This window comes from Bacillus sp. PSXD-155, from assembly GCF_049310765.1.
GTDB lineage: Bacteria > Bacillota > Bacilli > Bacillales > Bacillaceae_G > Bacillus_A > Bacillus_A cereus.
In genome coordinates this window covers 284,704-342,374 of the sequence record NZ_JBMOWC010000003.1, presented here as the reverse complement: position 1 = coordinate 342,374, position 57,671 = coordinate 284,704, and the positions used below count along the sequence as shown (strand labels likewise).

The window sequence follows — 57,671 nt, the reverse complement described above, 5'->3', positions numbered from 1 at the left end:
TGCTTTTTCAACTCTACGAATCATGATTGAAATAAACCAAGCCTTTTTGGAAATAAGTTCATTTCGTCTATTTTATGTTTATGCTAATTGTGACCGATGTGTGACAACTTTTTGTCTCTTTAGACGAAAAGTTGAAACAAAACTTTCGAAAAGGACAATTCTACATATTAAAAAAGGTTATGGAATGTTTTATCCATAACCTTTTTTCCTATACGTAACTAATAAACCTCAATCCTTTACTTAAAGACGTCGGCACAACAGATGCATGATTCTCCCCTTCAGCTTCATAAAACTTAAATTTAAGTTTATCGTGGTTTACTTGGAGAAGGCGCTCTGATAATTCATTTGCACCTACAACCATATGCTCTCGTTCAAGTGATCCAACTGTAAGGAACACTCCTGTTTCAAACTTAGCATTGTTTAATTCAATTATAAGGTTCTCTTCTTTTTTAAGAACGGATTTATTATTCCACCATATAGATGGACTACTAATAAAGTAATTTTGAAAAGCATTCAAGTTTGTAAATAGTATATGCAAAGCGAATAGGCCACCTAACGAATGCCCAAATAAAGTTTGCTTACCTTTATCAATCTCAAAATTCTTTTCAATTTGTGGTTTCAGTTCTTCTTCAATAAAAGTAAAGAAATTATGTGCTCCTCCTGTTTTAGGCCACGGTTTACCGTCTGGTTTTAAAGGGGCATCTTTTGAAATTACGCTAGGCGTAAAATCATAGCACCTTTCTTCCCCTGAAAATGCGCCTTCAATTGGATAACCCACTCCTACTATAATAGCTGGTGAAACACCGGTTTTTTCCGCTCTTACTGATTGTATTTTAACTGCTTCATGAAATGTTTGAAAAAAGGCATTGCCATCTAATACGTAAATGACAGGATATCCTGAATCCGGTGCTGGTTGCCTCGGCTTTGAAATATGAATTTGATATTCCTTACCTTCTAATTTTGAATACATTTTCCACTGCTCTGTATTAGATGTTATAATCTGCTGTTTTTCAACTGTAGTATTCACCCTATCCCCCCTTTTTTAACTTGTTACATATATTTCGATTTTTTCTTCTTGAGATACAACGCTATCATAACCGAAACAAACAGGAGCCCCGTTATACGGATCAATCATGACACGTGCATCAATATGAAATACTTCTTTTAACACTTCATTTGTAATGATTTCTTCCGGGCTACCAGTTGTAACAATTTCTCCTTCCTTCATTGCAATAATTTCATCTGAAAATCTTGCTGCATGGTTAATATCATGTAATACCATAACAACCGTACAATTATGTTCTTTATTTAACTTCTCCACAATTTGTAATACATCTAATTGATGAGACATATCAAGGTATGTAGTTGGCTCATCTAATAGCAACACTTCTGTCTCTTGTGCTAATGCCATCGCTAGCCATACCTTTTGTCTTTGACCACCTGATAAATTTGCAATTTGTCTCGTTCGAAATTCAGAAGTTTTCGTTATATCTAATGCCCAATCAATCATTTCTTTATCTTTTGTCGTTAACTTATTTACGTTATTTCGATGTGGATAGCGTCCATAAGAAATTAATTCTTCCACTTTAAGCTCACCTGGTGCAATTGGAGTTTGCGGGAGTAAAGCTAACTGCTTCGCAATTTCTTTCGTTGGAATTGTATGTAAATCCTGTCCTTGCAAATATACTTTACCGCTTTTTTGTTTTAAAATTCTTCCCATTGTTTTTAACAATGTCGATTTACCGCAACCGTTTGGACCTATAATTGTCGTTACTTTTCCTTCTTGTATTTCCACATTTAAATCGCGAAACACTGTAAGCTTTTCATAACTTGTTTCTAAATTTTTTGCACTTAAAATACTCACTTTTATTCCTCCTCTTACGCTTTCGCCTTATAAAGTAAATATAAGAAATACGGTACACCGACAATAGAAATAACGATTCCAACTGGTAGCTCTACAGGTGTAAAAACTGTTTTCGCAATAAAGTCTGAAGCAATTACAAGAAACATTCCGATTACGCCGCACGTAGGAATTATATACTTATGTTGAATACCGACAAGCCTTTTCGCTATATGCGGTGCCATTAAGCCAATAAAACCGATACTCCCTGAAACAGCAACACATGCGCTCACAAGCCCGATACTACTTAATAGTAAAATCGATTTCTCTCTTTCTACTGAAACACCTAAACTTGTAATACTCGTTTCTTCCAATTGAAATAAATCTAATAAATAAGCTTTCTTTTGTATAAGCGGAATTAAGATAATAAGCCATGGTAACATAGCCACAATATACTTCCAGTTTGCACTATATATGCTTCCAGACACCCACACTGCAGCCATTTCAAAATCAGTTGACTTCATTTTGAGTGATAAGTACATAGAAAAGGCTCCAAATCCTGATCCAATTGCAATCCCTGTTAATAAAAGTCGCTGCGAATCTAATTTACCGTTTTTCCAAGAAAACAGATAAATGATGATAGCTGCACCTAATCCGCCTACTAAACCAAACATTGGCATCATCATAATAGAAACCCAGTCTGTGCTTTTTAATTGCCCTTGAAAGAAAAACATAAAAATGACAATCGCTGTTCCTGCTCCGGCATTTACGCCTAAAATACCTGGGTCCGCCAACCCATTTCTCGTAATCCCTTGAATAACGGCACCCGCAACACCAAGGCCTAATCCTACTAATCCAGCAATTACGATGCGCGGAAGGCGAAACTCAAAAATAACTAAATCATGTTCTGGTACTGGATCAATTCTAAACAGTGTTTTAAATACATCTGTAATCGTAATATCGAACGTACCATTTGTTAAACTAATATAAATAGCACATAGTATTAAAAATATAATAATCCCCATCGTCATTCCGAAACGTTGACTTGAACTTTTAGGCATGTCTCTCTCCTCCTCTAGTACGGATTAAATAAAGGAAGAAAGGAATTCCAATTAAAGAGGTAACGACTCCAATAGGTGTTTCAAATGGATAGTTTACAAATCTACTCAAAACGTCACATAACGCTAAGAAAACGCCACCAATAACACCTGCACATGGCAAAATCCACTTATAATCTACCCCAATTATAAAGCGCGTAATGTGCGGAATAATTAAACCTACAAAACCAACTTTCCCCACTAAAGCAACTGCTGTTCCTGTTAAGAAAATTACCGATAAAATTGCCATCGCTTTAACTAGTTTTGTACGTTGCCCTAAATTAATAGAAACCTCTTCGCCTAATGAAAGAATGGTAATAGATTTTGATATTAACAGTGCTAAAATTATTCCAATTATCCCAAACGGTATCGTGATTTTAATGATATTAGGATCTACTTGATCTAACTTTGCATTAAACCAAAAACTAACATTTTGAGAAATTTGGAAATACGAAGCCATTGCAGCCGATGCACTACTTAAAAATGTTCCAATAACTGTTCCTATAATCGCTAACCTAACTGGTGATAAGCCATTTTGAAGGAGCGAACCAAAACCAAACACGATACCGGCTCCTAGTGCAGAACCAATCATTGAACATAAAACCATACCAATTGATGACATTCCCGGAAGAAAAATCATGCTAAGTGTAATAACAAAGGCAGCGCCATCCGTCACACCCATAATAGAAGGGGATGCAAGATAGTTTCTTGTCATCCCCTGCATAAGTGCTCCTGATATGGCTAGAAATGCTCCGACTAAAAGAGCTGCAACTACCCTTGGTAAACGTGAAGTAATAATAATATTATGATTTACATCGCTTGAATCAAAATGAAATAATGCGTTCCACACTGTTTCAGCGTCAATACTTTTTGCCCCATACAAAATCGAAAGTATAACTGTAAATAAGATGAGTATGGGTGCTATACATAATATAGTTACTGGTACTGCATTTGTTTTCTGCATATCATTCAACGCACCTTACTTATTGTATTATTTAGATAAATTTTTCACGGCTTCTTTTAAGAATGCTGTTTTACTCCAAGCTGTACCACCTTGTGCCATTGGATCTACAACATTTACAAATACTTTCTTTTCCTTCGCAGCATTCATACTTTGCCAAATTGGATTACTTTCAATTTCTTCTAACACTTTCGGGTTTTTATTTTCACTTGCCTCATATTGTAAGAAAATATAATCTGGGTTAAGTTCAGCAAGTTTTTCAAATGAAATTTTCTCTTGTGCTTTTACAGTTTTCAATTGTTCTGGAGCAGTTAGTCCAAGATCTTTATAAATTACAGGGTTGAAGTATACTCCTTCTGGATATAGGAATAATTCGTTTGCTCTTAGTCTTATGACAAGTACTTTTTTATCTTTTAACTTATCTCCTAGTTTTGCTTTTGCTTTTTCAGCGTCCGAATTGTAATCCTTAATAATTTTTTCTGCTTTATCTTTTTTACCAGTTAATTCTCCCATTAACTTTAAGTTATCTTCCCAATTTGTTGAAACGTGTGATACCGGGAATGTAGGAGCTACTTTCGTAAACTTTTCAGCTGTTTCTGCTGGGAATTTCGTACTCGATGTAATAACATCTGGTTTTAATTGTAGTAATGTTTCGAAATTGGGTTGCATTTTCTCACCAACAGATTTCGCACCTTCTAACTCTTTTTCAAGATATTTTGGTAATTTACCACCTACAGTAATGGCACCAACTGGTTTAATTCCAAGTACTGCCGCATCTTCCATTGACTCTAAACTAGCTGTCGCAATTTTATCTACTTTTGCTGGCACTGTATACTCTTTACCTAAATATGTGATTTTTCGTTTTTCATCTTTTTTCGTTTCCGTAGCTTTTGTCTGTTGTTTTTGCTCGCCTGAAGTTTTATCCGCACTATTACATGCCGCTAAACCTACACTTAAAACTGTAACCATCCCTAAAGTAAATAATTTCTTGTTCATCTTTATATGTCTCCTCTCGAATTTTCAAACTATATTCTCAATAAAATTTAACTATATGAACCTTGTCCCATATATATATTTCATTAGATTAATAATTTTATCCAGAACTCATTCCCGTTCACTTCCCCTAGACTATAATTCTTTTACACCTTCATCACTTGATAATCATTTTCACTGATAATGATTATCGTTACTAAGTATATATTTAATATGAAATTATTTCAAGAATGATTTGAAAAATTTTAACAAACTGAATTAAAAAAAGAAGTATCTCCCTAATATTAGGGAGATACTTCTTTTTTTAGAAATTTATATGTAATTCAACTGGACAATGGTCTGACCCCATTACTTCACTATTAATTTTCGCTTCTGTTATTTGGTCTTTCATTCTTTCCGAAACAACAAAATAATCTAAACGCCATCCGATATTTTTCGCTCTCGCGCCCATACGATACGACCACCACGAGTATGCACCTTCTTGATTAGGATAAAGGTAACGATATGTATCAATAAATCCTTCTTCTAAAATACATGAAAATTTCTCTCGTTCCTCATCAGAGAATCCAGGATTTTTACGATTACTTTTCGGATTTTTCAAATCGATTTCTTTATGAGCAACATTTAAGTCTCCACAAAAAATAACTGGTTTCTTCTCATCTAATCGTTTGATATAGGACCTGAAATCATCTTCCCATTTCATTCTGTAATCTAATCGTTCTAATCCACGTTTTGAATTTGGTGTATATAACGTTATCATGTAAAAATCTTCGAATTCTAAAGTAATAAGTCGCCCTTCTTGATCATGCTCTTCAATGCCTAAACCATATGTAACTGAAAGCGGTTCTTTTTTCGAAAAAATAGCAGTTCCTGAATATCCTTTTTTCACAGCATAATTCCAGTATGTATAATATCCCTCTAAATTTAAATCAATTTGCCCTTCTTGTAATTTAATCTCTTGTAGACAAAATATGTCAGCACTTGATTCCTCAAGATATTCCAAAAATCCACCTTTTGCGATAACAGCTCGCAAACCATTTACATTCCATGAAATTAACTTCATTTATAGTCCTCCTCTTGATGTTTATTTCCAAATTTCATGCTATCACAAAATAGAAAACAATCATATTTTCACCTTTGTAATCTTGCTCTTACATTTATGAATACATACATACGCACTTTATTCAGGTTATACTAATTTCAGAGGTGATGTTCTATGCACAATGAAGGAGTTACATTAACAAATGAGTATTGGCAAGCAATTATTCATAATGATTCTTCCTATGATAGCAAATTCTTTTATGCTGTGAAATCAACTGGAATCTTTTGCAGACCATCATGCAAATCAAGAATACCGAATAGAAACAATGTACGAATTTTTCATCATGCAGAGCAAGCATTAAGTGAGAACTTTCGCCCGTGCAAACGTTGTAAGCCAAATGGGATCACTTTACCTAATGAAGAGTGGGTAGAACAAATTAAAGACTATATCGAAAAGCATTATGACGAATCCTTAACTCTCGACATGCTTGCGGAAATGTGTCACGGTAGCCCTTTTCATTTACAACGTACTTTCAAAAGAATAATAGGGTTAACTCCTATAGAATATATACAACAATTCAGGGTTCTTAAAGCAACCGAATACCTTTTACAAACAAATCAATCTATTAAAGAAATTAGTACTGCTGTCGGGATAGAAAACCCAGAGTATTTCGCTACTTTATTTAAAAAGAAAACCGGATTTACTCCTACTGAATATCGAAAAAAGAACGAAATGAAAGAGGGATACGATAATGAATTCCTACAAAAATAATTATATATATTGGACGCTACTTACACATAAAAATTGGCGATTTCATATTGCTGCAACTGAAAATGGACTATGTTTCATTGGATCACAAGACGAAAACTTTGAAGAATTAAATATATGGGCTAGAAAAAAACTGCCCCAACATATATTGACCCATAGTCCAGATTACTTGCAAATATATACGCAAGAAGTTATCGAGTATTTAGAAAACAAGCGAGAAACTTTCACATTTCCTATCGATGCTTATGGAACTAATTTTCAATTATCTGTTTGGAATACGGTACGTGAAATTCCTTATGGAAAGACATATTCTTATACAGAAATTGCTGAAAGAATTCAAAAACCTAAAGCTGTGCGCGCCGTTGCTTCTGCTATTGCTGCTAATCCTCTTCTTATTACCATTCCTTGTCACCGCGTTATTGGGAAGAATGGGAAACTAACCGGATTTAGGGGCGGATTAGAAATGAAGAAAAAATTGCTTACATTAGAAAAGTTGCAGGTGGAATTCATATGACAACAGAATATAATAGCGCATTATCTATAGCAGTTCCAAAAGAATTTTGTTTCCAAGAAAATTTACGTTATCTATCACGTTCTAACAATGAATGTATGTTCCATATTGAAGATAACAAAATTTATAAAGTTATCCCTGTTCAAGATGTAAATCCTTTAGTTGAAATTAGTGTGAATACAGATGGAAATATTCAAATACGTTGTTTAGAAGAACCATATACATCTGAAAAATCGATACGTGAAGCTGTAGTTAACTATGTAAAAGAATGGTTTGATTTAACTACTGATTTAGCCCCATTTTATACATTAGCTAAACATGATTTACTCCTTCAAGGACCAATTGAACAATATTATGGCCTTCGTACTTTAGGCATTCCAGACTTATTTGAGGCACTTTCCTGGGGAATTATCGGTCAACAAATTAACCTAACATATGCTTATACGCTAAAAAGGAGATTAGTTGAGCAATTTGGAAGTTATGTAGAATGGGACGGTAGAAAACATTGGATATTCCCATCACCTGAAACAATTGCAAATCTACATGTAGAAAATCTTCAACAATTAAAAATGACGACTAGAAAATGTGAATATTTAATCGGTATTGCGAAGCTTATTACAGAGAGAAAATTATCAAAAGAGGATTTACTGCAAACACAAGATGTAAAGGTTGCTGAGAAACAATTAACTGCTATCCATGGTATAGGACCATGGACTGCCAACTATGTTTTAATGCGTTGTTTAAGATTTCCTTCGGCTTTTCCAATTGATGATGTTGGTCTGCATAATGCAATTAAATTTATAACAGGTTCCGAAAATAAACCGACAAAAAATGAAATAAAAGATTTCGCGGCAAACTGGGCTAATTGGGAGTCTTATGCGACTTTTTATTTGTGGCGAGTACTATATTAAAAGAACCAAGTAGCACATTCGTACTACTTGGTTCTTTTTTAAGCTTGCTCCTCAAAACGTCTTGCAATTTCCACAATAACTTGAACGGCTTTTTCCATAGTATCTACCGAAACATACTCAAATTTACCGTGATAGTTTTCACCACCAGTGAAAATATTCGGCGTCGGTAATCCCATATATGATAATTGTGATCCATCTGTGCCTCCGCGAATCGGATGAATATTTGGTTCAATGTCTAAACTTTTCATTGCTTCATATACAATATCAACAATTTCTCTTACCGGTTCAATTTTTTCAAGCATGTTATAGTATTGATCATTCATTTCTAAAACGACTGCATCTTTCCCATACTTCTCTTGCATTTGTTTCACAATATTTTCAATGGTATTTTTACGTGTTTCAAAATTTTCACGATCAAAGTCTCGAACAATATAATACGCTTTACTTTGCTCAACATCACCATTTAAAGAGAGTAAATGATAGAACCCTTCGTATCCTTCAGTATACTCTGGTGCCTCTTCTACTGGTAAATGCCCGTTAAACTCCATAGCCAGTTTAGTTGCATTGCGCATTTTATTTTTCGCTGTTCCAGGATGTGTATTCGTTCCGTTAAACGTTAACTTAGCACCTGCAGCATTAAAACTTTCATACTCTAAACCACCTAATGGACCTCCATCCATCGTATAAGCGAATGATGCACCAAACGCTTCTACATCAAAATGCGCTGGCCCACGACCAATTTCTTCATCCGGTGTAAATGCTACTCTTATTTTCCCGTGCTTAATTTGCGGATTATGTATTAAATGGTTCATTGCAACCATAATTTCGGTAAGACCAGCTTTATCATCTGCTCCTAGCAGTGTTGTACCATCAGTTGTAATAATCGTATGTCCTTTATATGATGGTAATTCTGGGAACTGCTCTGGTGTTAACACAACATTTAGCTCTTCATTTAACGTAATTGCATTACCATCAAAATTTTCATGAATTTGTGGTTTGACGTTTTTCCCCGTAAAGTCTGTTGCCGTATCTAAATGAGCTAAAAATCCGATTACAGGAACATCCTTGTCCGTATTAGCTGGAAGTGTTGCCATTACATAGCCATTATCATCCATCGTTACTTCTGTTAAACCAATTTCTTTTAGCTCTTCCACTAATAACTTACCAAACTCAATTTGTCCTGGTGTTGTTGGTACTGTATGACTTTCTTCATTTGATTGCGTATCAATTTTTACATATCTCGTAAATCTTTCAATAAGTTCTTGTTTCAAGTTCATTCACTCCCTTTTATGTTTCTCCCTCCATTATAATCCTTAAAACGAAATATTTTAACTTTTTTGACTGTGAAGATGTATATTTCATTTACATAGTTAACACTTTTAAACGAATGATAAAAAGACATAATATTTGTACATTAAAACTGTAACAGGTAACATACATAATTATAAAATATGGGAGGTTGTAAAGATGAGGCTAACTCTCTTTCGCTATTTTCTTTTTTTCTTAGGATTAATTTTCTTTGGCCTTGGAAACGCTCTTGCAGTCAAAGTTAAATTTCTCGGCTTGCACCCTTGGGAAGTTTTAAATATGGCTCTCTACCAAAAGTTTGGATGGACCATCGGTACGTGGAGTGTCATATGTGGGTTATGTCTCGTTCTAATATCTTTACTAGTAGATCGAAAATATATAAATGTGGGGACATTTTTGAATGCACTACTTATCGGTCCCATTATGGACTTTTTCTTACAATCAAACATGCTTCCAGACGCTAGTAATTATTTATGGATAAACTTACTCATTTTATTTTCTGGTATTGCCATTACAGGTATCGGGGGAGGTATGTACGTTGCGGCTGGGATTGGCGCTGGACCCCGTGATGGATTCATGCTTACTATTTCAGACAAAACAGGACTTTCTATTAGCCGTGCTAGAATCATAGTAGAATGTATTGTACTAGTTATTGGATTTATGCTAGGAGGTCCTGTTTTCATCGTAACTTTTCTGTACACCTTTATTCAAAGTCCAATCTTTCAGCAATCATTTAAGATGTTTCAAACACTTTTACATACTTTACATGGCAAAAAGAAAATTAGCGAACATATTTAAAGTACAGCTTAATACAAATAAATCCACCCTATTTACGACTCTCATCGCAAATAGGGTGTTTCTGTTTTTATCTCGCAATTTAAGAATATATACTACTCATTTACAATAAAAGTATATACATCATCATAAATACAGCCATTTACTTTAATCACATACTTCCCAGGTTTATTAAAACTAATTGTGTATTTATTTAACTGAATTGCTTCTTTATCTCCAGAAAGAATATCAATGCTTCTGCCACTTAATACATACAATTCATTTAGATTCATCGTTACATCAATTGTATTGAAATTTTCTACTTTCACTTGCTGTGCTTCCGCAACGCTTACACTTGGTTCTAAAAACAGTAGTCCACTTAATCCAATCGTCCCCGCTAAAGCAACTCCCGCAAACTTTTTAATCTGTTTCATTACAATGACCTCCTTATAGATTTTGCGTAAAGGTAATGTCCTCCCTTACACCACAAAGCCTATATGTAATGAAATGAAAAGTAAACGGGGACTGTAAGACAAAATTCTACATCTTTTTCTCCTATTGAATATAAATCCAACGTTTGGAGTTTTGACACATTTAAAATTGTTTCCCTAAACCAATTTCCCAATAATTTATTCAAATACTGAATAATTACTTATTGATTTAACATTCTAAAAATAGTTGATAAAGATGCTTTCTATTCAAAAAAAGACTTTGCTATAAAAGTAACTTTTACAACAAAATCCATGCAACTAATTTTATTCCGCTTTCCATAATCTCTTTACATTCATTAATTGTTCTTCTTTAAACTCCATCTTATATATATCCGGTTTTGACGTATTCATTAAAAATTCAAAACCATATTGTTTATCAAAATAGTTCATCATTAATGTCATAACAAGCCCATGTGTACCAATTACAATTTTGCATCCTCGAAAATCCATTAAGATTTCTTTTAATACTTTCACTACTCTTCTCTGGCAATCTGCATATGACTCTCCTTCCGTTCGTGCAAAGTCCGGATTAGAGAACATCTTCTGTACAAGTGGATACACCTCCTTGTCTGATATAACCTGATCCTCACTTGAAAACATACACTCTTTAAGATTTTCATATACTACTATTTCTTTTTCATGGAAATTAGCTGACTCCTCTATCGTTAGCATAGCCCGATTATAAGGACTGGAAATAAAAGTATCAATCCTCTCCGCTTTTAATATGTCAGTTACTCCACGGGCATCCATATGTCCCCTCTCAGTTAATCCACGCATTCTTTCATTTCCTTCTAGTTTTGGTGATTCACCATGTCTAACCATATAAATATATGTGCTCATAATTTCTCCTTAAAATTTTTTATAAAGTGAAACTTTAATCAACCCTCACTAATCGGGCTGCCCGGCAAATAGCGAGATAAGTTAATAAATCACGTTCATTTATCCCATTTCAACACTTAGGGGTAATACTAAAATACTTTATAAACTGTGCTGATTTGTTCGTCTAATCCATTCTCCTACTAAACTCTCAAATAATTCAGGCTGCTCAATTTGTAAATTATGCCCTGCCATATCTAACACTGCTAATGTTGCCCTTGGATATTCTTCAATAATTTCTATAATATTTTGATAACCTACTGATATATCTTGTCTTCCAGTCAGTAAAAGAACGGGATTTTCATATTTTTCATGCTGAAAATCCATAGTAAGAGAGTAATTCTTTTGCAACCTTTCAATAAATTCATAATTAGCAACATCTAACCCAGGCTTAATTTCTTCTTTAAATCGCGTATATGTATATTCATTTGCTATTACAGCTAACTCACAAAACTCCTCTCTTTCTGTGGAAGTGAGCGTATTTAAAAATTCCTCATCTTGTACAATTATCTGTTTATCTGGAAGAATCCTTTTTTCTGGCTCCGCTACAACAACAGGACATACTAATAGTAATCCGCTAACTCTCTCAAACATCTTTGCAAGTATACCTTTGGCTAAATAGCCTCCATATGATTCTCCTACCAATAAAAATTTTTCAGTACAAATGATTTCCTCAATAAATGTGATAAGCACATCTACTATACGATCTGAACTATTTATCCAATTTGGAGCATTCGATTTTCCCATTCCAGGTAAATCAATATATATTCGCTTATAACCTTCATATTTCTGAAATACTGATTCCATACATTTCATCATTAACCTATGGTCAGGAGCGCAGCCATGTATGATAATGACCGGTTTACCCTCCCCCACAATTTCATAGTATATTTCTGCATCTTTAATTCGATATATCATAAAAAAACCTCCCTATTTAGTGGCAATACTATTCCACTCTGTAAGAATACACGTTCTTATTTTATATCTTTTCCTAACATTTCTACAAATATTAATTTTCAGACTAAAAATAAAAATCCCCATCATTTTATATGCAATTTTGCATCTCCACTTACAAATCACTAAAAAAACTTTACAATTCAAAGGATGACTAAATATACAATTTCTATTTAAAGTCTTGATACCGTCTATACTATCCACCGCAATATTTTTTCAACTTTGAGAATACTTATACTCTTTAACACTTTCCTTATAAACATGATTTTTATAAGGAAATCTGATACAATTCTTAAATAATATTATTATGTATAGATATAACGAACATAGTGCATAATTAAAGAAGGTGATTTCATTGAAATTAAATAAAAATTTACAATTATGTATATTAATCGGAACATTAATATGCTATTCAATCTATTTTATGTTTTTCTATCTGTTCCCTACTCATTTTTCAAATTCAGATGTACGCTTCGCTTCACTTGTCGTTGAAGCCATTACATTTGTATCACTGATTTACTCTATATATTCTAAAAAAGTCAGTTCAAATCCGTTTTGGATATGTATTACAATAGCAATTGGTAGTTTTTTATTAGGGAAAATAGTATATACATATCAAGATAGCTTCTTCGAAATTCCAATACATCGTTTTACTATTTCTGATGTATTTTACATGGTTTTTCTACTTTTCTGTCTTATCGCTTTCTCCTATAAAATCTTAAAGGAATGCAATAAATGGGAAAAAGCGTTCTTTATTTGTGATATATGCATAGTGCTTACTTCCATATTTACATTAGAATGGTATTTATTTAATCAACCAAATTTAAATATATTCGCTCTTTCACTAGGAGATGTTTTCCTTTCATTTTTATATCCAATTGCAGATTTATTATTTCTACTGCTAGGTGTTAGTCTCTTTTTCCGTCCAACAATTTTTAATTCCAAACGGAAAATTTATATATTTATTTTTGTATTAATAAGTTCTGCAACTTTTAACTATATTTATTTTTACTTAAATAACCACTTATCAACAGAAACAATAACATTATTACGTCTTTTATATAGAATACCTATATTACTTATTGCAATAGCTGGCTCTATTTCAGAAGATCATAATAGCCATAAAAATTATTTCATTGTAAACCCTATAATAGGAAAAAAAGCTTTAGTTGTATTTCCCTATCTTGCTGTTGCAATACTAATCGGGTTTACATTAAAAGAACAAACATCATCTTCAACTCTCATTACAGGGAATTGTATTACTTTTATTTTCGTACTCATTCGTCATTCTATCGTACGTATGCAAAACAATTCCTTAACAAAACGTTTACAGGCATTTAATGCCCAACTAGAAGAAAAAGTTACTGTACGGACGTCTGATTTAGTTCATAAATCAGAGGCTCTTTCTCAAAAACAACAAAAGTTTAAATCATTATATGAATATCATCCTGACCCTATTTTCACCATTGATTTAAATGGAACATTCTTAAATGTAAATAAGGCTGGGAGTGTACTACTTGGGGCACCAACGGATGAGTTACTAGGCGAAACTTGTTTTTCGATCATTTTAGATGAAGATAAGCATAAGCTAGCATTGGCATTAGAAAAAGTGAAACAACAAGAATCGGCATTCTTACAACTTAGTTCTCAATATAAAGATGGCTTTACTTATTTTTTATACGTTACAATCATTCCTATTATAATAGACGGACAAATTTCAGGAAGCTATATTATGGTGAAAGATATTACTGCACTAAAAAAACAGCAAGAAGAAATAAAATATTTAGCATTCCATGACACTGTAACGAAAATTGGGAACCGTGCCTTTTTCCATAAGAAATTAAAGAGAGTTATAAAAAATGCTAAAATAACAGAAAGCGAGTTTGCATTATTATATTTAGATTTAGATCGCTTTAAAGCAATTAACGATACACTTGGACATTCGTCAGGAGATTACATATTAGAAGAAGTAGCAAAGCGATTCCAATCATGTCTTCCATCACATACTCATCTTTCAAGAATCGGTGGCGATGAATTTACAATCATAATTGAAAACTATACTGACGAAGATTACTTATTCCAATTATGTAACCAATTATTTGAATGCATGAAAAAATCATTTATCATACATGAGCATAAATTAACTTTATCACTGAGTATCGGTATCGCTATTTATCCACATTCCGGAATCGATACCGCTACACTTTTGAAAAACGCTAATGTTGCAATGTATGATGCAAAAGCAAAAGAGCTTAATTCTGTCTCTATTTATGACGATGTAATCGCTAAAAAAATTGAAAGACGATTACGATTAGAAAAAGATTTACCAAACGCACTACAAAATGAAGAATTGTTCCTTTTGTATCAACCTCAAGTTGATAGTGAATCTAATAAAATTATCGGTGCAGAAGCTTTAATTAGGTGGAATCATCCTGAATTAGGTATTATTTCTCCATACGAGTTTATTCCGATTGCAGAAGAAACACTACAAATTATTTCAATAGGAAAATGGACATTAGAGCAGGCTTGTAAGCAAATGAAACGTTGGCACGCACTCGGATATTCACATTTAAAAATAGGTGTAAATTTATCTGCTAAAGAATTTGAACAAGAGGATTTTGTAAAATCTATTTCTTCTACTTTAACAAATACAGGTTTACCAGCAAGCTCTCTTGATCTTGAATTAACAGAGCGAATTGCAATGATGGATGAGCGAGAAACATTGATAAAACTGCGTACACTAAAAAGTTTAGGGATTCACATTTCAATCGACGACTTTGGTACAGGTTATTCTTCGCTAGCCTACTTACCTTTATATCCAATTGATACGTTAAAAATCCCGAGAGAATTTATTACAATGTCTGAAACATGTGATGATGGAATGGAAATTATTAAAACGATCATCACATTAGCAAATACATTAGGAATGTCTGTCATTGCTGAAGGTGTAGAAACAAAAGAGCACGTAAATTTCCTTCAAAAAAATAAATGTCAGTTTATTCAAGGTTATTATTACAGTAAACCTATTCATATTCATGCATTTACTGAGCTATTAGAAAACGGCATTCACCCATAGTACATAACTAATTAGAATAAATAATAATGAATTTGAACAAATATAGTAAAAAGGAAAGAAGATACCTTCTTTCCTTTTTACTATTTATATTTCTATTAATTCACCACTCCATTTATTATATCTATTAATTGATGAATCCCCTCATCATTTGTTTTCTTATACCCATTCATGTTTTGAATATATTTCTCCTTATTTATATACAACTTATTTACTGCATGTATAAATGTATTCGTACTTACTCTGTCTTGGAGTATAACTTCCGCATATCCTTGCCGTGAAAAATATTCAGCATTTAAAACTTGATCTCCCCTACTGGAACTGTTAGTTAACGGGATAAGCAACATCGGTTTCTTCAAAAATAACAATTCAGAAATAGCAGTAGAACCCGCTCTAGAAACTACAACACTTGCCATATTTAGTATATGCGGCAACTCGTCGCCTATATATTCAAATTGCATATACCCCTCCATGCCAATAGATGGGTCTACCTTTCCTTTACCACATATATGAATAATATTAAAATTTAATAGTATTGTATCTAAACATTCCCTTACCATATCATTTATCCACTTAGCACCTTGACTCCCACCCATAATTAATAATACTGGTTTATCTTGCTGAAATTCACAATATCTTCTTCCTCGTAATACGTTACCCTTCTCAATTTCTTCCCTTACAATTGGTCCTACATAAACCTTCTTCTCATTACTTACATTTTCTCCTGTCTGAGGAAATGTTGTGCATAGCTTTGTAGCAAAAGGTAATGCTATTTTATTGGCAAGTCCTAATGTGCTATCTGGTTCACGTATAATTATAGGCACACGATTTAACCATGCTCCTATAGCTACAGGAACTGAAACAAATCCTCCTGCTGAAAAGATAACGTCAGGCTTTGTTTTCTTAATTAATTTATAACTTTGTAAACAACCTCGTATAATTTTAAAAGGATCTTTAAAATTTTCCCAATCCCAATATCTCCTAAGCTTGCCCGTTGAAACACTATTGTATTTAACATTTTGCACTAATGATTTTTCAATTCCATTTTTTGATCCAATATACTCGACTCTCCAGCCTTTCTCTATAAATTTAGGAATTAATACAATATTAATCATAACGTGTCCGGCTGTACCGCCCCCAGTAAAAAGAATCGTTTTGCTCATAACTTATACCCACCTTTATTATTAAAAATCTAGCTATCTCTTTACCTTTTAAATGTAAATAAACTTATTATTTTTTATATAAATCTTTAACTCCACCTCTATATCTTGTAAAAGATCTTTAATGAGTTCATAAAAATCATTTCCATACTCACTACACTCGTATTGAGCAAAGATTTGAATCACATATCTAGTTTCCGTCTCTAATGCTGACTTTATTTGATTAACCCTTTTTTCTTCTACATACGCTTGATATTTATGTATTGCCTCATAAAGACGCAATACATGCGCTTCTTCATCTCTCCAATCCAACGTATCAACAATTGAAAGAAATAGCGTATTTTGATTATCTATTATTTCATAATCATTCATATATTTCTTACACCCTTTTTTGTTTTTCATTGCATGCAGATGTCACTACACTTCGCATACTCAAGTACATCTTTTAATGATTGATGAAATTCAATTTCTGGGATCCAACCTAACCTTTTTATCTCCTCTATTGCTAAACTCTCATTTGAGTCGCTCCCATTTTTCTCTGTTTCCTCTATAAAAAAATTTAGCTGTGTTAATTCTTTATATTGTTCTAGTACATTTAATAAAGATCGTTTTACTCCTGATCCGATATTATATTGTTTTCCATTTATTCCATCTCGTAATAACACATGATACGCTTTAATCGCATCACGTACATCTAGAAAATCTCTACTATCTTTCAAACTGTTTACTTCAATAATGGCTTTACTTCTACCTGATTCTATATCTATCATTTTCTTTGCGAGAATCGAACAAATGCCATTCGATTCCCCTGGACCAATTAAGTTTGAGGGCTTTGCAATGATAATATTTGAATCCATTAATCCTCCCCAAGCCTCTGCAATAATGACTTGCATCGTTTTACTTAAACTATATGGATTTGAAATTTTTATTTCGTTCATACTATCTGCTTGCAAAGCAGATCCTATAACTAATGTTCTACAATGCGAGGCTTCTTGCTTAATTGCTTCTAATAAATATAACGTTCCTATTACATTAATCTCTATATACTCAAGAGCAGCTGTCCAAGATTCTATAACCGAATTCCTTCCTGCTAAATGCAATACGTAGTCTGGCTTTATTTGTTTCATTACCTTCATTACTTCGCTCTTATTAGTTAAATTACAAGTAATACCATTTCTAATTTTTTCTCTATGTGCACGATTTTGAAACATAGGAATTACATGAAAGCCCTGCTCTAAAAAATATTGGCAAGCATGGCGTCCTGTGAAACCATTTGCACCAGTTATTAAAAGGCTCGCATTTTTTTTCATCGCAAAAACCCTCCTTTTAATAGCATTTGTTTCACCTCATGTTTTGCAAGCAAGTCTTGTTGAGAACTAAAACTCTTCACATCCACTAGCGGATAGCTAGAATAATATTCTTGAAGTCCTTCGATAGGAATCGTCGGTAGTACCACAAAATAATTTTGATCAAAGCTTATACTTGTTTTACTCTCTACCTCAGATAGAAGCATTTCACTTAATTTTTCACCCGGTCTTATCCCTACCTCTTTCACCTTAATGTTTTCTTTTTTTGAATCTTCAATTAATATTTCTGCTAAATCTGTTATTTTACATGCCGGCATTTTCATAACAAAGATTTCCCCGCCTCTACCTTGATATACTGCTTTAAATAACAATCCAACAGCATCTTCAACTGTTAAGAAAAATCTAGTCATATTCGCATCGGTAATCCCTACTTGTGAAGATCTTTTAATTTGTTGTTTAAAAAGCGGTACTACACTTCCACTCGTTCCTAAAACATTTCCACCACGAACACAAATGAATTTTGTTTTCTTCGTTTGTATATTCGCATGAACCATTAATTTTTCACCAATTGCTTTTGTCATCCCATACGTATTTGATGGATCAGCTGCTTTATCCGTTGAAACATATATAACTTTTTCAACTTGCGTCTTTGTAGAGGCTTCAATTACATTTTGCGTACCATGTATGTTAGTTTTTATAGCTTCATAAGGATAATACTCACATACTGGAACGTGTTTTAAAGCTGCAAGATGGAATACATAATGTACACCTTGGCATGCATAGACTAGTTGATCTTTATCACGAATATCTCCAATAATAAATTTTAGCCTATCATCATTTATAAACTGTTGCTGCATTTCAAACTGGACCGTTTCATTTCTTGAAAAAACTCTAATTTCTTTCGGTGATTTTTCTAATAGTTGTTTTATAAGTTCATGCCCCCACGAACCTGTACCACCAGTAATTAAAATTATTTTATTTAACATTCCTTTTCCTCCTACGAAACATCTCAATTTAAATAATATTTATTGAATTATTTTCAATTGATTCAAATCATAATCGTCGTTTGTTACATTTAATTGACAAAATAAAAAAACAGAAACTATTAAACTTAGTTTCTGTTTTTCATTTCACCTCACAACAGTAAGATTTTTTATACTGTTTGCATGATAAATAAATTCCTTGTAAAAAACACCGCTCATTTATTTCTTATACTCGTAATAAAATAAATAGAATGATTCATAGCCAATAATCATGTTTAAATTTATGAAAAAGGGAGGTAACGGAATGGACCGAAACAATTCATATCATACATATAACGGACCTTCCAAAGCACTGCCTCTCTCCCTATTCGATGTAAAAAATGAATTGAAACAAAAAAGCAAACTTATTCCTTCTGATACCATGTATAAATTAACGAAAGAAGAGCAACTCATCATCAACAAAATAAAAATACAAACAGAACAGCTAAATAAAAATAATGTTACAAGAACACGCGCATACTACCAATTTTACATTCAATATCCAGAAATACATTGGGCACTGCTTGGGCATATGGTATCACGTAACGGCGGTTGGAATATGACTGATTTAAAGGGCGATTTATATACGAGAATTTTATCAGAGAAAGATCAATTCATATTTTTTTCTTTTTTAGAAAGAGGGAATTGGCTTATTTTCCAAGATGTATACCCTCAATTTTTACTTTACGAACAAAGTGTAAAGAGATCACAAAAGTTATTTCACCTTCTCCCTCACCTAAATGTTTCTACATTTATGGAAACGATGTGGAACGATTTTTGGAAAACAGGCAACAAAAAAACATTAGCGATTGCAACTATTGTTAATGAACAAAACTACTTAGAAAAAAGAGTGATTCAAAATGTACAATTTAAAAAGACTGTACTAAATAGTATTGGATTTAAACTCTTTGATTTCTTTCAGTTTAATCATATCCTTTTCCCATTCTACGAAAATGATAAAAAACAAAAAGTATTACTATTTGGTGATACAATGAAACATTTCACTTCCTTACATGAACGAATATTAATTGGAAAAAGATTGTATTCATTATTATTTCGAGATACACATGTTTTATCTCAAATAATAAGCTGGGCCCAACATCATCCGCATACAGGCTCAAGGAAAGATTACTGGCCCCATTTATTTTCAAGTGTAAATGAATCTTTTTCCCGTGAGTTTTATAAGCGCCGAATAAAGAAATGCCAGTTGCGAAGTGGCGCTTATCGTATATACAGTCCTTCACTCATCTATGCATGGCGAGATATGAAGCATGAAGAAGTTGACAGTGAAGATTGGTTTACCGATTGGCAAGTTGTAAATTACTTAGTTGATAAGGAGGAAAATATAAATGGACAAATTACAGAAGACTACTGCAAAACACTCGAAAAAATTGAACTCGCAATTCTCGCAAAGAAAAATGTCCTCCTCCGAGAAGAAGAATGAGTTTCTAGCATTAGTAGTTACAATCTTTCTCTCTTCTATTATTGGAACTTGTTTAGATGCTTTTTTTGTTCATAAACAAATATATTCCTTTCCAGCTAGACCCTTCTCATCCACATTTTTAGTTAATATAGCTTTTACATTGTTCGTACTGCCGATTTTAACAGTTATCTTTATACACATTTCAAAAAAATTATCTAAAGTTTCTAGAATTCTATTTATTATTTCGATCGGTATTTGCGCTAGCCTTTTTGAACAGATTGCTGAAAGTTTAGGTTTATTTGTACATAGTGCGAATTGGAACCATACATATTCTTTATTTGGTTATATGATTTTTTATTCTTTTATTTGGAACGTATATAATTGGATAAAAAAATAAAGAGACCATTATAGGTCCCTTCTTAAGCATACTCTTCCATTATTGCTAATGGTGCCAGTGTTTGAAGGCTTTTAGAGCGTAAACGATAGGCAACGACTTTCTTCTTATATTGCTTAATGACATCAACATGTTCCTCATAGCTATATAGAGAAAACCTAATCTCTTTATTCCCTTTCTTCGTATCAATGACTATTGGTGTCCCTTCTCCGTGCGGCGGGAAATAATGTTTATCTAAAAACAAAGCCTCATTAAATTCATGAATAACTTGTAGTTTCATTTCTCCCTCTATATTTTTTCCATCTATCGATATAGAAGTATTTTCCGCCTCAAGCTTTTGATGCAATTCAAATTTACTAATAATTGATTCTACAACAGAAGTGGGCATGCTAGAAACTAATACTTTAATAGCTCCAAAAACAAATAATGTAACTATAAACCATGTTGTCATTGTTATCATCTCCATTACATTTAAAAAATAAATTTCGTTCCATACGGTATTAGTATACTAATGAGTATTCCAGTTACAATCATCGTTACCGAACCGATTGTCGCCTCTTTCTCGCCTTCCTTCACGAGACGGCTCACACCGATAATATGTGATGCACAGCCCATTCCAACTCCTTTTCCAATCGTACTTGTTATACTGAAAAACTTAAGTACTGTTGGTCCGATAATAGCGCCTGTTATTCCTGCAACAACTACAAAACTAGAAGTCATAGATGGAATACCACCAATTTGATCCGCTAATGATAGGGCAATAGGCATCGTTGCTAACTGTGGTAAAGTAGTTAATATAAGTTCCTTATCTATATTTAAAATTCCGCCAATCACTACATTCATACTCGTTACAGCCACTATACCTATCACTACTCCAATAAGTATCGATAAAAAATTTTTCATAAGTATCTTTCGCTCTTTAAATAGAGGTATGGCTAATGCTACAATTGCAGGGCTCAATAAGCTTGAAAGAATGTCTCCTCCATTTTCCCTATACTCATGATGAGAAATACCAAAAATGAAAAATAAACAAATCATAATTGCCGTAACTGTTAACACCGGTAACGTAAATGCAAACGTAAATTTTTTATATAGCTTTGTCGCCAAGAAATAAATTGCTACAGTAATAATAATTAAGACCATTTGAATCGTGCACCTTGTCGATTTTATTTTTTTGTTGTTATTAATAATTGACTTATATACCCTGAAACAATCAAAGTTACTACAGTACTTGCAACTACTAAAAGGAATATAATACTCCCCTTACTTAAAAGAAAAGACCCGTATTCCATCAGCCCTGTTGTCGAAGGGATTAAAAATAACGGTAAAAATACGATTAACTTTTCCGCACCTAACTCAAACCATTTTAACGGTAAAATGCGAGTGGAAAGGAGCAGGAACAGCATTAACATCCCTATTAAACTTCCCGGTATTGATAGATGGAATATTTCCTGAATCCACGTACCCACTAAGCTAAATATATATAGCACGCCTACTTGAAGTAAAAGCATCACGTACTTCATTTCTTTCCCTCATTTCACTATCACACATCCATATTATGAAATTTCATTTAGCGTGTCGGCAAACCGTTTAATTCCAAGTTGAATTTGTTCTATATTCGCTCTACCAAACGTAAATCGTATATATTCATTTTTCGAACCTAAAACACTGCCCGGAACAAATGCGACACCATTCCGTATAGATTCACCTAATAAGTGATATTCATCAAACTTTCCTTTCACTTTACACCATACATGTATTCCACCCTCTGGCACGAAACATTCAACTCGGTCTCCCAATGTTCCTTCAAGCTCTGCAATTAATTCATCTCTTCTTTGCTTCAATTGTCCACGAAGTATCGTAATATGTGTATGAAAATCCTTTGATTCTAAAAATTGATTTGCTACCCACTGCGTAAATACACTATGGCCAAAATCAACTTGTTGCTTTGCATCTGCTAAACGCTCAATTACACGTGTAGGACCAATTATCCATCCAATACGTAATCCTGATGCAACAATTTTTGATAATGAACTTATATAAAGAACATTTCCATTTTGGTCCATTGATTTTAATGTCGGGTTCACTTCTCCATTAAAAGAAATTAAACTATACGGATCATCTTCTACAATTGGTATACCGAACTCAGAAGACAGTTCTAAAATTTTTTTACGTCTCGCTAATGAAAGCACAGTACCTGTTGGATTTTGATAATCTGGATTCAAAAATACCATACGAATGCGATGCTTTTTGTGCAAATCGATTAAGTCATCTGGATTCATTCCATGCTCATCAACAGGTAAATGAAATATGTTTAAACCGGCCGATTTAAACATTGGAAGCGAAAAACAATATGACGGATCTTCAATCGCAATCGCATCGCCAGGTTTTAATAAACATTGAACGATAAGATTAAGCGCCTGTTGTGCTCCAGACGTAATAAGAATAGAGCTTGAATCTGCTTCAATTTGTTTATATTGCTGAACATGTGCTGCAATTGTTTTTCTCAACATCTCATTTCCAAGTGGATGGTCATAGCCGAGATTTTCCATAAATGTTTTCTCCGCCAAAATTGTTCGAAATCTATCACTCGGAATTAATTCTGGTGACAGTTCACCACTCGCTAAATTAATTAAATCATCTTTTTGTGTTTCCGTTCGAATTTGTTGAACGAGTGGTACGTTAGGTAAGAACGATCCATCCTCCACGTACCTACCCCAGTTCGGTATTCGTTTATGTGAGACACCCCATATGTCTGTATTAACCCGTGTTCCGCTTCCCTTTTGCCGTTCTACTACTCCAAGTGATTTTAATTCTTCATACGCAGCTACTATTGTACTCCGGTTCACCTGTAATTCCTTTGCCAATATACGCTCAGAAGGTAACTTACTATCAGAAGGAAATTCACCTGAAGAAATGCCTCTTTCAATATAATCAGCAATTTGTTTATATACAGGTGTCTTATCTGCACGATTTGGTTTCCATTCCATCTAGTTTCCTCCTTTCAAAACGAACTATCCTCATTTTTCACTAACAGTATTCACCGTAAAAATAGTATTAATTAGTCACATTTTCTTATCCGTAAATGGATATATCCAAAATGGTTCTCTTTCTGATTACTCAATAGCTTCTGAAATTCCAACTTCATACTCTCATTTCAGTTCTTTTACAAACTATTAAATCATTACCGCGTACCATGTTACCCCGGCCAGTAGAACAAAAAGAAGAAGAATATAGATTGCAGATAAGTTTTTCACATTTCTTTTTGTAGACTTACCGTAATTCTCCTCCACGTTTCTTGCAACTAGTACAGTCCCAAATAGCGATACAATTACAATAATAACGACTAGTGGAATTGCAAAACTCATTGTCTTTTCACCTCTCTAAGACCCATCTATTTTAATTAAAGAACTTACATAAAAACCTTCCTCTTTAAAACGTTGATAACATACTACCTTTCTTCTCTTATCATAATAGATGTTTGCAAAAAGCGGACCAACCACTTTCGTGTTTTTTTGCTCATCCACTTAAAAAATAAAAAGCAACTGATCACTTAGGACCAGTTGCTTTTTTCATACGATAATTTTTCATTTAAAATTAATTCGATTTAAAAGTTTCGCCTTTTCATAATGAAACATCGACTGAGATAACTCAAAAATTGTTCCATTTACAAGATACACTGTATTTTCAATAAGAAGCGCCGGATCACCTTCATTTAATTCTAAAAGCTGTGCATTTTCTTTATTTACTTTTTCACAACTAATAACTTTATCAGCAAAACCAATATTTAATCGTAAATCTTCAATGAAATAACTGTATACAGAGCTTAATGCTATTTCTTCGTTCAAATATGGAATAATATCCTTTTTGAAATAACTTACTTCAATAGAGAATGGTTTAGCATCTACAATTCTTAAGCGCTTCAAAAAATACAACCTAGTTCCAGCTTCGCATTGCATCCGCTTTGCTATCTCTTCGTCCGCATCTATTACTTCCAGCTCTAACACTTTCGTTTCAATATTTTGTGAAACAAGATTTTTCGTTAATCCACGTAAACTTCCTAAATTAATGTAATCTGTTACAGAAGTTTCGCGTAAAAACATGCCACTACCTTGCACTTGAAAAATATAACCTCTATTCACAAGCTGACTAATTACTTTACGTATCGTATTACGGCTTACTTCAAATCGATTCATCAACGCTTCTTCTGTAGGTAGTTTTTTCGTTTCATTAAAAAGCCCATCTCGAATGTTTTGCTCTAACACATCTGCAATTTGTTTATACTTTGCACTCATACACTTTCTCCTAAAATACTCTTTTATCTGTTATAACTCTTCCCCTCTCGTTTCGATCACACGTTTATACCAATGAAACGAAAGTTTCTTCTTACGTTTTAAGTTATCATTATGATCGACAAAAATAAAGCCATATTGCTTTTTATATCCATTTAACCAACTTAAAAGATCAATCACTGACCATGCATAATAACCTTTTAAGTTAATTCCCTCTTCAATTGCACGCTTCATTACTTTTAAATGCGCTTCAATAAATTTAATTCTCGGAACATCTACAATTTCTCCGTCAATGATTGGATCTTCATCACCAAGTCCATTTTCCGTTACATACATCTTTATGTCACCGTAACGCGCTTTCAACATATGCAATCCCTCTAAGAAACCTTCGGGAGATATTTCCCATCCCCATTTTGTATATGTTTTATCATCCATTTTAACTGTTCGATAAAAACCATCAAAAGAAGGGTTACCTGGAGCAAGCGTTGAGTTTTCTCGAGAATGTTCCTCACTCTTTATATCCATATCGTATCTTTCTACTCGTATTGGTTGATAATAATTCAAGCCAATAAAATCATTTTCTTCTGCATTTTGTTTAATGATTTCTAATTCTTCAACCGTCCAATTAGGAGTCCATCCTTTTTCCTTTAATTGTTGTACAACATAAGACGGATACTCGCCTTTTAAAATTGGATCATAATACCAATACGTTTCATATTCATTCGCATGATTTGCTGCTCGTATATTTTCTTTTTGATCATCCACACTATAAGCAGGTAAGAAAACATGTGTAATCCCAATCTCACCATATTGTTTCAGCTGCTTGTACACCGCAACTGTTTTCGCATGTGCATAAAATACATAATGAGTCGCTTGAAAATACTTTGGAACATCATTTTGGATTCCTGGTGGATGTGCACCTTTTAAATAACCTAATCCACAAAACATTACTGTCTCATTAAAAGTAATCCAATGCTTAACTCTGTCACCAAATGCCTTAAAACAAGTTTCTGCATATTTTACGAAAGCCTCTGCTGTTCTTTTATTCGTCCATCCACCATCTTTTTCTAACGGTAATGGTAAATCCCAATGATATAAAGTGACAAACGGCACAATCCCGTATTTTAAACATTCATCAATTAAGTTGTTATAAAATTCAATCCCTTTTTCATTTACCTTTCCATCTCCAGTCGGCAATATTCTCGCCCAAGAAATAGAAAAACGATACGATTCTAATCCCATCTCAGCCATTAAGCGAACATCTTCCTTATATCGATGATAATGATCAACAGCTACATCACCATTTGTTCCATTGTATGTTTTGCCAGGAATTTTTGAAAACTCGTCCCAATTCGTAACACCTTTTCCATCTTCATTCCATGCACCTTCTACTTGATAAGAAGCTGAAGCAGCTCCGAATAAAAAATCATGTGGAAACTTCATAGTATATACCTCCATTTCATTACAACAAATCAAATTCATTCACATATATAAAATTTATAGGTACAAATTTTATATGTATGATTATATCTTATGTTTTTATTTTTTTCTATTATAAAAGTACAATTTCTATTGTTGGTTATTGGAAAAGAAAAAGAAGCGATATATTTTATCGCTTCTTACTCTCATCATCTTTATTCTTTTATTAATGACTTATTCGCTCTTATAACTTCTTGATACAATAATGGTGACCACTTTTCATTTATGTAGTCTTGAATTACCCAGCCTACTCTTGTAGGATTCTTTTGTTTTATATCGTTTGCAATTTCAGGATTTATATAAGAAGCGTAGTAATATGGACTATTCCATGCTGTACCACCAGAAGACAAGCTTGTAAAATTAATATATAGATGATTTAAATCCTCGCTATTGTTCATCGTTTCATCCATCGTATCTTTAATAGATTTTACTTTCTCATCATAATTCACTTTATATTTATCTTGTACTGTTACATTTACATTTTGGTTTACAGTTGTGGTAAACGTCTCATTATCTGGCCAATAAAAATTATTATATCCTCCAGATTCATTACTACCACTATATCTTTTTAGTAGTACAATTTTCCCACGAGCATCTCCAAGTTTTATATTTCCTTCTGTTTTTAAAAAGATAGGATCAACAAAATAATTTTTTTCAAACGTACTACTAAATGAACCTTCTGCCCCTTTCATATCCTCATACTCTTTTTTTAAAGACATAATAATTGTTTCACTCGGGTTATCTTTTAAAAATTGTTTCGCTTCATTTATGAATTCATGCAGTGTTACGTAAAGATATAATGGCCCATGATGAAGAACTATCGTATTATCATCTGTTAAACGTCCTCTTATATCAAAAATGCGAGATCCATGGTCCATTTGATAGCGAAAATCATATTCTTGCGTCATTCCCCACACTTGCTTAATCGGATTTTGCAACTTGAACGTCCCACTATCGTGTGTTCCTGGAATTGAAATTCGTGCTAACGGGATATTATCAGGTATAGGTTGCATCCATTTTGACCAATTTTCAAGCTCATTAACAGAGCTAGCTGCAACTACTCTCTTATCATGTAAAGCAAATACAAATGTGATAAATATTGTACTACATATGAATAATTTCAAAATTAACTTCTTATTGCTCATTATTATCCCTCACTTTTTCTGTTTTTACATCAAACTTATTGAATATAATATAAGCTAGTTCATAAAAAATAAATAACATTTCATCAATATGAAATATTGCATAGAAGTAAAGTTAAAAAATCATTCACATATACTAAATTAGAAAAATTTAAAGGAACTTCATCTGAAGTTCCTTTTGCTTATTTTATGTTCAATACATATGAACCATCTTTATTCTCATATTTATAGACGTATAAATAATATTTCCCTGGCTTTGCATTATAAGTTCCTTTAACTACATTTCCTTCATTTTCACCATATGCTACATAGTTATTTAAATCTGATTCATGATGAAGTACCCATGTCATTCCGATATTTTGTTCATTTAGTAGAGAAATATTAATATTTTCCGGCGAGTCAATTTGGAAAGTAAATACATCTACTCTATCACTAGTATGTAGCGTTCCTTTCACCGGTGTATGAAAGTTAACTTTATTTGCCTGTCTAGGCTCATTGTTTGGTTCATTTTCTGTTACTTGTAACTCATTTCCACCGTTTGATTTTCTTTGTTCATAACCTAAGTTTACTAGTATAGACTTCAAATCTGGTAAAACACCAATTTTATCTGCATATGGATCTTTAGATTTTGTTCCTGTGCTCTGGTTGCTTAATATTGCTCTTAGTTCACTTGGTCTATATGGTTGTCCTAAATGTTCTTTAGCAATGCTTTGTACTAAAGTCGCTGCCCCAGCAATAATTGGCGAAGCACTAGATGTTCCGCTAAAGCTTGAAGTATAAAGATTTACAGCACTTCTACTTTGCTCGGCTGTAGTTGTATCTACATTTTCTCCCCATCCGTACACATCAATACGGCTTCCATAATTCGAAAACCACATACGTTCATGAGGGAAAGATGAAGAGCCAGCTCCTACCATAATTGCACCCGAATCTTTAAAATCTTTACTATTACGATTTAAGACTTGCTTACCCTTTCTATCTTTGAACTGATCTAAATCATTCCACCCATTTGCTCCAGCCTCTATAATTACAATTCCCTTATCTGTACCAGCACGAATTGCATCAAAAATATCTGGTTGTACTTCAACAGGTAAATATTTATCACCATATCCATCAAAGGATGCTTGCGCCTCTAATAATAAAACATCCCCAGCTTCTAACTGATTTACAGCGCTTAATATTGCATCAGCCGTATTATACTGTCCGTTATCTCTTATTTGAGAGATAACCTTTGCTTTCGCTTTTGGCGCAATCCCAATATTCCCGACTTCATTGTCCTCAGAGGATACAATTCCTAGTACAGACGTCCCATGACCGACATGCTGATTTATATTTCTTCCAGACATTAATTCAATATTTTGATGTAATAAATCCTCATGATTTAATAGCCATCCGTATTCCATATCAACAAAAGTAATACCATTTCCATTACCGCCTTGAATTCCCCAGGCGAAAGGCGCATTAATACCGTATGGGGCTGCTTCAAGATAACCTTGTTTTTTAAATCTAGGATTGTTATTAGGATTAAGAGCTACACTTGATGATTGCACTTCAGGTGGCATTATTTTCTCTTGTTTCTTCATATACGCATCTTCTATTAAAGAAGATGCCTTTAACTTATCTACTATTTCTTCTTCATACCCACTATTTTGATTTTGAAGAATATAGTAGTTTAATAGACTTGTAGATACATGATTAGGTGCTTTCACTTCAAGGTTTTGTATTTGTTCCGGGCTTACAGATGTGAATAAACGAGTAAATGTTACATCTGGATATTCTGTCAAAAGATCTTTTATTACTTTATCATTCGTTTGAGATTGTATTTGTTTTTCAATACCATCTTCATATGGCAAATCCAAATTCGCTTTAAATTTTACAATGATTTGCTTATCTGTTTCTTGTTCTATCCCTAATTTACTCTGCTGTTCTATAGAATCAGCATATACACTATTGATAGTGCCTCCTGTTCCTAAAAGTGTTGTAATGATTACAGTTGACGCACACATTTTTTGAAATATTTTCATTACATCAATCCTCCTATTAATAATTATTAATCATTATATTAATCTATAATGATTAATTCTATAACGTATTCCCTTTCTACTAAATAGATTATAGTAATCAGAAATATGAACTTCAATGTATTTTCATATGCAATATTTCATATTCTGACTCTACACTAAACGAATATGAAACTTATAGTGATTATTTATTTTATATGTGCTAATATACTTACATTAATATATTACGCATATACACATTTCAAACTACATTACTTAATCGTTTCACCTTAATTTTTTCTTAGGAGGATTTACAATGAAATTACTAAAAATAAAACATATAATTCCTTTATCTGCGGCCGCAATTACATTCGTATGTAGTCAAAGTACAGCTGAAGCTTCTACCATTCATACAGTAAAAAAGAACGATACACTTTGGGGCATTAGTAAACAATACGGAGTTTCAATACAATCCATTAAACAGGCTAATAATAAAGGTAAAGGAAACGATAAAACCTTTATTGGCGAACAGTTACATATTCCAGGGTCCGTGAAATCAAATGAAATCACTGTTCCTCAAAACGCCAAGCCTGCGAACATTTCTGAACAAATTATTTATCAAGTACAACCGGGAGATTCATTAGAAACGATAGCAAAGCGTTACAATGTCACTGTCCAATCTATAAAACAAATTAACAATACAGTCGGAAACAAGCTTTATACAGGACAACATTTAAAAATCAACTCAAGTATTTCACAAAAAGAAAAAGACTTAATGGCACGCTTAGTTACCGCTGAAGCAGGTGGCGAATCCTATAAAGGAAAAGTAGCAGTAGCCAAAGTTATACTAAATCGTGTAAATGCAAAAGGTTTTCCAAATACAATAACAGGCGTTATTTATGAACCTATTAAATACGGATATGCATTTACTCCTGTTACAGATGGAAGAATTAATCAACCTGCAAGTGCAGAAGCAAAAATGGCTGTAGAAGAGGCTATCTCCACAAATGGAGTAGATTCAGACTGGATTTATTTCTACAATCCAAAAACATCAACGGACAAGTGGATTACGACACGTCAAACAGTAGCAGTAATTGGTAATCATGTGTTTGCTAAATAAGATTTAAAATCATTAACAGACCTCTTCACTTAAAAGGTCTGTTTTTTTCTATGTAAGATGTTATTAATCATATGACATAGTTATTTTTTAAACTGTTTCTTCTTTCAAATAAAAATTTTTGTATTTACTCCACCACTCGTAGAAATTAATAAAGCATCAAGTTCAAAAACTCCCACTTTATTAATAAAAGCTATTTCTTAACTTCATAAAATTGTTATACACTAGAAAAATAAAAAACAAACTATTCGTTAGCAGGTGGAAGAATATGTATGATGTTACGATTATCGGCGCTGGAGTAAGTAGCATTTTTATGGCTTATTCACTAGCTAAAAGTAACAAAAAAGTTTTAATTCTTGATAAAGGTAAAGCGCTAGAAGATCGCCATTGTCCTTTAGACGAAGGAAAAGTGTGTAATTGTACTACATGTGATAAATATTTCGGGTTTGGTGGTTTAGGCAAATCTGAAGGGAAATTTAATTATACAAACGGATTTGGCGGAGAACTTGAGAAAAAAGTCGGTAAAGAGGGTTTTATACAACTCATGGCTGAAGTAGATGAAATTCTATGTCAGTTTGGTGGAAGTTCGGTTTCAAAATATTCTACTGAAAATTCAAGTCTCACTAAGAGAGCTGAAGCGTGTGGTTTACAAATGCTAACAACAGAAGTAAGACATCTTGGTACTACACTTTCCAGTAACATTTTTCAGCAGCTCTATGAATTTTTACTGACGAAAATAAAGATCCAATTTCATATAGATGTACAACATATTCTGAAACAGGAAGACCATTTTACAATAGATACAAATCAAGGAACAGTTCAAACTAAGCAACTAGTATTTGCAACTGGGCGCTCTGGGGCCGATTGGTTAAAAGAAATGTGCAGTTCCCTAAATATTTCTCAGGAGCAAACACGTGTAGATTTAGGGATTAGAGTAGAAATGAAAGAACATCAATTACGTTCTATATTAAAAGATACTTTTGAAACAAAACTTTCTTATCAAGGTGAGCATTTCACAGCAACTACTTACTGTATGAATCCAAAAGGACGCATCATTCGAAAGTACGAAGAAGGTTTAGTTATGCCTGACGGTCAAAATTTTCGAGAGCAAGGAACTGGCACTTCTAATTTAAATTTCACTTTATTTATTCCTCGCTATTTTCCAACTCTCAAAGAAGCAAATGTATACGCAAGTTCAATTATTAAAGGCATTAACCAAGGACGAGATCGGATTGTTATACAGCGCTTAGAGGACTTACTAAAGAAACAACCTACGGCGGAAAACAGCATGGAACATAGCCGTATACAGCCTACACTACAGGGGGATTATGGAGATTTGAATCAAGAAATTCCTCAATTATATATTGAAGGGCTCAAAGAATTTTTATTACGTTTAGAACAATTTATACAAGAACCTATTGATCAACATACTTTACTATATGGAATTGATGGAAAGTTCTATGCTCCTACGATAAAAATTAATAATCATTTTGAGACTAGTATACATGGGCTATTTTTAATTGGAGATTGTTCAGGCGTTACGCACTCATTATCTCAAGCAGCTGCAAGTGGTCTGTATGTTGGAAAGTACTTATCTGACATTTAATTTCTATCATTAAGATTCTAGTCAAATATTCCTAATTTCAAAACACTTTACTTATATAGTAAAAATATATTAATAAGCCCTCCTATCCTTCCCGGCTAATGATTAACCGACAAAAAATCGGAATTTTACAAGATACATATGTAATATAACTACATATTTAAAACTGTTGGTATTCAATTCTAATAAATTGAATGTCAACAGTTTTAAAAGTCTCTATCCATTTTCACTTTCATTTGTTCGATATTTTGTAACATCATCATAGTGTTTAATATGGTAGGATGTCTATAAGTCAATTTCACTACAACTATGACTTGTTCTGCCCGTTTCTCAAAAAGAGTTATATTTATGCTACTACGCTTTAAAAATCCCCATTGTATGTATATGAATACTTCAAATTATTCCCTTTAAAAAACAGAGTCTAAATGGTTCATTACACTCTAATAGTTATAAAAACATAATATATAACTTCAGTTAAATAAATTGTATAAAGAAGGTGTAAAAATGAAGAATAAAATAAATTTACAAATGCAAAATATAAGCTTTGTTATAATAATGGCTTTAGCAGTATGGTTAAAAACATATCTTATTACGCGATTCAGTTTTGATTTAAAAATCGAGTCTTCAACGCAAGAGCTTATTTTGTTTATTAGTCCTCTAGCCGCATCATTAGCATTTGTTGGATTAGCATTATTTTCAACTGGTGAAAAGCGAAATTATATAGCGCTATGTATTAATTTCTTATTAACAATCATACTCGTTGGAAATGTAATGTTCTATGATTTTTATAGTGATTTCGTTACATTACCAGTACTTGGACAAACCTCAAACTTTGGACAATTAGGCGGCAGTATTATAGAAATATTAAACTACAAAATTATACTCGCATTCGTAGACATTGTTTTCTTCTTTATTTTATTAAAAAAGAAATCATTGGTCTTTAAAACCGAACGTGTAACTCATTCTACACGCTTGTTATACTTTCTTTTAACAATTGGTGTATTCTTTGCGAATCTACATCTTGCAGAAAAAGAGCGCCCCGAATTATTAACGAGATCATTCGACCGAGTAATGCTTGTCAAAAATTTAGGCTTATATACTCACCAAGTATATGACTTAACACTGCAAGTAAAAGCCGGTTCACAAAAAGCGCTTGCTGATAGTAGTAAATTACAAGAAACTGAAAACTACGTAAAAGCAAACCAAAGCGAGTCAAACCCTAATATGTTTGGTGTAGCGAAAGGAAAAAACGTAATTGTAGTCACTCTTGAATCCTTGCAAACCTTCTTAATAGGAGCATCAGTCAATGGGCAAGAAGTTACACCATTCCTAAATGAATTCATAAATGAAAGTTATTACTTTGATAACTTTTTCCATCAAACTGGTCAAGGGAAAACATCCGATTCTGAATTTCTAATCGATACGTCGTTGTATCCATTAAATCGAGGGGCTGTATTCTTCACACACGGTAACAATGATTATACTGCGACTCCAGAAATTTTACGTCAGCAAGGTTATTTCACTTCTGTATTCCATGCGAATAACGCAACATTTTGGAATCGTAATATCATGTACTCTGCTCTTGGTTATGATCGTTACTATAATGAGCTTGATTACAAAATTACACCAGAAACAAATTTAAATTGGGGATTAAAAGATATCGAATACTTTGATCAATCAGTAGATATATTAAAAACTGTTAATCAACCATTCTATGCTCGTTTCCTCACTTTAACAAACCATTATCCATTTACGTATGATGAAGATACAAAATTCATTGAACCATACAACTCTGGTAATGGCGTATTTGATCGTTACTTCGTAACAGCACGTTACTTAGACGAATCAATTAAAAAATTTATTGAACGTCTAAAGGCCGAGGGGCTTTACGATGATTCTATTATTGTGTTATACGGTGATCATTATGGTATTTCCGAAAAACATAATCGTGCAATGGCACAGTTTTTAGAAAAAGAGCAAATAACAGAATTTGATACTTTAAATTTACAACGTACGCCTTTATATATTCATATTCCTGGACAAACAGAAGGTCAAACTATTTCAAAGCCTACGGGACAAATCGATATGAAACCTACTATTCTAAATTTATTAGGTGTTGATTCTACGAATGATATTCGTTTTGGCCATGATATGTTTTCAGATGAATATACTGGCTTTGTTGTTTTACGTGATGGTAGCTTCGTTACAGATAAGTATGCATACAAAAACAACACTTTCTACGACCGTATAACAGGTGAAATTGTAGATTTACCAAAAAAAGAAGCTCAAGCCCTCATTAAACGTGCCCAAAATGAATTACGAATGTCTGACAAAATTATTGAAGGCGATTTATTACGCTTCTCAGAAAGCAATAAAATTAAAACTGGCGAAGTACAAACTAAAATTAAAGAAACAGAAAAATAATCTATATATGAAAAAGGGAGCAACTTATTACAGTTGCTCCCTTTTTCTTTTATTCTACGCTTGTTTCTAAAGCTACATCCGTATAGGTATTATCATTACCAATATTTAAAATTACTTCACATTGACGCAATCTCAATTCAAAGAGCATGATAGAATCATGATAGATTTCAGGATTTGATTTCATCTTATGTAATATCTCTTGTTTTTCTTGTATTTCTATATGCGTGTTTTCTACAGCTTGCTTTAAGGAGTTAAATGGATTCCTAAAGAATATATTAATATCTCGCTCTTGTGTGTTTTCAAACAGCTCAAATTGCAAGAAAAATTTCTTCATAATAGAAGCCGTTACCTCAGTATAATCTTCATTTTCTACATACTGTTTGTATTTGTTATATAGCATAGATTTATTTTTAGGAAGAACTCCAAATAATTTACCGGCACTTTTCAGTAAAAATTGTGCTGGCGTAAATCGACGTAAAATATTTACTTCATCCATTTGTATTCTAGTCGTCATCCTGTCAGTATCTCTGCGCCAGTCATCAAGCACTTTAAAGTCACATTCTAACTGTATTCTATTTTCTCCAAATAGTGAATTAAGCCCTTCACTAAGTTCTTCTAAATACGTTTGACTTTGAAGAAGCTCATTATTAGAAGTTGCAATCCAATTTTGCATAGAAAGAGCAAGATTAGGTAATACAGTTTGTTCTAAATATTTATGCACTCTTTCATTCATTGCTTTATTTAGTTCCGTATCCATGTGCCCGAAATCACTTTCTTCACTAATTAAATTAGAACAGCTCTTTAATATCTTCGGAATATTTTCAGTAAGATCATTTGTAATTTCAGTTTTCATTGAACGATATGATTGTGTAATGAGATGAATTTTTTCCCGCTCAAATGCAGTAAGGTTATTAATGCTACCGTTTAGTTTCACTAGCATATCTTCATTCCAATTAATAGCATCCACTAGATTGTTTTCTTTCTCAACACGTTTATCCAAAAGATATGTAATTGTTTTTCGAATGAAATATAATAACTTTTCAGTACGTTCTGCATCTATATGTTTATGATTAAAGTTAAAATGAATAAACTCAGTTAAATCATTTAATTGTTGACTACTTGTATATAACGAAGAATAAGGGAAAATTCTCGCATGCGGGAAATATGTGTTTATTCTCGTTGCCGTATCATGTAATACCCTTTTCACTTCTGCTTCACTGTAAATGTTATCGATTTTATTTAATAAGAAATGAATTTGTAAATTTGGCGTATGTTCTTGAATACTTAATAGAATGTCACGTTCTTTATCAGTAAAAGGTGAATCCGCATTCAATACGAATAGTAATTCGTCTACAGAATTTAAATATTCGAATATTTCATCTCTAGTGTCGTTATTCCTATTAAAGCCAGGTGTCACTACAAATGTAAGTTTATTTTCATTTAAAAATCTGCATGGTAATTTAAATTCAACACACGCTCTATCTCTATATGTTTGATGGTGCTGAGACATCATATTATGGTAATCAGAGACATCTTCCGTTGTTGTAATTGCTGAGTCTGTTATAGCGTTTATTTCTATATGAGCATCATTTTTTAAAACTACTATATTTGAAATTGATTTTTCTAATATATTTTCTCCTAATATAGAGTTAATAAATGTAGTTTTTCCATTTCCTGAAGTTCCCGTTACTAAAATACGATTTGTTCTTAAATCTGCGAGCTCGTCAACTAGCCATTTAAATCGGTGACCTATTTCTATATTGTGCTTTTGTGCCCATTGTGTAATAGATTCAAAAAGGTGTAAGCTGTACTCTAAGCCATTTACATGATTAATAGAATGTGACAGTAAGTTTTCCGCATGTTCTATATTTGCTGAATCTATTTTGGAAGGGAAAATCTCATCCCATGCCAATACAGCTGCAGATGGAAATACAGCATAAGATGGATTGACTACCTTTAACCAATTTGCTAACAGATTTGGTATGATATCATTTAATTGTCTAAGCGTATATTGACCTTGAATTAATGCAAAGTACGTTTCTTCGTAAAGAGCAGAAACTTTGTTCCATATATCGGACGAATGTATTTCAATATGTAAGAAAAATTCATTTATTGTGTTAAGCCACAATAAGTAATTTTTTTCATTTTTATAACTGTTCCAGAGTGATGAAACCATTTGCGTAAATTGTACTTGATCTACATTATTTAATGTAGCTAATGCATCATAAAAATAGTCTGGTGAAATATGTTTAGTAAACCCTTTATCGATATATCCTTTTAACACCTCAAACCAAGGATACGATTCTATGCGAATTAACTCATTCACAGCAAGCTCTACTGCACTATCAAAATCTTGCTGTTCCTCATAAAAGGAACGGGCAATTTTTGTGACATTCGGATAATCAGGATTTAAAGAAACTGCTTCTTTAATAACACCGAAAGCTGATTCAAAATTATTTTGCTCAATGTAAAGAGAAAGTAATTGTAGTCTAATTTCGGTCATCAATATTTTATTATCAGTGGTAATAGAAGTATAAATATTTTCAGCAAATGATAACTGATTAAGTTCGAAATAAGCATCCGCAATATTTTTTTGTGCCCATGGTGCTAATTCATTACTAACCTTCTCCCATTTAAAAATAGCTGATTCAAAATCTTGATGACGATAATAAAATTCACCTTGTGCAAAACGAATATAAGACCCATCAGAAATCTCATTTTTTTCTTCGTTTACATAAGCTTGTCCAAGTACGTCAAGAGTTGGTTTTGTTCCATTCTCCATTAGGAATGTTTCATAATACATTTTTTTTATTAATTGTTTTTCTAATCTCATCTTTTCCCCCACTATATCTTGAAAATACATTTTTAAGATATGTCAATACTTTTTGTATGTATGCTTTTTATCTTAACAAAGAATATCTTTTGGAAAATTTCATTTTCCTTTCATTTTTCAAGTTAGATTGAATTTTTATGAGAAAAGTTTCAGTTTTTTTTCAATTCCCTTTCAGTTATGAAACAGCATTAAATGTTCCTAATAACCTAATAACACTATAATATTCCACATTATATTATCAGGAAAATCCCATATAAACCATATTATAAAAACAATCTATATTGAATTTATATACATAATTCACTGTGCTGTCAAACAAAAAAACAACAATAAGAGCCAACAGCTATTCATACCATTTCTTTCTCAAATTGTTTTCCTTTAAAATGTTTCAGTAGTTATGTAATTAAATTCCATTAACCTATATAAATAACTAGTCCAAAAAATATCTATATGCATATCATGTTATAGTAAAGAATTTAGGAGATCCTAAAAGGAGGCATTTTCATGTTTGAAGATAAATCTAAAATAAATTACCCATATGAATTTACTGAAACTACAACAGTTCCTCTAAAGAACCCCATTGACAAAAAATTCAAGAACGGGACAGGTACACATAACTTTCCAATTAAGAAGCACTATAAAGAGCAAGTTCTATACACTGAAAAAATCAATAATAATAAAAATAAATAATTGTATAGATCCTTATAACAATTAGCCAAATAAGAAGCAACATTTGGCCATGCATAGTTATTTGGTTAGTAATGTAGAAATCTTTATTATACAATTCATGCACCTTTTAAAAAGTGCTGTATACAGCGCTTTTTTATACATAGATAAATTTAAGCTAACGCAACCAAGAAATAAACTGCAAAATTACTCCACCTTATTTTCGTTTAACAATTAAATCTACATATTAAAAGGGAGCAACAGTAAATGTTGCTCCCTTTTGAAAAGTAATTTTATTCACTCTACATAACCCTCTTAAACATCTTCTCCAACTCATAAGTAGAATGATGCACAAGAATCGGTCTTCCGTGTGGGCATGTGTATGGGTTTGTTGTTGTACGAAGTTCCTCAAGTAAAGCAAATATTTGATCGTTCGTTAAATATTGATTTGCTTTAATGGATGCTTTACAGCTCATCATAATGGCTGCTTCTTCACGTAACTTTTTAATATCAACTTTTTTTAGTTTAACAACTTGCTCCATCATTTCATCGATAATTTCTGTTTCTTGTCCTTTCGGGAACCATGTTGGATGCGAGCGGACGATAAAGGATTGATGACCGAATTGTTCTAAAAATAGCCCGACTTTTTTTAGTTCTTCTAACTGTTCTTCGACACGTAAAAATTCAGTAAGAGATAGATCAATACGGTACGGTACAAGTAACTCTTGTACTTCTTGCGCTACCCTTCCTACTTTATCACGGAAGTATTCATAATTAATACGTTCCTGCGCGGCATGCTGGTCAATCATATATAAGCCTTTTTCATTTTGAGCGAAAATATATGTTCCATGCATTTGTCCAATTGGATAAAGTGGTGGTAAGTCATTCCCGTTCATTTCAATCTCTTTTATTTCCCGAACTTCTTCTTCTAATTCCTCTAGTTCAAAGTCCTCTTCATTACTGTCCCACGATTTCTCTTCTTGAATTGGTTCTTCGATTATCGGTTTAGTGGATGGTTGCCAACTTTGCTCTTCTCTTATGAGCGACTGTGGTGGTTGCCATTCTTGTTTCGGCGGTTGCCACAGTTGTGGTGGCTGTTTCACAGCCTGCGGTTCTTCTTGTTTTGCATCCATGCCAGTTGGTAAAACAATGTCCGGCATAGATGGTTCTTTCGGCTTTGCATGCTCAAACTGGAACTGTTCTTGCACACTTTCGTCTTTTTCTTTTTTCTTCGTTGTTACGCCTGCATCTGGAATGAGCTGTATTTTTTTAAATGCAGCTTGCAATGTTTCTTCGATCAGCTTTAGCAATTCTTGTTCTTTACTAAAACGAACCTCTAACTTCGCTGGATGTACGTTAACGTCAACTAGCATTGGATCCATTTCAATCGATAAGAAGCCAATTGGATACCGGCCGACTGGCAGTAATGTATGGTATCCTTGCTGAATTGCTTTCATTAGTACAAAGTTTCGAACGTAACGACCATTTACGATCGTTGACATATAATTACGAGATGCTCTTGTTACTTCTGGTAATGTTACATAGCCTTTAATTGTAAAGTCTAAAGATTCAGCTTCAATTGGAACAAGCTTCTTCGCAACTTGAATACTGTAAATCGATGCAAGTACTTGCCTTACATCACCGTTACCTGATGTATGAAGCAATTTCTTTTCATTATGAAACAGTTTTAACGATACTTCTGGATGTGACATTGCAATACGATACACGATATCTGTAATATTCCCGAGCTCCGTATGAATGGTTTTCATATATTTAAGACGCGCTGGTGTATTAAAGAATAAGTTTTGTACTGTAATATCTGTTCCTTTTCGGCTCGCAGTTTTCTCTTGTTTTATAATGTCTCCACCTTTAATTATGAGGTGTGTACCAGGCGCATCACCTGTGCTAGTAATTAATTCTAATTCACTAACAGAGGCAATACTCGGCAATGCCTCACCGCGGAAACCGAGTGTTCTTATGCGAAACAGATCGTTTTCATCTTTAATTTTACTCGTCGCATGGCGTTCAAAAGCGACGATACAGTCTTCTTCTGCAATACCATCACCGTTATCAATGATACGAATTTTCGATAACCCAGCTTCTTCTAAGTGGATTTCAATAGATGTACTATTCGCATCGATAGAATTTTCCACAAGTTCTTTTACGACTGAAGCAGGGCGCTCTACTACTTCCCCTGCCGCAATTAAGTTAGAGAGTTGGTCATCGAGTTTGCGAATTTTCCCCATCTACTTACTCATCCTTTCTTTAACTTCTTCTGTAAGCGATACAATTCGTTCATCGCTTCTAAAGGTGTCATATCAAGTAAATCAATTTTTTTAATTTGCGCAAGTACTGCGCTTTCTTTTTGATCAAGCACAGGCTTGTCTTGTTTTTTTGAAGATTGGTCTCCTCCAAAGAAAGATAGTTGTGACTCTTCTTCAGTCTCTTCTTTCTTTTCTTGTATTTCTGCCGGTTCTTCTTTTACAACTACAGGTTCTGGAACAACTTCTTGTACCTTTACTTCTACACGCTTTGGAATAATAATTTCTTCCTGTCCTTCTAGTTGTGCTAACACTTCTTTCGCGCGGGCGATTAAGCTATCTGGAAGCTCTGCAAGTTGCGCAACGTGAATTCCGTAACTTTTATCAGCTGCTCCATCTTGAATTTTATGAAGGAATACTACTTTTCCATTCTCTTCAATTGCTGAAACGTGTACATTTTTCAGTTGATCTAAACTCTCTTCTAACACAGTCAATTCATGATAATGCGTAGAGAATAACGTTTTTGCACCAATTTGGTCATGAATATGTTCAATGATTGCTTGTGCAAGTGCCATACCATCATACGTAGATGTACCTCGTCCAATTTCATCGAATAAAATTAAACTTCTTTCTGATGCGTTTGCAATTGCATTTTTCGCTTCTAACATTTCGACCATAAATGTACTTTGACCTGATATTAAATCATCCGCTGCACCAATTCTCGTAAAGATTTGATCAAATACAGGTAATACTGCTTCTGTTGCTGGTACGAAACAACCGATTTGCGACATAACAGTTACAAGTGCTAATTGTCTCATATACGTACTTTTACCAGACATGTTCGGTCCTGTAATTAAAAAGACATCCATCTTCTCTGGCATAATACAATCATTCGGTACATACAATTTCCCGTTCAATACTTTTTCAACGACAGGATGACGACCATCTTTAATAAAGATTTCACGCTTCGTTGTTAGTACAGGTTTTACAAACTGTTCTTCTTCACTAACTGTCGCAAAACTTTGCAGTACGTCTAATTCACTAATTACTTTTGCTAAATGTTGTAATTTCGGAATAAATACTTTTACTTCTTCACGAAGCGCTGTAAATAAATCGTATTCTAGTTGTACAATTTTTTCTTCTGCTTCTAAAATTAACGTTTCTTTTTCTTTCAGTTCATCTGTAATGAAACGTTCAGCATTAGCAAGCGTTTGTTTTCGTTCGTAGCGGCCTTCTGGAAGTGCTGCAAGATTCGCCTTCGTCACTTCAATGTAGTAGCCGAAAATACGATTGTACCCGATTTTTAACGATTTAACTCCTGTAATATCACGCTCTCGTTTTTCAAGCTCAGCGATCCACGTTTTTCCGTTTTTACTAACGTAACGATATTGATCAAGCTTGTCATTATAACCGTCTTTAATAATATCTCCATCTTTAATAGAAAGCGGTGGGTTTTCTTGAATACTTCTTCCTAGTAATTCAGTTAAGCTCTCACATGGATCCGCCCCTTGAATTAACCTTGCTGCATAAGCATTATCTAACAAACTAATCGCTTCTAAAATAGCTGGCACTTGAAGTAAAGATCGTCTTAACTGTAATAAGTCCCTTGCATTAACATTACCAAATGCAACTTTTCCTGCTAAACGTTCTAAATCATATACTTCTTTTAATTTTTCTTTTAAATCTTCACGTAAGAAGTAATCATTTACAAATGTTTCAACCATTTCTAAACGCTCTTCAACTTTTTCTTTCTGAATAAGTGGACGTTCCATCCACTGTTTTAACATACGACCACCCATAGCTGTTTTTGTTTTATCCAATAGCCATAATAATGATCCTGTTTTTTCTTTCGTTCGAAGTGTTTCCGTCAGCTCTAAATTTCGCTTTGAATGCACATCAATTTTCATAAATTGATTCGTATAATAAATTTCTACAGGTTGTAAATGATCTAATGAACGTTTTTGCGTTCTTATCACATAGTTAAATAAGCGTCCAATTGCTTTAATTAACTTTGCTTGCGAAACATTTTTCACAAGATGTTCTAATCCTTCAGGAATTGCCGTTGCATCTTCATATGAAATTGTCATTTTTAACGTTTCAGTTAATTTATTTAATTCATCTTTAGAAAATGAAGAATCTACAACAATTTCTTTCGAACCAGTTGCATACACTTCCAATAAAATATCTTCTACTGAACCAGTCAATAACGTTACTGTATTTTGTCCAGTCGTTAAATCATTACAAGCTAAAGCATATGATCCATCTTCAAAATGTGTTAATGCGGCTAAGAAGTTGTTTTCTTTCTCATCAATTGTACGCCCTTCCATCATCGTTCCTGGCGTAATTAGTTGTACTACTTCACGGCGCACTACACCTTTAGCTGTTTTTGGATCTTCCACTTGCTCACAAACAGCAACTTTATATCCTTTTTCAACAAGTTGTTCAATATAGTTTTTAGCTGCATGATGGGGTACACCGCACATCGGTATACGATCACTACTGCCACCATCTCGGCTCGTTAATGTAATCTCAAGCTCATGAGCTGCTTTAACGGCATCTTCAAAGAACATTTCATAAAAATCGCCTAATCGGAAAAATAAAAAGGCATCTTGATAGTCTGCCTTAACCTTTAAATATTGCTGTATCATAGGGGTATATTGCGTCATACTTTTCCTCCATAATTCTTACATAGTAATCAATTTTCATATATGTCACATTTCACGGACATCCATATCTCCTATTTCAGGAGTCTATCTTCATTATAACATATTTCATAAAGAATCATGTTCATTCAGCGCCACTTATGTAAAGTAAAAAGCTAGGAAGAACTTCTCCCTAGCTTTCTATTACTCTTCTTCTGCATCAACGATAAAGTTCGGATCTAATTCTTCAAATTCATCATCAGCAATTTGGAAATCATCATCTGATTCTACGCAGCCTTCAGGATTTACACTTACACAAATTTTCGTTTCTCCAACTACTTCTGTTACAAATTCACGTTCTACAGTTACAACAATTTTATTACCGTTTGGTGATACAAGCGCTTCTAAACAATTTGGTGGCTGAATAACACGAGCAATAATTTCTAAATCGTCACCAGAAAAGTTTTTATCACGATAACCAATGCTGACTTCGTCCGTGTAGTTCACGCGTTCTGTTACAACTTCAGTCTTTGTATTTCCATCAAATGAATACCAAGTGTTCACATCATAGAAACCTTCAATTTCCACATGCTTCCCATTCTTTCTTGCTTCGTACGAGTGGTTAATTACCCAGCACCCTAAAATACTTGTTGGTTCATTATTCGATTCACATGTATGCGTTGACTTTGTATACTTACGTCCTTTTCCAACCACTGCTTTTGTAATAATCTCTCTAAATTCGGACATTCGTAACCCTCCTCAATCACTATTCACTTAATCATATGCGTGACAATAGCGGAATGTGTCATTCTTTTTTTGAGAAGAACTTACGTTTAATCAACTAAAAAAAAAGAGATGTCAATATGACATCTCTTTAACAACCACAATTTCCTTTTTTACTTTCTACCGCTGCGCCAGTTTCACCCTTAAGTACATCGCCACCAGTTGAAATTAATATTTCATCTGTTACGTTGTTAGAAATTGTACTAGCAACTAACTGTAATAAGTCATTTACGTATGTTTGTGAAGATTTAAATTCTTGTACGACTGGAATACTGTCTAACTTATCTTGCAATGCATCAATTTCAGCTTCTACCTTTTTTAAAGCTTCCCACTTCCCGTAATGCTGCAAGTTTACTGCTTGTTTTTGCAGTGCTTTAATTTCATCGATTGCGCGCTTTACATTTTCATTTTTATGAATTTGCGCCTCTGCTTTCTTAAAAAAATCAACTTCTTCTGTTTCAGAAATCATTTTTGCTAATTCTTTCGCTTGTTCAACAATGTCATCTTTCGAATATACTTTCATCTATTATTTCACCTCAATCGGCTCTTCAACTAATTCCCCGTTAAGAGACCAAGTTTTTGCTTCCGTTACTTTTACTTTCACAAGCTGACCAATTAAAGATTTTGAAGCGACGAAGTTTACAAGTTTATTCGTACGAGTATAACCTGCAAGTACTTCCGGATTATTTTTACTTTCCCCATCAACTAACACTTCTACAATTTGACCTTTATAACGACTATTCTTTTCAATTGCCAACGTATTTACTAGTGTATTTAAGCGTTGAAGACGTTCTTTCTTTACTTCCATCGGTACATTATCTTTCATTTTTGCAGCTGGTGTACCTTCGCGAGGAGAATAAATAAATGTAAAGGCAGTATCAAATCCTACTTCACGATATAACGACATCGTTTCTTCAAATTGCTCATCTGTTTCATTTGGGAAACCAACGATAATATCTGTTGTTAATACTGCATCTGGAATTGCTTCTTTAATTTTTCTTACAAGTTCTAAATAATGCTCACGTGAATATTTACGCGCCATAATTTTCAACATATCTGTACTTCCAGATTGAACTGGTAAATGGATATGTTCTACTAGGTTGCCACCTTTGCCAAGCACTTCAATTAAGTGATCATCGAAATCACGTGGATGGCTCGTTGTAAAACGAATACGGGCAATATCAACTTTACGAAGTTCGTCCATTAAATCGCCAAGACCGTATTCTATATCTTCAAAGTCTTTACCATATGCATTTACGTTTTGTCCAAGTAACGTAATTTCTTTATAACCATTTGCAGCTAAATGACGAATCTCTTGGATAATATCTTCTGGACGTCTACTTCGCTCTTTTCCGCGTGTATACGGTACAATACAATACGTACAGAACTTATCACAGCCATACATAATATTTACCCAAGCTTTAATATCACCACGACGTACTTTCGGAAGGTTTTCAATTACGTCGCCTTCCTTTGACCATACTTCAACTACCGTTTCCTTCGAGAACATCGCATCTTTTAGAATGTACGGTAATCTATGAATATTATGCGTTCCAAACACCATATCTACATGCTGATTTTTTTGCATAATTTTATTTACAACAGATTCTTCTTGAGACATACAACCACATACACCAATTAAAAGGTCCGGATTTCTTCGTTTGAGTGACTTTAAATGGCCTAGTTCACCAAACACTTTATTTTCAGCATTTTCACGAATCGCACAAGTATTTAATAAAACTACATCTGCATCCTCAGTTGAAAAAGTTGGTTCATATCCAAGTGTTGTGAAAATACCTGCCATTACTTCCGTATCATGCTCATTCATTTGACAACCATATGTACGAATATAGAACTTTCGGCCTGTACCAAAATTGCGAAACTCTTCAGGTAATCCAAAATCCCGTTCAATTTTAACTTCTTCTTTCCCGCGCTTTTTCGCATCCTTTAAGGAAGGTGGTTGATATACACTTTCAAAGTATTTACTATAATCTTTCTCTTCTTTTTTCGTAGAGGAATTTGCTTGTTGACTTGCTAATCGTTGTTGCTCGTTCATCGGTAATCTCCTTTCACCCTTAACTATACACACTCTATAGTCCATTTTAATGCGCTTAGACTCACCTCAAAAATGGTTAGATAGCTTGGAGATAACTTGTCCTTTGAAACTTGAGTAATCAATCTAATCATTCATAAGAATGAAGTCTTCCCCACGCAAATAGACATTCCCTTTTTATCATTTCTTGTTGTCCTACCCAAAAGCATATTGCTTTATCCCTATAAACATTACCATAGTATGACGTGTTTCGCCAATTTTAACAATTCAGAGGCCCTTTATTATCTTACATTTCATAAGCAATGAACTTGCCATTTTCATACAACGATTTACATATTATTTTACCATTCTGAATTTTCTAAGTAAATAAAACTACCCTATATTTTTTGCACATAAAAAGGTTGCCAAATCGGCAACCTCCTCTTCTTACATTACATAAATTCAGCAACAAGCTCATCAAACATTTTCTGATCCATATTTAAATCAGATTTCACTAAAGGCTCTTCACTATAGCCTTTAACAAGTTCTTGATATGATGGTTGCTTAGTATTTTGATAAATCAAACCTGTTACTAAACCGTTATTTTCCATTAACGTTTGCATAGCCATCATGCGATTAGATGGATCATATCCCTCTACTGTGCTTAGTTTCGTTAAGTTCTCTTTAAACCAATCGTAAGTATTTACTTTATTATAAGTAACACATGGACTGAATACGTTAATTAATGAAAATCCTTTATGGTTAATACCAGCTTCAATAATTTGTGTTAATTCTTTTAAATCACTCGAAAAGCTTTGCGCCACAAATGTCGCACCAGCTGTTAAAGCCATTTCCATTACATTTAGTGATGGTTCAATTGAACCTTGTGGTGTGCTTTTCGTTTTAAATCCCGCTTCACTACGTGGTGAAGTTTGCCCTTTTGTTAACCCGTAAATTTGGTTATCCATTACGATGTACGTAATGTCGATATTACGACGAATAGAATGGATTGTATGTCCCATACCAATCGCAAATCCATCACCGTCACCACCTGAAGCGATAACTGTTAAATCACGATTTGCCATTTTCACACCTTGTGCAATTGGAAGGGCACGACCATGAATACTATGCACACCATATGAATTAATATAACCTGAAATACGGCCTGAACAGCCGATACCAGAAATAACAGCAAGTTCATCTGGATTTAAGCCAACGTTAGCTGCTGCACGTTGAATTGCAGCTTGCACTGAGAAGTCTCCGCAACCTGGGCACCAGTTTGGCTTTACACTGTTACGAAAGTCCTTAAATGTTGCCATTTAATACAACCCCTTTTTTGCATTCGTTGTAAATCTCTTTCGGCAAGAATGGGTTTCCATCATATTTTAAAAGACTAGAAATTTTCTCACCATTACCAAGATTCATTTTCATAATGTTAGCAAGCTGACCTGTTGCATTGTTTTCTACTACTACAACACGCTTCGCCTTTTTCACAAGTGGATCGATTTCAGCTGTTGGGAACGGGTGAATTAAACGCACATGAGCATGGTTTACTTTCATACCCTCTTGTTCTAAACGCGTCATTGCCTCTTCGATCGCACCACGAGTTGAGTTAAATCCAACAAGCAATACATCTGCTTCTTCATGCTTAACATTTTTATAAACAGGGGTATTAAACTTCAAGTTCTCCATTTTACGGAAACGTTTGTCCATTTGATCTTTACGGTTTATTGCTGATTCCGATGGCTTTCCAGTTTCATCATGTTCTACACCTGTAACATGGTGAACACCATTTTTCATACCAGGTAAAACACGCGGCGAAACGCCGTCTTCAGTTACTTCATAACGCTTGAAGTATGCTTTATTTTCACGTTCTGGTAATTCTGCTTCTAAATCAAGCTTACCACGACGGATTTCCACTTTATCTAATTTAAGTGGTTCTACTGTTTGTTTTCCTAACGAAAGCTGTAAATCTGTTAAGAAAATAACAGGAACTTGATATTCTTCAGATAAGTTAAATGCTTCTACAATGTCATAGAAAGCTTCTTCAACTGTACTTGGCGCCATTACGATTTTTGGAATTTCACCATGCGTACCGTAAATCATCGCCATTAAGTCAGACTGTTCTTGTTTCGTTGGTAATCCCGTACTTGGACCACCACGTTGTGTATCAACAATTACTAATGGGGTTTCTGTAATACCTGCTAAACCGATTGCTTCCATCATTAATGACAGACCAGGACCAGCAGATGCAGTTAATGTACGAACACCAGCATAGTTTGCGCCGATTGCCATTGTACAAGCTGCAATTTCATCCTCAGTTTGAATTACTGTTCCGCCGACTTTCGGTAATTTTTTAATTAAGTATTCCATAATTTCTGATGCAGGTGTGATTGGGTATGCTGACATAAAACGAGCACCACCAGCTACCGCACCAAATGCGATTGCATCGTTTCCAATCATAAACATGCGTTTTTTACCATCAGCTTTTTCAAGCTGCATCATGTTTACTTTCTCACCTAGTAATTCTTTCATATATTGAGAGCCGCGTTTAATTGCGTCCATATTCTTTTGAACGACTTGCTCTCCTTTACGACCAAAGATTTCTTCAACAACATCTAAATAAGCTGTTTCGTCTAATCCTAATACTGCACTTGATGCTCCAACAGCAACCATGTTTTTCATTAATGATGTGCCTAATTCTGAAGCAATATCTGTAAACGGTATCACATATAGATTTACATCTGTATTGTCGGGTATTGTTGGATTAAATTTCGCATCCGCAACTACAATTCCACCTGGACGTAGTTCGTGGAAGTTAAAATCAATTGTTTCTTGGTCAAAAGCAATTAAAATATCTAAATCATCTGAGATCGCGCGTACTTCTGTTGTACTTACACGAATTTTATTATTTGTATGGCCGCCTTTTATACGTGATGAGAAGTGGCGGTAACCGTATAGGTAATATCCTAATCGGTTTAATGCAATACAGAAGATTTCTCCTGTACTTTCAATTCCTTCACCTTGTTGGCCTCCAACTTTCCATGAAAGTTGACTAATCATCTCCTACACCCCTTTTGGCTGCATTCATTGTAGTGTATTTTTTTACAGTAATAGTTTAGCATTTTTTATGCAAATAAACTACAACGGACGCAAATTATGCCTCTTCTGATTTCCCTGAATCTTTAGTATAAAGCTATTTTGTTTTTCATTCTAGTATTAGGTCTTAAAAAAAGCAATAAAATCAAATGAATTAATTCCGAGTTTTCTGTATTTTTAAAACAAAAATCTTAAAAGCTTATATGTTCAACAAAATTTTCATATAAAAATCGCTCTACAGTAGATGCAGAATAGTGTTTACAAAGCTCATTCATTACATTTTCATAATCTCGATAAGCTGATACATTTACAACTGTTTCTAAAATCCCATCAAAATCTGAACCAAATCCTATATTGTACTCTCCACCTAATGAACAAATATATTCGATATGTCTTACTATATCTGTTATATTTGCTTCATTTTCATTCGTTAGAAACTGCGGTACAAAAGTGACACCGATCATGCCATTTTTCTTTATAAGAGCTTTAAGTTGTTCATCGTTTAAATTACGTGGGTGCTCGCAAAGTTTCATACAATTTGAGTGGGAAGCAATAGGATTTTTTGCAATCTCTATAACATCCCAAAAACTTCTTTCATTCAGATGAGACACATCAGTCCATACATGTAGCGCATTCAGTTCTTGTACAACCTGTTTACCAAAATTCGTTAAACCCGCCCGACGTGTCTCTAGCGCACCATCAGCTAAGAGATTGGCATAATTCCATGTTAGTCCAAAAGAACGTACTCCTAGGCGATACAACAACCGTAATTTCATTGCTTCTTTTCCAATTGCTTCGCATCCTTCTAGTGTTAATATCGCTCCAACCTCGTCCTGTTTTAACATGTTAATATCCTCTTTTGTCTGAATAAACTTTACACCCGATAGGGATAAAATTTCATTATAAAAAATATCTACCATTTGTAATGCTGCTTCAAATCGGTTTTCATATGCCACTGTTTCTGGTACATATATAGCAAAACATTGTATACTTCCTTTTCTTCTCTTTAACTGTTCAAATGTAATATGTAATTGTGAATCATCGTTAAAATTCCTTTTCCCTTGTGCACTCCATAACTGAAGAAGCACGTCACAATGAGCATCAAAAATTTTCATTTTCATTCCTCCATTATAAAAACAACCTGTTTGCATACTGCAAACAGGTTGTTTAAAACTTAACGAGGTTCTACAATTAATTTTATTGCTGTACGCTCTTCGCCATCAATCATAATATCTGTAAACGCTGGGATACAAATCAGGTCCAAACCACTAGGCGCTACAAATCCTCTTGCGATTGCTACTGCCTTTACCGCTTGGTTCAATGCACCTGCACCAATAGCTTGAATTTCTGCTGTTCCGCGTTCGCGAATAACACCTGCAAGTGCACCAGCTACAGAATTAGGGACCGACGTTGCTTTAACTTTTAATATTTCCATTCCGCGTTTCCTCCTCGTTTCTTTAAAAAGTATTAGCAATTATTTCACTTTAACTTATATTCACGAGAAATGGCGCGTATTCCTGCTAAATTTTCGTAATTTTTCTAAAAAATTAAAATATAATAACTTATCTAAAATTTAACGGAAATTTACTCAAAAAATGGTTGATCGTCATTAATTAAAATGCGCTCAATTTTCTTTGCTTTTCCTGTATTTGGATCCACATCAATTAACACTGCACTTAATTGCGTTCTGCCATTTGTTACTTCAAATCGTACTGGTAAGTTTGTTAAAAACTTCTTCAATACTGCTTCTCTGTCCATACCTAATATTCCGTCATATGGCCCTGTCATCCCAACATCTGTAATGTATGCTGTTCCGCTTGGTAAAATACGGTTATCTGCTGTAGGGACATGCGTATGCGTACCTACTACTGCTGTAGCACGCCCATCTACATACCAACCTAGCGCTTGTTTTTCACTTGTAGTCTCCGCATGGAAATCAACAAAGATAATATTCGTACGTTTTTTCGCAATATTAATTAATTCATCCACTTTACGGAATGGACAATCAATCGGAGGAAGGAAAGTACGTCCTTGTAAGTTAATAACTGCAACTTCTGTTCCATTACAGTTCACAAAGATAAGTCCTTTTCCTGGAGTTCCTTCTGGGAAGTTAGCTGGTCTTGCAAGATATTTTGCATCATCGATGAATTCAAATACTTCACGATTATCCCAAGCGTGGTTTCCAAGTGTAACTGCTTGCGCCCCACATTCTAAAAAGTTTCGATATATTTTTTCTGTAATCCCACGGCCACCTGCTGCGTTTTCTCCATTAATGATTGTTACTGTAGGTGTATATTTTTTCTTTAATGCCGGTACGTATTGTTGAATCATACCTCTACCAGGAGATCCTACTACATCCCCAACAAATAATATTCTCATATGTCTTACCCTTTCTATGTACTGCATTTTTTATTGCTATAGCATTAAGGAAATTCCTTATAATATGTTTATTATAAGTTTGTTTCACTTTTACGCTATATAACTAACTGTCTTTATTTTATCCAATTCCAACACAAAAAAATAAAGTGGTGTTTCACCACTTTATTTTGCGTATTCCACTGCACGTGTTTCACGAATAACAGTTACTTTAATATGTCCTGGGTAATCCAGTTCATTTTCAATACGTTTTCGGATATCACGAGCTAAACGATGAGCTTCTAAATCATCGATTGTATCTGGTTTTACCAAAATACGAACTTCACGTCCTGCTTGAATTGCAAATGATTTTTCAACGCCTTCATAAGACTCTGAAATCTCTTCTAACTTTTCAAGACGACGAATGTAGTTTTCAAGCGTTTCACTACGAGCTCCCGGTCTTGCAGCTGATAAAGCATCTGCTGCTGCAACTAAAACTGCAATGATAGAAGTTGGTTCTGTGTCACCATGGTGAGATGCGATACTGTTTATAACTACAGGATGCTCTTTATATTTCGTTGCGAGTTCAACACCAATTTCAACGTGGCTACCTTCTACTTCATGGTCAATCGCTTTTCCGATATCATGTAATAGACCAGCACGTCTTGCTAGTTTTTCATCCTCGCCAAGCTCTGCTGCCATAAGTCCAGTTAAATATGCAACTTCCATAGAGTGTTTTAAGACGTTTTGTCCATAACTTGTACGGTATTTTAAACGACCTAAAATTTTAATTAAATCTGGGTGTAATCCATGAACACCCACTTCAAACGTTGTTTGCTCTCCGACTTCACGAATATACTCGTCCACTTCACGTCTTGATTTTTCGACCATCTCTTCAATACGCGCTGGGTGAATACGTCCGTCCTGTACTAGTTTATCAAGAGCGATACGAGCTGTTTCACGACGAATTGGATCGAATCCAGAAAGGATTACCGCCTCTGGTGTATCATCGATAATTAAGTCAATACCCGTTAACGTTTCTAACGTACGAATATTACGACCTTCACGCCCGATAATACGTCCCTTCATTTCGTCATTTGGAAGATTTACAACCGAAACGGTTGTTTCAGCAACATGATCAGCTGCACATCTTTGCATTGCAAGAGATAAAATCTCTTTTGCTTTCTTATCCGCTTCTTCTTTCGCGCGAACTTCACTTTCTTTTACCATAACAGCGATTTCATGAGAAACTTCATTTTCTACTTTACCAAGAATAATTGCTTTCGCTTGTTCGCGTGTCAGATTGGAAATGCGCTCTAATTCTGTTTGTTGCTTTTGAACTAACTCTCCCACTTTGCTTTCCAACTCTTCAATCTGTTGTTGTCTCGCTACAAGAGAATCCTCTTTCTTCTCTAACTGCTGCTCGCGTTTATCGAGCGTTTCGTCTTTACGATCAAGGTTCTCTTCTTTTTGCATTAAACGATTTTCTTGTTTTTGTAATTCGCTTCTACGGTCACGAATTTCTAATTCAGCTTCTGTACGAAGTGTATGAATTTCATCCTTTGCTTCTAAAAGCGCTTCTTTCTTAAGTGCTTCAGCCTCACGATTCGCTTCGTCTAGAATACGTTTCGCTTCATTAGCCGCACCATTAATCTTCGCTTCAGCAATAGACTTTCGAACAAAAAAGCCAACAACTGCACCGACTGTTGTTGCAAGCAAAATGGAGATGAGTATCCAAACTGTACTACTCATGATTTCACCTCCCCTTGCTATGAATGAAAAAAGACTGTCGGCATGTACATTAAATTACAACATACAGCAAAGACCGTCGTCCCGCTTTTTTAAGGGACTTTCTTCATTTCACAATTAAAATGTCATATTATTATTTCGGTAAGTTTTAAACCTTACTCCGAATATTACTTCTCTTCTTGAGAAGAGTATATCGTATATAAGAAAAAATATACATTCTCATTGTATCTATCGTAATTTTCATTGTCAAGCGTTGTCTACTTTTACTTTCTTTACCTTCAGTCCTGAATGTTATCTGAATTTGAAAAATTGATAGCATATTATCCTGGAAAACCTTAGTAAATACCATTTTATTCCCTTAAAACGCATGAATATTCCTCTTTACACATCCCATTTGAGTCAAAAAAATATTTTAACCACTACGATAGATACCCCTTTAATAGAAGGTAAAAAATAAAAGACACGGGACCCGTGTCTTTTATTTTTTAATCTTGAAGAGTTGAATCTTCCGTGTCTTCCACACCAGAATCTTCACCAATTCCGTGATGATCACGAACAAAGAAGGCAATTTCCTCTCTTAAGTCCGTATTCTCTTTTAAGAATTGCTTCGAATTTTCACGACCTTGTCCTAAACGTTCTTCATTATAAGAATACCAAGCACCGCTCTTTTGAACGATATCAAGCTCAGAAGCCATATCCAAGATTTCACCTTCTCTTGAAATACCTTCTCCGTACATAATATCAACTTCAGCAACACGGAATGGTGGCGCTACTTTATTTTTCACTACTTTTACTTTTGTTTTATTACCAACGATGTCGTTACCTTGCTTTAATTGCTCCGCACGACGCACTTCAAGACGGACAGTTGAATAGAATTTCAACGCACGACCACCTGGAGTTGTTTCTGGGTTTCCGAACATAACCCCAACTTTTTCACGAATTTGGTTAATAAAGATTGCAATTGTTTTTGATTTGTTGATTGCTCCTGAAAGCTTACGAAGTGCTTGTGACATTAAACGTGCTTGTAAACCTACGTGTGAGTCACCCATGTCTCCTTCAATCTCTGCTTTCGGTACAAGAGCTGCTACAGAGTCAATTACGATAATGTCAACCGCACCACTTCGTACAAGTGCTTCTGCGATTTCTAATCCTTGCTCCCCTGTATCAGGCTGTGATAATAGTAATTCATCTATGTTAACGCCTAATTTTTGTGCATATACAGGATCCATTGCGTGCTCCGCATCGATGAATGCTGCTTGTCCACCTTGACGTTGTACTTCTGCAATTGCATGTAATGAAACTGTCGTTTTACCTGAACTTTCAGGTCCGTAAATTTCGATAATACGGCCACGTGGGTATCCGCCTACCCCTAGCGCCACATCAAGTGCTAAAGAACCACTTGAAATTGTAGAAATTCTACGTTCCGCTTGTTCTCCTAATTTCATAATTGAACCTTTACCGAATTGCTTCTCTATTTGTTTTAACGCCATATCTAATGCCGCTTGACGATCACTCATTCAAAATTCCTCCTTAACTGAATTGCTAATCTTATTATACCTATTTTCAATTCAATTTGCCAACAAAAATCGAACATTTATTCGATTTTTTTATTTTCCATCACACAAATACGGAATTTAACTATAAAAAAAGCTAGAAGAAACTTATATCTCTTCTAGCTTTTTATATAAATGATAAAATCCATATTTTGCTGATCGTTCTCTAATTTGTTGACGACTTCCACTTAAATTAAGAGGAAAGACTGCAGTTTGTTCACCTTTAATCGCTAATCCAACAAATACTGTTCCTGGCTCTTTCTGTTCTGAAGCATCTGGCCCTGCTACCCCAGTGAAACTAATTCCGATATCCGCTTTTAATAAATCCTTAACATTTTCAGCAAGATAACGAGCACATTCCTTACTAACTGCACCATCAGTATGCAATACTTCTTCAGGCACACGTAAAACATGTTGCTTCACATCATTATGATAACAAATGACACCGCCCTTAAATACAGAAGAAACACCAGCATTTTCAGTTACTTGATTTCCAAAAAGACCACCTGTTAAACTTTCTGCACATGCTAAAGTTAACCCTTTTCTCTTCAATAACTCGATTGCCTTATAATGCAAAAATTCTTGGTCATATCCGTAGAAAAATTCTCCTACTCTTTCTAAAATCAAATCTTCCACATGTTGAATTAGTTTCTCCGCTTCTCTAACATTTTGATGCTTAGCGGTTAAACGTAATGTCACTTCTCCATCATTTGCTAGCGGGGCAATTGTTGGGTTTGTTTGTCCATCAATTAAATCTTGAACTTTCACCTCTAATTGGGACTCCCCAATACCGAAGAAACGAAGCACACGTGAATAAATGTTTTCTCCTGTTGTAAAATTACGTAAAAAAGGCTCTACGTAACTTACATACATTGGTTTCATTTCTTTTGGCGGCCCTGGTAATAAAATATAAACTTTTCCGTTCTTATTTACCCCCATACCCGGCGCCATACCGTGGTCATTTGCAAATACTGTTGCTCCATTTAAAACGAGCGCTTGCTTTTTATTATTCTCCGTAAATTCACGGCCTGTACGCTTAAAGTAATTACTTATTAAGGCTAATGCCTTTTCATCATACACAAGCTCTTCATCTAAACTAGCAGCTATCGTTTCTTTCGTTAAATCATCTTTTGTCGGTCCTAATCCACCTGTGAAAATAAGTATATCAGCACGTTCTTCCGCAGCTTCAATCGCCTTTTGCAGTCGCTTATTATTATCACCAACAACAGTATGATAATACACGTTAATTCCGATTGAAGCTAACTTTTCAGATAAAAACTGGGCATTTGTATTTGCAATTTGTCCAAGTAATAATTCAGTTCCAACCGCAATAATCTCAGCATTCATCCCAATTCCCCCATAAACTTCTATTTTGAGTTTACAAAAGCAGCTCTATTTTTCCAGAAATAATCCCATCCTGAAATAACAGTAAAGATTAATGCAATCCATATGAAGATATCAGCAACTGGAATATGGATTAAATTTAAAGGTACATCGTGTAATAAATATGCTGCAATCGCAATAATTTGTGTCCATGTCTTAATTTTCCCTAGCTGATTTGCCGCAACTACTTCCCCTGTTCCAGCAAGTACAAGACGTAAACCTGTTACAGCAAACTCACGACTGATAATTACAATAACAATCCAAGCCGGTACATATTGCATCTCTACCAATGTAATAAGTGCTGCCGAAACAAGTAATTTATCAGCTAACGGGTCAAGAAACTTCCCTAAATTCGTTACAAGATTATACTTTCTTGCGTAATGTCCATCAATCCAATCTGTAGCTGAAGCAATGATAAAGATAAGTGCCCCTACTAAATGTTGAATTGGCAAATCAACATCACCAATTTTGTATGAACCCCAATCAAAGGGCGCTAACATAATTACCATAAAAATTGGAATTAAGAAGATTCTAGATATTGTAATTTTATTTGGTAAATTCACAGCTATTCCTCCATCATATCAAAAACATTTGTTCATCGAAAAAAAGTCATCGAAGCGATGACTGTTATTGTGCAGGTTGCTCTATCCCTTGGTTTTTAATCACCAATCTTTGGTGATATTCTTTTTGTGGATCTAACGGGAAAGCAAGCACTTGGCCATTCAGTTTAATTTCAACATTCGGTGCACTTCCAATATTAAGTCGTACTTCTTTTAATGTTGATACATCGCGTTTTTCTGTTTGACCGCTTTGTACTGTAGTGTTTAGAATTTCGTTACCCGCATCATCCTTAACATCTACATAACTTGCACCCTTCGCTGAAATTTCCAATTCTAACGTTTTATTATTATGAATTTCCAAAGTAGATACCTTACCAGTTGTTCCAACTACTTTCACTTCTTGCTGTCCAGTTGGTGGTGCTGGTTGCTCCTCTTTCTTTGGTTCTTCTTTCTTTGGTTCCTCTTTTTTCGGCTCTTCCGCTTTCGCTTCATCTTTCTTCGTATCTAACGGAGAATCTTTTGCTTTTTGAACTTCAATTTTCTCACTTTGAGCACTCGGAACTTTTTCATCATCTTTTCCAGTTAACGCTTGAAACACAAACCAGATTACGACTCCAACTGCGATTACTAACAGCGCAACTAAGATTTTCGGCATGTGATCTGCAACTGGCCATGATGAAGATTTTTGCATTGTTTCTTGTGTTTTTTGTCCCGTTGATACTTGTGGAACTTCACGCTTTTCAGATTGTGGTATCGTACTCTGATGTTCTACAAGCAGTTCCTCTCCATGTAA

Annotated in this window: 50 protein-coding genes (1 of these 50 running past the window's edge); 11 read left to right on the top strand and 39 right to left on the bottom strand. The window is 34.0% G+C overall.

Features of this window, described 5'->3' with window-relative positions; genetic code table 11:
- Positions 1-208: 208 nt before the first annotated feature.
- From ACO6VI_RS04510 to ACO6VI_RS04485, 6 genes are all read right to left on the bottom strand, one after another.
- Positions 209-1,027 (bottom strand): alpha/beta hydrolase, encoded by an 819-nt coding sequence (locus tag ACO6VI_RS04510; protein WP_063548415.1) that lies wholly within the window; start codon positions 1,025-1,027, stop codon positions 209-211.
- Positions 1,028-1,042: 15 nt separating this feature from the next.
- Entirely contained in the window at positions 1,043-1,864 is an 822-nt protein-coding gene (locus ACO6VI_RS04505; RefSeq protein WP_000025764.1) for an ABC transporter ATP-binding protein, read from the bottom strand.
- Between the two features lie 14 nt (positions 1,865-1,878).
- Positions 1,879-2,901: a FecCD family ABC transporter permease gene (locus ACO6VI_RS04500; RefSeq protein ID WP_023522806.1), complete on the bottom strand. Its 1,023-nt coding sequence runs from the start codon at positions 2,899-2,901 to the stop codon at positions 1,879-1,881.
- Positions 2,894-3,901, bottom strand: coding sequence for a FecCD family ABC transporter permease (locus ACO6VI_RS04495; RefSeq protein ID WP_023522807.1), 1,008 nt, complete (start codon positions 3,899-3,901; stop codon positions 2,894-2,896). The genes ACO6VI_RS04500 and ACO6VI_RS04495 overlap by 8 nt, the downstream gene beginning before the upstream one ends.
- Before the next feature lie 27 nt (positions 3,902-3,928).
- Complete coding sequence (locus ACO6VI_RS04490) at positions 3,929-4,894, bottom strand: iron-hydroxamate ABC transporter substrate-binding protein (protein WP_001035506.1); 966 nt, start codon at positions 4,892-4,894, stop codon at positions 3,929-3,931.
- A gap of 301 nt (positions 4,895-5,195) precedes the next feature.
- On the bottom strand, positions 5,196-5,954 hold the full coding sequence (locus ACO6VI_RS04485; RefSeq protein WP_000767621.1) for an exodeoxyribonuclease III: 759 nt from the start codon (positions 5,952-5,954) through the stop codon (positions 5,196-5,198).
- Between the two features lie 153 nt (positions 5,955-6,107).
- On the opposite strand from ACO6VI_RS04485, the gene ACO6VI_RS04480 reads away from it, so the two are divergent.
- From ACO6VI_RS04480 to ACO6VI_RS04470, 3 genes are read left to right on the top strand one after another with little or no spacing between them, the layout of a single operon-like run.
- Positions 6,108-6,704 carry a bifunctional transcriptional activator/DNA repair enzyme AdaA gene (locus tag ACO6VI_RS04480; protein ID WP_016123262.1) on the top strand — a complete coding sequence of 199 codons (597 nt, stop codon included), beginning with the start codon at positions 6,108-6,110 and terminating at the stop codon, positions 6,702-6,704.
- On the top strand, positions 6,685-7,215 hold the full coding sequence (locus ACO6VI_RS04475) for a methylated-DNA--[protein]-cysteine S-methyltransferase (protein WP_001089840.1): 531 nt from the start codon (positions 6,685-6,687) through the stop codon (positions 7,213-7,215). Before ACO6VI_RS04480 ends, ACO6VI_RS04475 begins: the two co-directional genes overlap by 20 nt.
- The gene (locus tag ACO6VI_RS04470) at positions 7,212-8,123 is read left to right on the top strand and encodes a DNA glycosylase (protein WP_023522808.1); all 912 of its coding nucleotides are present in this window, start codon (positions 7,212-7,214) and stop codon (positions 8,121-8,123) included. Before ACO6VI_RS04475 ends, ACO6VI_RS04470 begins: the two co-directional genes overlap by 4 nt.
- Before the next feature lie 38 nt (positions 8,124-8,161).
- Here ACO6VI_RS04470 and pepT read toward each other — a convergent pair whose 3' ends face one another.
- Positions 8,162-9,394: a peptidase T gene (gene pepT, locus ACO6VI_RS04465; protein WP_063548417.1), complete on the bottom strand. Its 1,233-nt coding sequence runs from the start codon at positions 9,392-9,394 to the stop codon at positions 8,162-8,164.
- Positions 9,395-9,590: 196 nt separating this feature from the next.
- On the opposite strand from pepT, the gene ACO6VI_RS04460 reads away from it, so the two are divergent.
- On the top strand, positions 9,591-10,229 hold the full coding sequence (locus tag ACO6VI_RS04460; protein ID WP_001241256.1) for a YczE/YyaS/YitT family protein: 639 nt from the start codon (positions 9,591-9,593) through the stop codon (positions 10,227-10,229).
- 92 nt (positions 10,230-10,321) lie between these two features.
- Here the strand turns inward: ACO6VI_RS04460 and ACO6VI_RS04455 are convergent, their stop codons facing one another.
- The 3 genes from ACO6VI_RS04455 to ACO6VI_RS04445 form a co-directional block, all read right to left on the bottom strand.
- Positions 10,322-10,639 carry a hypothetical protein gene (locus ACO6VI_RS04455; protein WP_000809495.1) on the bottom strand — a complete coding sequence of 106 codons (318 nt, stop codon included), beginning with the start codon at positions 10,637-10,639 and terminating at the stop codon, positions 10,322-10,324.
- A gap of 321 nt (positions 10,640-10,960) precedes the next feature.
- Positions 10,961-11,536, bottom strand: coding sequence for a histidine phosphatase family protein (locus ACO6VI_RS04450; protein WP_053563780.1), 576 nt, complete (start codon positions 11,534-11,536; stop codon positions 10,961-10,963).
- A gap of 138 nt (positions 11,537-11,674) precedes the next feature.
- Positions 11,675-12,490, bottom strand: a complete 816-nt coding sequence (locus tag ACO6VI_RS04445) for an alpha/beta fold hydrolase (protein ID WP_063548419.1) — start codon at positions 12,488-12,490, stop codon at positions 11,675-11,677.
- A gap of 391 nt (positions 12,491-12,881) precedes the next feature.
- Here ACO6VI_RS04445 and ACO6VI_RS04440 point away from each other — a divergent pair, with 391 nt between their 5' ends.
- Positions 12,882-15,602, top strand: a complete 2,721-nt coding sequence (locus ACO6VI_RS04440) for a sensor domain-containing protein (RefSeq protein WP_063548421.1) — start codon at positions 12,882-12,884, stop codon at positions 15,600-15,602.
- 95 nt (positions 15,603-15,697) lie between these two features.
- Here ACO6VI_RS04440 and ACO6VI_RS04435 read toward each other — a convergent pair whose 3' ends face one another.
- From ACO6VI_RS04435 to ACO6VI_RS04420, 4 genes are read right to left on the bottom strand one after another with little or no spacing between them, the layout of a single operon-like run.
- On the bottom strand, positions 15,698-16,762 hold the full coding sequence (locus ACO6VI_RS04435) for an undecaprenyldiphospho-muramoylpentapeptide beta-N-acetylglucosaminyltransferase (protein WP_000047555.1): 1,065 nt from the start codon (positions 16,760-16,762) through the stop codon (positions 15,698-15,700).
- A gap of 48 nt (positions 16,763-16,810) precedes the next feature.
- The gene (locus ACO6VI_RS04430; RefSeq protein WP_002094117.1) at positions 16,811-17,161 is read right to left on the bottom strand and encodes a DUF6572 domain-containing protein; all 351 of its coding nucleotides are present in this window, start codon (positions 17,159-17,161) and stop codon (positions 16,811-16,813) included.
- On the bottom strand, positions 17,158-18,069 hold the full coding sequence (locus ACO6VI_RS04425; RefSeq protein ID WP_000739091.1) for an NAD-dependent epimerase/dehydratase family protein: 912 nt from the start codon (positions 18,067-18,069) through the stop codon (positions 17,158-17,160). The genes ACO6VI_RS04430 and ACO6VI_RS04425 overlap by 4 nt, the downstream gene beginning before the upstream one ends.
- Positions 18,066-19,052, bottom strand: a complete 987-nt coding sequence (locus ACO6VI_RS04420; RefSeq protein WP_000932607.1) for a UDP-N-acetylglucosamine 4,6-dehydratase family protein — start codon at positions 19,050-19,052, stop codon at positions 18,066-18,068. The genes ACO6VI_RS04425 and ACO6VI_RS04420 overlap by 4 nt, the downstream gene beginning before the upstream one ends.
- Before the next feature lie 301 nt (positions 19,053-19,353).
- Between ACO6VI_RS04420 and ACO6VI_RS04415 the strand changes: the two genes are divergently transcribed.
- Positions 19,354-20,532: a DUF2515 domain-containing protein gene (locus tag ACO6VI_RS04415; RefSeq protein WP_000375774.1), complete on the top strand. Its 1,179-nt coding sequence runs from the start codon at positions 19,354-19,356 to the stop codon at positions 20,530-20,532.
- Entirely contained in the window at positions 20,507-20,908 is a 402-nt protein-coding gene (locus tag ACO6VI_RS04410; protein ID WP_015406501.1) for a CBO0543 family protein, read from the top strand. The genes ACO6VI_RS04415 and ACO6VI_RS04410 overlap by 26 nt, the downstream gene beginning before the upstream one ends.
- A gap of 22 nt (positions 20,909-20,930) precedes the next feature.
- Here the strand turns inward: ACO6VI_RS04410 and ACO6VI_RS04405 are convergent, their stop codons facing one another.
- From ACO6VI_RS04405 to ACO6VI_RS04365, 9 genes are all read right to left on the bottom strand, one after another.
- Positions 20,931-21,356: a YfmQ family protein gene (locus tag ACO6VI_RS04405; protein WP_000214633.1), complete on the bottom strand. Its 426-nt coding sequence runs from the start codon at positions 21,354-21,356 to the stop codon at positions 20,931-20,933.
- Positions 21,357-21,376: 20 nt separating this feature from the next.
- Positions 21,377-22,048, bottom strand: coding sequence for an LrgB family protein (locus ACO6VI_RS04400; RefSeq protein ID WP_000242939.1), 672 nt, complete (start codon positions 22,046-22,048; stop codon positions 21,377-21,379).
- A 23-nt stretch (positions 22,049-22,071) separates the two neighbouring features.
- Positions 22,072-22,428: a CidA/LrgA family holin-like protein gene (locus ACO6VI_RS04395; protein ID WP_000878380.1), complete on the bottom strand. Its 357-nt coding sequence runs from the start codon at positions 22,426-22,428 to the stop codon at positions 22,072-22,074.
- Positions 22,429-22,461: 33 nt separating this feature from the next.
- Entirely contained in the window at positions 22,462-23,895 is a 1,434-nt protein-coding gene (locus ACO6VI_RS04390; protein ID WP_000454956.1) for a PLP-dependent aminotransferase family protein, read from the bottom strand.
- A 186-nt stretch (positions 23,896-24,081) separates the two neighbouring features.
- Positions 24,082-24,273 carry a hypothetical protein gene (locus tag ACO6VI_RS04385; protein ID WP_063548423.1) on the bottom strand — a complete coding sequence of 64 codons (192 nt, stop codon included), beginning with the start codon at positions 24,271-24,273 and terminating at the stop codon, positions 24,082-24,084.
- 219 nt (positions 24,274-24,492) lie between these two features.
- A complete protein-coding gene (locus ACO6VI_RS04380) occupies positions 24,493-25,200 on the bottom strand; it encodes a GntR family transcriptional regulator (protein WP_001274912.1) in 708 nt (235 codons plus the stop codon).
- Between the two features lie 30 nt (positions 25,201-25,230).
- Positions 25,231-26,640, bottom strand: coding sequence for a glycoside hydrolase family 1 protein (locus ACO6VI_RS04375; protein WP_000671631.1), 1,410 nt, complete (start codon positions 26,638-26,640; stop codon positions 25,231-25,233).
- A 191-nt stretch (positions 26,641-26,831) separates the two neighbouring features.
- Positions 26,832-27,821, bottom strand: coding sequence for a phosphatidylinositol diacylglycerol-lyase (plcA, locus tag ACO6VI_RS04370; protein ID WP_063548425.1), 990 nt, complete (start codon positions 27,819-27,821; stop codon positions 26,832-26,834).
- Positions 27,822-28,000: 179 nt separating this feature from the next.
- Positions 28,001-29,842 (bottom strand): S8 family peptidase, encoded by a 1,842-nt coding sequence (locus ACO6VI_RS04365; RefSeq protein WP_000689202.1) that lies wholly within the window; start codon positions 29,840-29,842, stop codon positions 28,001-28,003.
- A gap of 292 nt (positions 29,843-30,134) precedes the next feature.
- Between ACO6VI_RS04365 and ACO6VI_RS04360 the strand changes: the two genes are divergently transcribed.
- The 3 genes from ACO6VI_RS04360 (at position 30,135) to ACO6VI_RS04350 (ending at position 34,962) form a co-directional block, all read left to right on the top strand.
- Positions 30,135-30,938, top strand: a complete 804-nt coding sequence (locus tag ACO6VI_RS04360) for a cell wall hydrolase (RefSeq protein ID WP_063548427.1) — start codon at positions 30,135-30,137, stop codon at positions 30,936-30,938.
- Between the two features lie 265 nt (positions 30,939-31,203).
- Positions 31,204-32,541 carry an NAD(P)/FAD-dependent oxidoreductase gene (locus ACO6VI_RS04355; protein WP_023522822.1) on the top strand — a complete coding sequence of 446 codons (1,338 nt, stop codon included), beginning with the start codon at positions 31,204-31,206 and terminating at the stop codon, positions 32,539-32,541.
- 501 nt (positions 32,542-33,042) lie between these two features.
- Positions 33,043-34,962 carry an LTA synthase family protein gene (locus ACO6VI_RS04350; protein ID WP_422423003.1) on the top strand — a complete coding sequence of 640 codons (1,920 nt, stop codon included), beginning with the start codon at positions 33,043-33,045 and terminating at the stop codon, positions 34,960-34,962.
- A gap of 49 nt (positions 34,963-35,011) precedes the next feature.
- Here the strand turns inward: ACO6VI_RS04350 and ACO6VI_RS04345 are convergent, their stop codons facing one another.
- Positions 35,012-37,795: a dynamin family protein gene (locus ACO6VI_RS04345; protein ID WP_063548431.1), complete on the bottom strand. Its 2,784-nt coding sequence runs from the start codon at positions 37,793-37,795 to the stop codon at positions 35,012-35,014.
- Between the two features lie 504 nt (positions 37,796-38,299).
- Here ACO6VI_RS04345 and ACO6VI_RS04340 point away from each other — a divergent pair.
- A complete protein-coding gene (locus ACO6VI_RS04340) occupies positions 38,300-38,485 on the top strand; it encodes a hypothetical protein (protein ID WP_000461138.1) in 186 nt (61 codons plus the stop codon).
- A gap of 278 nt (positions 38,486-38,763) precedes the next feature.
- Here ACO6VI_RS04340 and mutL read toward each other — a convergent pair whose 3' ends face one another.
- From mutL to ACO6VI_RS04265, 15 genes are all read right to left on the bottom strand, one after another.
- The gene (mutL, locus tag ACO6VI_RS04335; RefSeq protein ID WP_023522824.1) at positions 38,764-40,707 is read right to left on the bottom strand and encodes a DNA mismatch repair endonuclease MutL; all 1,944 of its coding nucleotides are present in this window, start codon (positions 40,705-40,707) and stop codon (positions 38,764-38,766) included.
- Positions 40,708-40,715: 8 nt separating this feature from the next.
- Positions 40,716-43,388, bottom strand: coding sequence for a DNA mismatch repair protein MutS (gene mutS, locus ACO6VI_RS04330; protein WP_000195993.1), 2,673 nt, complete (start codon positions 43,386-43,388; stop codon positions 40,716-40,718).
- Between the two features lie 180 nt (positions 43,389-43,568).
- Positions 43,569-44,111, bottom strand: coding sequence for an outer spore coat protein CotE (gene cotE / locus ACO6VI_RS04325; protein ID WP_001288799.1), 543 nt, complete (start codon positions 44,109-44,111; stop codon positions 43,569-43,571).
- A 127-nt stretch (positions 44,112-44,238) separates the two neighbouring features.
- The gene (locus tag ACO6VI_RS04320) at positions 44,239-44,670 is read right to left on the bottom strand and encodes a RicAFT regulatory complex protein RicA family protein (RefSeq protein WP_000870460.1); all 432 of its coding nucleotides are present in this window, start codon (positions 44,668-44,670) and stop codon (positions 44,239-44,241) included.
- A 3-nt stretch (positions 44,671-44,673) separates the two neighbouring features.
- Positions 44,674-46,203: a tRNA (N6-isopentenyl adenosine(37)-C2)-methylthiotransferase MiaB gene (gene miaB, locus ACO6VI_RS04315; protein WP_001005391.1), complete on the bottom strand. Its 1,530-nt coding sequence runs from the start codon at positions 46,201-46,203 to the stop codon at positions 44,674-44,676.
- A gap of 428 nt (positions 46,204-46,631) precedes the next feature.
- Positions 46,632-47,498, bottom strand: a complete 867-nt coding sequence (locus ACO6VI_RS04310) for a 2-oxoacid:ferredoxin oxidoreductase subunit beta (RefSeq protein ID WP_000190155.1) — start codon at positions 47,496-47,498, stop codon at positions 46,632-46,634.
- Positions 47,485-49,242, bottom strand: a complete 1,758-nt coding sequence (locus ACO6VI_RS04305; RefSeq protein ID WP_000625417.1) for a 2-oxoacid:acceptor oxidoreductase subunit alpha — start codon at positions 49,240-49,242, stop codon at positions 47,485-47,487. Before ACO6VI_RS04305 ends, ACO6VI_RS04310 begins: the two co-directional genes overlap by 14 nt.
- 227 nt (positions 49,243-49,469) lie before the next feature.
- Positions 49,470-50,393: a dipeptidase gene (locus tag ACO6VI_RS04300; RefSeq protein WP_000688049.1), complete on the bottom strand. Its 924-nt coding sequence runs from the start codon at positions 50,391-50,393 to the stop codon at positions 49,470-49,472.
- Between the two features lie 59 nt (positions 50,394-50,452).
- Positions 50,453-50,713: a stage V sporulation protein SpoVS gene (gene spoVS / locus ACO6VI_RS04295; protein ID WP_000404341.1), complete on the bottom strand. Its 261-nt coding sequence runs from the start codon at positions 50,711-50,713 to the stop codon at positions 50,453-50,455.
- Between the two features lie 149 nt (positions 50,714-50,862).
- Positions 50,863-51,657, bottom strand: coding sequence for a TIGR00282 family metallophosphoesterase (locus ACO6VI_RS04290; RefSeq protein WP_001221095.1), 795 nt, complete (start codon positions 51,655-51,657; stop codon positions 50,863-50,865).
- A gap of 162 nt (positions 51,658-51,819) precedes the next feature.
- Positions 51,820-53,385 (bottom strand): ribonuclease Y, encoded by a 1,566-nt coding sequence (gene rny / locus ACO6VI_RS04285; protein ID WP_000099769.1) that lies wholly within the window; start codon positions 53,383-53,385, stop codon positions 51,820-51,822.
- Positions 53,386-53,867: 482 nt separating this feature from the next.
- Positions 53,868-54,899, bottom strand: coding sequence for a recombinase RecA (gene recA / locus ACO6VI_RS04280; RefSeq protein WP_001283854.1), 1,032 nt, complete (start codon positions 54,897-54,899; stop codon positions 53,868-53,870).
- A gap of 144 nt (positions 54,900-55,043) precedes the next feature.
- A complete protein-coding gene (gene cinA, locus ACO6VI_RS04275) occupies positions 55,044-56,282 on the bottom strand; it encodes a competence/damage-inducible protein CinA (protein WP_000990687.1) in 1,239 nt (412 codons plus the stop codon).
- Between the two features lie 20 nt (positions 56,283-56,302).
- Positions 56,303-56,881, bottom strand: coding sequence for a CDP-diacylglycerol--glycerol-3-phosphate 3-phosphatidyltransferase (pgsA, locus tag ACO6VI_RS04270; protein WP_001052967.1), 579 nt, complete (start codon positions 56,879-56,881; stop codon positions 56,303-56,305).
- 64 nt (positions 56,882-56,945) lie between these two features.
- On the bottom strand, positions 56,946-57,671 hold the 3' portion of the coding sequence (locus tag ACO6VI_RS04265) for a helix-turn-helix domain-containing protein (protein ID WP_000137473.1). Its footprint extends 186 nt past the window's final position; only the last 726 of its 912 coding nucleotides appear in the window; its start codon lies off the right edge, out of view — the gene reads right to left on this strand; its stop codon occupies positions 56,946-56,948.

Coding starts and splice junctions, on each gene's coding strand:
- ACO6VI_RS04405 (WP_000214633.1), bottom strand. CDS start 21,356: ATGACAACATGGTTTATAGTTACATTATTTGTTTTTGGAGCTATTAAA.
- ACO6VI_RS04350 (WP_422423003.1), top strand. CDS start 33,043: ATGAAGAATAAAATAAATTTACAAATGCAAAATATAAGCTTTGTTATA.
- ACO6VI_RS04390 (WP_000454956.1), bottom strand. CDS start 23,895: ATGGAATGGAAACCAAATCGTGCAGATAAGACACCTGTATATAAACAA.
- ACO6VI_RS04420 (WP_000932607.1), bottom strand. CDS start 19,052: ATGTTAAATAAAATAATTTTAATTACTGGTGGTACAGGTTCGTGGGGG.
- ACO6VI_RS04435 (WP_000047555.1), bottom strand. CDS start 16,762: ATGAGCAAAACGATTCTTTTTACTGGGGGCGGTACAGCCGGACACGTT.
- ACO6VI_RS04300 (WP_000688049.1), bottom strand. CDS start 50,393: ATGAAAATTTTTGATGCTCATTGTGACGTGCTTCTTCAGTTATGGAGT.
- ACO6VI_RS04305 (WP_000625417.1), bottom strand. CDS start 49,242: ATGATTAGTCAACTTTCATGGAAAGTTGGAGGCCAACAAGGTGAAGGA.
- cinA (WP_000990687.1), bottom strand. CDS start 56,282: ATGAATGCTGAGATTATTGCGGTTGGAACTGAATTATTACTTGGACAA.
- ACO6VI_RS04500 (WP_023522806.1), bottom strand. CDS start 2,901: ATGCCTAAAAGTTCAAGTCAACGTTTCGGAATGACGATGGGGATTATT.
- spoVS (WP_000404341.1), bottom strand. CDS start 50,713: ATGGAAATATTAAAAGTTAAAGCAACGTCGGTCCCTAATTCTGTAGCT.
- ACO6VI_RS04475 (WP_001089840.1), top strand. CDS start 6,685: ATGAATTCCTACAAAAATAATTATATATATTGGACGCTACTTACACAT.
- ACO6VI_RS04490 (WP_001035506.1), bottom strand. CDS start 4,894: ATGAACAAGAAATTATTTACTTTAGGGATGGTTACAGTTTTAAGTGTA.
- ACO6VI_RS04310 (WP_000190155.1), bottom strand. CDS start 47,498: ATGGCAACATTTAAGGACTTTCGTAACAGTGTAAAGCCAAACTGGTGC.
- ACO6VI_RS04455 (WP_000809495.1), bottom strand. CDS start 10,639: ATGAAACAGATTAAAAAGTTTGCGGGAGTTGCTTTAGCGGGGACGATT.
- ACO6VI_RS04430 (WP_002094117.1), bottom strand. CDS start 17,161: ATGAAAAACAAAAAAGGGTGTAAGAAATATATGAATGATTATGAAATA.
- ACO6VI_RS04345 (WP_063548431.1), bottom strand. CDS start 37,795: ATGAGATTAGAAAAACAATTAATAAAAAAAATGTATTATGAAACATTC.
- rny (WP_000099769.1), bottom strand. CDS start 53,385: ATGAGTAGTACAGTTTGGATACTCATCTCCATTTTGCTTGCAACAACA.
- ACO6VI_RS04400 (WP_000242939.1), bottom strand. CDS start 22,048: ATGGTCTTAATTATTATTACTGTAGCAATTTATTTCTTGGCGACAAAG.
- ACO6VI_RS04385 (WP_063548423.1), bottom strand. CDS start 24,273: ATGAGTTTTGCAATTCCACTAGTCGTTATTATTGTAATTGTATCGCTA.
- ACO6VI_RS04460 (WP_001241256.1), top strand. CDS start 9,591: ATGAGGCTAACTCTCTTTCGCTATTTTCTTTTTTTCTTAGGATTAATT.
- recA (WP_001283854.1), bottom strand. CDS start 54,899: ATGAGTGATCGTCAAGCGGCATTAGATATGGCGTTAAAACAAATAGAG.
- plcA (WP_063548425.1), bottom strand. CDS start 27,821: ATGAGCAATAAGAAGTTAATTTTGAAATTATTCATATGTAGTACAATA.
- ACO6VI_RS04470 (WP_023522808.1), top strand. CDS start 7,212: ATGACAACAGAATATAATAGCGCATTATCTATAGCAGTTCCAAAAGAA.
- ACO6VI_RS04495 (WP_023522807.1), bottom strand. CDS start 3,901: ATGCAGAAAACAAATGCAGTACCAGTAACTATATTATGTATAGCACCC.
- ACO6VI_RS04445 (WP_063548419.1), bottom strand. CDS start 12,490: ATGATATATCGAATTAAAGATGCAGAAATATACTATGAAATTGTGGGG.
- ACO6VI_RS04365 (WP_000689202.1), bottom strand. CDS start 29,842: ATGAAAATATTTCAAAAAATGTGTGCGTCAACTGTAATCATTACAACA.
- ACO6VI_RS04410 (WP_015406501.1), top strand. CDS start 20,507: ATGTCCTCCTCCGAGAAGAAGAATGAGTTTCTAGCATTAGTAGTTACA.
- mutS (WP_000195993.1), bottom strand. CDS start 43,388: ATGACGCAATATACCCCTATGATACAGCAATATTTAAAGGTTAAGGCA.
- ACO6VI_RS04415 (WP_000375774.1), top strand. CDS start 19,354: ATGGACCGAAACAATTCATATCATACATATAACGGACCTTCCAAAGCA.
- ACO6VI_RS04320 (WP_000870460.1), bottom strand. CDS start 44,670: ATGAAAGTATATTCGAAAGATGACATTGTTGAACAAGCGAAAGAATTA.
- ACO6VI_RS04485 (WP_000767621.1), bottom strand. CDS start 5,954: ATGAAGTTAATTTCATGGAATGTAAATGGTTTGCGAGCTGTTATCGCA.
- cotE (WP_001288799.1), bottom strand. CDS start 44,111: ATGTCCGAATTTAGAGAGATTATTACAAAAGCAGTGGTTGGAAAAGGA.
- ACO6VI_RS04425 (WP_000739091.1), bottom strand. CDS start 18,069: ATGAAAAAAAATGCGAGCCTTTTAATAACTGGTGCAAATGGTTTCACA.
- ACO6VI_RS04290 (WP_001221095.1), bottom strand. CDS start 51,657: ATGAGAATATTATTTGTTGGGGATGTAGTAGGATCTCCTGGTAGAGGT.
- ACO6VI_RS04360 (WP_063548427.1), top strand. CDS start 30,135: ATGAAATTACTAAAAATAAAACATATAATTCCTTTATCTGCGGCCGCA.
- mutL (WP_023522824.1), bottom strand. CDS start 40,707: ATGGGGAAAATTCGCAAACTCGATGACCAACTCTCTAACTTAATTGCG.
- ACO6VI_RS04450 (WP_053563780.1), bottom strand. CDS start 11,536: ATGAGCACATATATTTATATGGTTAGACATGGTGAATCACCAAAACTA.
- ACO6VI_RS04340 (WP_000461138.1), top strand. CDS start 38,300: ATGTTTGAAGATAAATCTAAAATAAATTACCCATATGAATTTACTGAA.
- ACO6VI_RS04375 (WP_000671631.1), bottom strand. CDS start 26,640: ATGAAGTTTCCACATGATTTTTTATTCGGAGCTGCTTCAGCTTCTTAT.
- miaB (WP_001005391.1), bottom strand. CDS start 46,203: ATGAACGAGCAACAACGATTAGCAAGTCAACAAGCAAATTCCTCTACG.
- ACO6VI_RS04355 (WP_023522822.1), top strand. CDS start 31,204: ATGTATGATGTTACGATTATCGGCGCTGGAGTAAGTAGCATTTTTATG.
- ACO6VI_RS04480 (WP_016123262.1), top strand. CDS start 6,108: ATGCACAATGAAGGAGTTACATTAACAAATGAGTATTGGCAAGCAATT.
- ACO6VI_RS04395 (WP_000878380.1), bottom strand. CDS start 22,428: ATGAAGTACGTGATGCTTTTACTTCAAGTAGGCGTGCTATATATATTT.
- ACO6VI_RS04380 (WP_001274912.1), bottom strand. CDS start 25,200: ATGAGTGCAAAGTATAAACAAATTGCAGATGTGTTAGAGCAAAACATT.